Raw genomic sequence first — 56,777 nt, forward strand, 5'->3', positions numbered from 1 at the left:
TCGTCGTGCGGACCGTGCAGCCCCAGGCGTTCAGGGTTCCTTCGAAGACGCCGTCGCCGAAGAAGTCGCCGTCCCGGCGCCCCCACGCGCCGCGGCGCCGGCGTAGGCCGTACCGGCGGCGCAGGTGGCGAAGGCGGGGAGCCGCCGATGTCCGGGGACCGCCGGTGGAGGTCCGGGGGCAACGGCCGCCGATCCGGGGCATCACGTTCGGGAGGCGCGCCGTCGCGGTCCGTCGAAGCGGCACCATCGTGCGCGGGAAAGGCGCTACGTTCCGTAGACGTGGCAGCACGTTCGGTTGGTGCAGCGGCAGTGGAGGCGGCGCGAGCGGAGGCTCCGCGGTCCCGCCCGGAGCGCGCGGGGTGGGCCAACGAGCACCTCCGGTCACGAATCGACGTCACAGACTTGACGCCGGGGATGAGAACGCTAACACTCTCGACATACAACCGCGACGGCCAATGTAACCGAGGCCGGTGCGAGGTACCTCCATCGCCACACACCCCGGCGGTGGAGCGGTCCGCCCTTGAATGTGAACGTTCACTCGAACTGCACCAGACACCCCGTGAGGAGAAGGCGTAGTGCTGAAGAAGTGGTCCGCAGCCGTGCTCGGCGGCCTGTTGATGGTCGGCACGCTCAGCGCGTGCGGCGGCGAGAGCGACGATGCCGGTAGCGGCACGAAGGACGACGGCAAGATCACGATGGGCTTCGCGCAGGTCGGCGCGGAGAGCGGTTGGCGCACGGCCAACACCAAGTCGATCCAGGAGGCCGCCACCGCCGCCGGGATCGAGCTGAAGTTCTCCGACGCGCAGCAGAAGCAGGAAAACCAGATCAAGGCGATCCGCAGCTACATCGCGCAGAAGGTGGACATCATCGCCTTCTCGCCGGTCGTCGAGTCGGGCTGGGACACCGTGCTCAAGGAGGCCAAGGACGCCAAGATCCCGGTGATCCTGACCGACCGCGCGGTCGACTCGAAGGACACCACGCTCTACAAGACCTTCATCGGCTCCGACTTCGTCCTCGAGGGCAAGAAGGCCGGCGAGTGGCTGGTCAAGGAGTACACCGGCAAGACCGACACGGTGAACATCGTCGAGCTGCAGGGCACCACCGGTTCGGCGCCCGCCAACGACCGCAAGTCCGGCTTCGCCGACGTCATCAAGGCCGACCCGAAGTTCAAGGTCATCGCCTCGCAGACCGGTGACTTCACCCGCGCCAAGGGCAAGGAGGTCATGGAGGCCTTCCTGAAGGCCAACCCGAAGATCGACGTGCTCTACGCGCACAACGACGACATGGGTCTCGGCGCGATCGAGGCGATCGAGGCGGCCGGCAAGAAGCCTGGCGTCGACATCAAGATCATCACGGTCGACGCGGTCAAGGACGGCATGACCGCCCTCGCCGCCGGCAAGATCAGCTACATCGTCGAGTGCAGCCCGTTGCTTGGCCCTCAGCTGATGGACCTGGCCAAGAAGGTTCTCAAGGGTGAAACGATCCCGCAGCGCGTGCTGACCGAGGAGTCCGCGTTCACCCCGGAGCAGGCCAAGGCCGCGCTCCCGGACCGCAAATACTGAGAGGCGCAAACATGGGGACCGCACTGCTGAGCATGAGCGGCATCAGCAAGCAGTTCCCCGGCGTCAAGGCTCTTGAGGGTGTGGATTTCCGCCTGTACCAAGGGGAAATCCACGCCCTCATGGGCGAGAACGGCGCCGGGAAGTCGACGCTGATCAAGGTGCTGACCGGCGTCTACGACATCGACGAAGGTGAGATCGCGCTGGACGGCGCGCCGGTGCGGTTCGCCGGACCGCAGCAGGCCACCGAGGCCGGGATCAGCACCGTGTATCAGGAGGTCAATCTCTGCGCGAACCTGTCCGTCGCGGAGAACATCTTCATCGGCCGGGAGCCGACCCGCTTCGGCCGGATCCAGTGGGGCGTCATGCGGCGCCGGGCCACGGATCTGCTCCAGCGCCTGGAGCTCGACCTCGACGTCACCGCACAGCTGTCGACCTACTCCCTCGCCGTCCAGCAACTCGTCGCGATCGCCCGCGCCATCGACGTCGACGCGAAGGTCCTCGTCCTGGACGAGCCGACCTCCAGCCTCGACGCCACTGAGGTCGCTCAGCTGTTCCGGATCATGCGGCAGCTCAAGGCGCAGGGCATCGCGATCGTGTTCGTCTCGCACTTCCTCGACCAGATCTACGAGATCTGCGACCGGATGACGATCCTGCGCAACGGCAGGCTCGTCGGCGAGCACCTCGTCGCCGACATCAGCCAGCTGCAGCTGGTCAGCCTCATGATCGGCAAGGAGCTGGCACTGCTGGAGCGGCTCGAGGACGCCGGCAAGCGGTCCTTCACCACCGCGAGCGCCGTGGCCCAGGCACACGACCTCGGGCGCTCCGGCGCCGTCGAGCCGTTCAACCTCACCATCCACCAGGGCGAGGTCGTCGGCCTCGCCGGCCTGCTCGGCTCCGGCCGCACCGAGCTCGCCCGGCTGTTCTTCGGCGCCGACCGCGCCGACAGCGGCCGGCTGGAGATCGACGGCAAGCCCGTCACGCTGCACGGGCCGCGCACCGCCATGGCCCACGACATCGCCTACTGCTCCGAGAACCGCAAGACCGAAGGCCTCGTCGAGGAGCTGTCGGTCCGGGAGAACATCATCCTGGCCCTGCAGGCCGCCCGCGGCTGGACCCGCCCGCTGCCCCGGCGGCGCCAGGACGAGCTCGTCCAGAAGTACATCGACGCGCTCAACATCAACCCGAAGGACCCCGAGCTGCCGGTGCGCAACCTCAGCGGCGGCAACCAGCAGAAGGTCCTGCTCGCCAGGTGGCTCATCACCGAGCCGCGGCTGCTCATCCTCGACGAACCGACCCGCGGCATCGACATCGGCGCCAAGGCCGAGATCCAGCGCCTGGTCGTCGAGCTCTCCGACGGGGGCATGGCGGTGCTGTTCATCTCCGCCGAGCTGGAAGAGGTGCTGCGCCTGAGCCACCGCATCGGCGTCCTGCGCGACCGGCGCCTCGTCACCCAGTTGGAGAACACCGACGCGGTCGACCTGGACCGCCTCACCGAGACGATTGCGAGCGGCACCTGATGGCGGCGATCACCAAGCACAGGCTGTTCTGGCCGGCGGCGATCCTCGTGGTGCTGCTCGTCACCAACGTGTTCTTCTCCGGCGGCTTCTTCAAGGTCGAGTTCCGCGACGGTCACCTGTACGGCAGCGTCATCGACATCCTGCGCGCCAGCGCGCCGCTCGGCCTCGTCGCGCTCGGCATGACCCTGGTCATCGCCACGGGGGGCATCGACCTGTCCGTGGGCGCCGTCGTCGCGATCGCCGGGGCCCTGGCGTGCCTGCGCATCAGCGGCCTGGACGACCAGAACAGCGTCGCCGGCGTCCTGCTCGCCGTCGGGCTCGCGCTGCTGCTGTCCCTCGCGCTCGGCGTCTGGAACGGGTTCCTCGTCGCCACCGTCGGCATCCAGCCGATCATCGCCACGCTGATCCTCATGGTCGCCGGCCGGGGCCTCGCCCAGCTCATCACCGACGGGCAGATCATCACGATCAACAGCAGCCCGTACAAGATGATCGGCGCCGGCTACTGGCTCGGCCTGCCGCTGTGCGTCATCATCGCGGTCGGCGTCGCCGTGATCGCCGCCCTGATCGTGCGCCGCTCGGCCCTCGGCCTGCTGCTGGAGTCGGTCGGCGGCAACGCCGAGGCGTCCCGGCTCGCCGGGATCAAGTCGCGCTGGCTGATCCTCATCGTCTACGTGTTCGCCGGGCTCTGCGCCGGCATCGCCGGGCTGATGATCAGCTCCAACGTGTCCAGCGCCGACGGCAACAACGCCGGCCTGCTCATCGAGCTCGACGCGATCCTCGCCGTCGTCATCGGCGGCACGTCGCTGTCCGGCGGCCGGTTCTCGATCGCGGGCACCGTCCTCGGCGCGGTCATCATCAAGACCCTCGACATCACCATCTACACCGTCGGCATCCCGCCCGAGGTGACGCTGCTGTTCAAGGCGGTCGTCGTGGTTGTCCTGTGCCTGGCGCAGGCGCCGAAGTTCCGCGAGAAGTTCCAGCGCCGCCGGCCGTCCGCGCCCGCCCCGCAGGCGCCGCAGAAGGTGGAGGTGACGGCATGACGACCGACTTCGCGGTGCTCAGCAAGCGGGTGTTCCGCAGGCCGCAGCAGCGGCACATCCCGGTGCTGGCGACCCTGGCACTGCTGTGCGCCATGTACGTCGCCGGCATCGTGCGGTACACCGGGTTCAACGATACCCAGATCATCCTCAACGTCTTCATCGACAACGGCTTCCTGCTCGTCGTCGGCGTCGGCATGACGTTCGTGATCCTGACCGGTGGCATCGACCTGTCGGTCGGTGCGGTCGTCGCGCTCACCACGATGATCTTCGCGTCGCTGGTGCGGGCCGGCTGGTCACCGGTCGCGGTGCTGCCGGTGGTGCTGCTCGTCGGCGCCCTGATCGGCCTGGCGATGGGCTGCATCATCCACTTCTTCGACATCCAGCCGTTCATCGCCACGCTCGCCGGCATGTTCCTGGCCCGCGGGCTGTGCTACGTCATCAGTACCGAGGCGATCCGGATCGACAACGCGCTCTGGACGTCCCTGGCGGACTACAAGATCCGCTTCGGCGGGTTCCACATCTCGTGGAGCGTCGTCATCGCACTCGTCGTGGTGCTCATCGGGGCGTACGTCCTGGCGTACACCAGGCTCGGCCGCAACATCTACGCCCTCGGCGGCAACCAGCAGTCGGCGATGCTCATGGGCCTGCCCGTCGGGCGCACGAAGATCGCCGTCTACACCATCAGCGGGCTGTGCTCCGCGCTCGGCGGGGTCCTCCTGACGTTCTACACCTCCTCCGGCTACGGGCTGCACGCCCTCGGCATGGAACTCGACGCGATCGCGGCCGTCGTCATCGGCGGGACCGTCCTCACCGGCGGCTCGGGCTTCCTGTTCGGCACCGTGCTCGGAGTCCTCGTGCTCGGCCTCATCCAGACCATCATCACGTTCGAGGGCACCCTCAGCTCGTGGTGGACCAAGATCGTCATCGGTGCGTTGCTGTTCGCGTTCATCGTGCTGCAGCGGGCCGTGGCGCGGAGAACAACATGACGAGATACGTAGTCGGAGTCGACTTCGGCACCCTGTCCGGCCGGGCCGTCGTGGTCCGGGTGGCCGACGGGGCCGAGGTGGGCACCGCCGTCCACGAGTACCGGCACGGCGCGGTCGAGCGGACCCTGCCGGCCACCGGCGAGGCCCTGCCACCGCACTGGGCGCTGCAGATGCCCACCGATTGGGTGGACGTGCTGCGGCACGCGGTGCCCAAGGCGTTGGAAGGCATCGACGCGACCCAGGTGGTCGGCATCGCCACGGACTTCACGGCGTGCACGTTCCTGCCGGTGCTCGCCGACGGTACGCCCCTCGGCGACCTCCTGCCGGACCGACCGCACGCCTACCCGAAGCTGTGGAAGCACCACGCCGCGCAGCGCCAGGCGGACCGGATCAACCGGCTCGCGCAGGAGCGGGGCGAGCCGTGGCTGGCCCGCTACGGCGGGAAGCTGTCGGCGGAGTGGCAGCTCGCGAAGGCGCTGCAGGTCCTCGAGGAGGACCCGGAGGTGTACGCGCGGGCCGACCGCTTCATCGAGGCCGCCGACTGGATCGTGTGGCAGCTGACCGGGGTGGAGACCCGCAACGCGTGCACCGCCGGGTACAAGGGCGCCTACCAGGACGGCGGCTACCCGTCCCGGGACTACTTCGAGGCGCTGCACCCGGGCTTCGGCACGTTCGTGGACAAGGTCGACGGCCCGCTGTCGCCGCTCGGCGGGCTCGCCGGCCGGCTTACCGCCGAGGCCGCCGCCTGGACCGGGCTGCCCGAGGGGATCGCGGTCGCGGTCGGCAACGTCGACGCCCACGTCACCGCCCCCGCCGCGCAGGCCGTCGAGGCGGGGCAGCTGGTCGCCATCATGGGCACCTCCACGTGCCACGTGATGAGCGGCGCCGCCCTCGCCGACGTGCCCGGCATGTGCGGCGTCGTCGCCGACGGGATCGTCCCGGGCCTGTACGGCTACGAGGCCGGCCAGTCCGGCGTCGGCGACATCTTCGGCTGGTTCGCCTCCTTCGCCTCCGCGGAGCACGACGAGCTCACCGCCGCGGCCGCCGCGCAGCGCCCCGGCCAGCACGGCCTGGTCGCGCTGGACTGGCACAACGGCAACCGCTCGGTGCTGGTCGACCACCACCTGTCCGGCGTCATCGTCGGGCAGACCCTGGCGACCCGGCCGGAGGACCAGTACCGGGCGCTGATCGAGGCGACCGCCTACGGCACCCGAACGATCGTGGAGACCCTCGAGGCCGCCGGCGTGCCGGTGACCGAGTTCATCGCCGCGGGCGGGCTGCTCAAGAACGCGTTCCTGATGCAGGTCTACAGCGACGTGCTGCGCCGCCCGATCAGCGTCATCGACTCCGAGCAGGGCCCGGCGCTGGGCTCGGCGATCCACGCCGCGGTCGCCGCCGGCGAATACCCGGACGTGCGCGCCGCCGCGGCCGCGATGGGCAAGGTCAAGCGGGCCGTCTACACGCCCGACGAGGCCGCCGCGGATGTCTACGACCGGCTCTACGCCGAGTACCGGCAGCTGCACGACTACTTCGGCCGGCCCGAAGGCAACCAGGTCCTGCACCGCCTCCGGGAGCTGCGCGAGGAGGTGGCCCGGTGATCTCCGCAATCAGGGCCGAGGTGTGCGAACTGCACCGGGAGCTGATCCGCTGGGGCCTGGTCACCTGGACCTCCGGCAACGTGTCGGCTCGCGTACCCGGCGAGGACCTCCTCGTCATCAAGCCGTCCGGGGTCAGCTACGACGACCTCACCCCCGACGCGATGGTGATCTGCGACCTGGACGGCAAGCTCGTCGAGGGGGAGCACGCACCGTCGAGCGACACCGAGGCGCACGCGTACGTGTACCGGCACATGCCGCACGTCGGCGGGGTCGTGCACACGCACAGCCCGTACGCGACGGCGTGGGCCGCGCGCGGCGAGCCGATCCCGTGCTCGCTCACCGCGATGGCCGACGAGTTCGGCGGTGACATCCCGATCGGGCCGTTCGCCCTCATCGGCTCCGACGCGATCGGCCGCGGCATCGTCGAGACGCTGACCGGGCACCCGTCGCCGGCGGTGCTGATGCTGCAGCACGGCCCGTTCACCATCGGCGCCACCGCGAAGGCGGCGGTGAAAGCGGCGGTGATGTGCGAGGACGTCGCCAGGACCATGCACTACGCCCGGCAGCTCGGGACCGTCGACCGGCTGCCGGAGCAGGCCGTCGCGTCGCTGCACGACCGCTACCAGAACGTCTACGGCCAGCCCCAGGGCGGGCAGAGGAGCACATCATGACGCACGAGGTCTGGTTCCTGACCGGCAGCCAGGGGTTGTACGGCCCCGAGACGCTCGACCAGGTCGCGGCCCAGTCGAGGCAGATCGCGGCGACCCTCGACGAGTCGCCGGACATCGCGGTGCGGGTGGTGTGGAAGCCGGTGCTGACCAGCGCCGGTGACATTCTGAAGACCTGCCTCGCGGCCAACGCCGACGCGCAGGTCGTGGGCGTGGTCGCGTGGATGCACACGTTCTCCCCGGCCAAGATGTGGATCTCCGGGCTGGACGCGCTGCGCACGCCGCTGCTGCACCTGCACACGCAGGCGAACGTGGCGCTGCCGTGGGCGGACATCGACATGGACTTCATGAACCTGAACCAGGCCGCGCACGGCGACCGCGAGTTCGGCTACATCCAGTCCCGGCTCGGGGTGGCCCGCAAGACCATCGCCGGGCACGTCACCGACCCCCGGGTCACGGCGCGCATCGGTGCGTGGGCGCGGGCGGCGGCCGGGTACACGGAGATGCGGTCGCTGCGCCTGGCCCGTTTCGGCGACAACATGCGCGACGTCGCCGTCACCGAGGGCGACAAGGTCGAGGCGCAGCTGCGCTTCGGCGTCTCCGTCAACACCTACGGCGTCAACGATCTGGTCGAGGCCGTCGACGCGACGCTGGACGCCGACGTGGACAACCTGGTCAAGGAGTACCACGACACCTACCGGGTCGCCGATGCCCTGAAAGCCGACCGGGCGGGCTCGCTGCGCTACGCGGCCCGCATCGAGCTGGGCCTGCGCGCGTTCCTGACCGCCGGCGGGTTCAAGGCGTTCACCACGAACTTCGAGGACCTCGGCGGGCTGCGGCAGCTGCCGGGCCTGGCGGTGCAGCGGCTCATGGCCGACGGCTACGGCTTCGGCGGCGAGGGCGACTGGAAGACCTCCGTCCTCGTGCGCACGCTGAAGGCGATGGCGCCCGGCGGTGGCACCTCGTTCATGGAGGACTACACCTACGACCTGACCCCGGGCAGCGAGGTCATCCTCGGCGCACACATGCTGGAGGTGTGCCCGAGCATCGCGCTGGACACCCCGTCGTGCGAGATCCACCCTCTCGGCATCGGCGGCCGCGAGGACCCGGTCCGGCTCGTCTTCGACGCCACCCCCGGCCCCGCGGTGGTGCTCGGCCTGGCCGACCTGGGGGAGCGGTTCCGGCTCGTGGCCAACGAGATCGACGTGGTCGCCCCGACCGCGCCGCTGCCCAAGCTCCCGGTCGCGCGCGCGGTGTGGAAGCCCCGGCCCGACCTGTCCACGTCGGCCGAGTCGTGGCTCACCGCAGGCGGACCGCACCACACGGTGTTGTCGTTCGCCGTCGGTACCGAGGAGCTTCAGGACCTCGCGGAGATGACGGGCACCGAACTGCTGGTGATCGACGGCGACACCACGGTGCGGCAGTTCACCAAGGAGGTTCGCTGGAACCAGGCGTACCATCGCCTGGCCCGTGGCTTCTAAAATCGGCGTGCGTTCCGTTTGCGGAACTGGTGAGGTGGGTGCATGACTGTACGAATCAGGCACATCACCGTCGACTGCGCGAAGTGCTACGACCTGTCGCTGTTCTGGGCCGCCGTCACCGGGTTCCGCGAGAACCCTGACGACCCGAACCTGCCCGAGCACACCGAGGCCGCTCTGGAGGCCCCGGACGGCTCGGCCGGGATGCTGTTCATCCAGGTGCCGGAAGGCAAGGCCGGCAAGAACCGCATCCACCTCGACCTGCAGCCCACCGACGCCGGCCGGGACGCGGAGGTCCAGCGGATCCTCGGCCTGGGCGCCACCATCGTCGGCGACTTCCGCAAGGAGGACGGCACCGGCTGGGTCACCATGGCCGACCCCGAGGGCAACGAGTTCTGCGTGGAGCGCAGCGCCACTGAACGCGCAGCTGGGCGCGCCGCGTCCTGACCTGTCCCTGCGCCGTTTCTTGCGGGCGGCGCAGGGACAGCTTGCATTTGCTGTGCCCAGCGCCGCTGGTGCGTGCTTGCTTCACGCTCGTTCAGGGCGGACGATGCAGCCATGCAGCGCGAGGAGCACAGCCTCACCGGTGGCGGCGGCGTCCGCATCGTCTACGACGCCTGGACGCCGTCGAGTGTCGAGGGTGTCGTCGTGCTCTCCCACGGCATGGGGGAGCACGCCCGGCGCTATGACCACGTCGTGGCCCGCCTCGGCGAGCTCGGCCTGGCCGTCTACGCACCCGACCACCGCGGCCACGGCCGCTCCGGCGGCAAGCGGATGTATGTGCGCAGCATCGATGAGTACACCGCCGATCTGCACCTGCTCTTCGGCGAGGTCGCGACCCGTCACCCCGGCCAGGTCCCATTCCTGCTCGGCCACAGCATGGGCGCCATGATCGCGCTTGCCTACGCCCTGGAGCACCAGGCGTCGCTGCGGGCCCTCGCGCTGTCCGGCACCCCGGTCGTGCCCGGCTCCGGCATCGGCAAGCCGGCGATCGCCGTCGCCAAGGTCCTCGGCCGCATCGTGCCCGCCACTCCCGTGCAGGCCCTCGACTCGAACTTCATCTCCAAGGACCCGGCCGTCGTCGCCGCCTACGACGCCGACCCCCTCGTCTACCACGGCAAGGTCCCCGCCGGCGTCGGCGGTGCCATGCTCACCACGATGGCGATGTTCCAGCGCCGCCTGCCGTCACTGACGCTGCCGACGCTGGTGCTGCACGGTGCGGAGGACCGGCTCGTCGACCCGGCGAGCAGCCGCCTCATCGCCGACACCGCCGGGTCCCAGGACCTCACCCTGCACATCTACGACGGGCTGCACCACGAGGTCTTCAACGAACCCGAGCGCGACCGCGTCCTCGACGACCTGATCGCCTGGTTCAAGATTCACTGAGCTCACACCACGGTGCCGGCGTCCGGGTTCGCGCTCTTGTCCGGTGCGGGCGCCGGTGCCGGTGCAGGTGCGGGTGTGTTTCCGGGGCGGCGCAGGAAGATCGCGGCGGCCCCGCCGAGCGGGATCAGCAGCCAGCACGACAGCAGCCGGTAGAGCAGCACCGCCGCGGCTGCGGTGATCGCCGTCGCGCCCGAGGCGGTCAGGCCGGCGACCAGGGCGGTCTCGATCACGCCGATGCCGCCGGGCGACAGCGGCACCTGCCGCACGATCTGGACACCCAGGTAGATGCCGGCGAGGGCGGGCAGGTCCACCGGCAGCCCCAGCGCGTGCGTGCACGCCGCCAGGCAGCCCAGGTCCGTCATCCAGTTCAGGGCCGCGTAGCCGACGACCGCCCACCAGTCCCGCCCGCGCAGCCCCGCGCCGGCCCGCCACGCGTCCCGGGCCGAGACGAGCAGGCGCTGCACGTACCGGCGCAGACGCCCCTGCCGGACGGGTGGGCGTGGACCGGCCTGATCGGTGGGCGCCCCGTCGAACAACCGGCGGCCGACGAAGACCGCGGCGGCGGTCAACCCGATGACGGCCGCCACGACCACCAGGGGACGCCAGGTCAGCTCGGTCGTGGTGCTGCCGTACGCGAGCAGCGCCGCGCCGCCGCCGGCGTAGATGAGAGCCAGGCCGCCGATCGACGCCAGGCCGGACACGATCGCGGTGACCGCGCCGAGCTCCTTGGGTGCGCCGGCCCGCTCGTACTCCCGGATCGCATACCCCGTCGAGACCGCGGCGCCGGCCGGCACCGAGATCGAGATGGCGGTCCGGGCCAGGGTGATCGCCAGCACGCGGCGGCGGCGCATCCGGGCGCCGAGGACCGCGAACAGGTAGTGCTGCTGACCGGCGAACGCGGCGATCGACCCGACCTGCAGCAAGATGGCGAGACCGACCCAGCCGGCCTCGGCGCCGGCCAGGGCGGAGAGCAGCTCGTGCGGGTCCGGCAGCCGCCCGCGCAGCCCGATCGCCGCCAGGACCAGCACCGCGACGACCACGAGCAGCAGCCGCAGCCACCGGCTCCGCCAGGTGCCGGGTGCCGCGGTGTCCGGCGACGGCGACTCGGACGGCGGCCACGACATCGTCTGATCTTCCCAAACGGCGTGACCTCGGCTGTCCGCGCCCCCTGACGCCTTCCGGCGGCGGTCGCCGGCGCCTTCTGGCGGCGGTCGCCGGCGCCTCCTGGCGGCCTCTTGTCGCCGTTCGGCACCGAACGGCGGGGCGGTGTGTGGCCGATCAGCGGCGAGCGGTCGGCTCGGCGGCGGTTCGGCGCGCCGATACCGCCCGGCCCGGCCACGACCCGCGACGACGCGGTGACCGAGCGGCGCTGATCGGAATCGTTTTAGCTGCTGCCGGGCCGCATTGCAGGAGGTTAGGCTCCGTTCATGCAAGTGATACAACTCGATGCCGGTGCCTCGTCGGCGGTGCGGCCATGACGACGGCGGACGCGGCGGTCGTGGTGCTCGACGAACGCGACTACCGGTACGGTGCGGGACCGCTGCGGCTGCGGGTCGAGGCGGTGGACCGCTCCGGTGCGATCGCGTTCGACGGCGAGCCGTGGCTGCCGGTGCGCGGGGTGCGGCTGCGCCGCGACGGGACCGAGGTCGGCCCCGTGCAGGTGCTCGTCCGGGCGGCGCAACTGCCGCCGGGCTGACCCGGACGGCGTGACGCAGGCGACCACGCGGGCGGCTTCCGGAAACCCGGATCGACCCTCATGATCATGGCTGTGTTCTCCCGTACGCGTGCTCCGTTGGTCAGGGTCGCCGTCGCCTTGCTCGTCCTGCCGCTGCTGCTCGGCTGTGGCTGCTGCAACCTGCCGAACCTGATCTTCGACGAGATCTTCGGCGGGCAGCGGCACACGTTCACCGAACAGGACCTGATCGGTGACTGGTCCAGCGACTGCGGCGGCACGGTGAGCATCCGCGCGGACGGCACGGCGACCGTCACCGACCTGCCGGTCGACAGCGTGCGCAACGACGCCGGTGACCTGGTGGAGAACAAGGTCAACGGCGAGTTCCGGTGGCAGATCCAGCCGGAGTCCGACGACACCGACCAGGAAGTGCGCTTCACGACCCCGCAGCACGGCGAGGAGGTCTTCGCCGCCCACGCGGAACGCGACTGGACCGGCTTCGACGACCTCGAGTACTACCTGTCCACGCCGGACGAACCCATCTACTGCGTGCTGAGCAAGTGACGTCGCATACGAGCCGGACGCTTGGGGCATACCGCAGGCATGACCCTCGCACCGGCTACACCCGCCGGCACCGGCCGCCCGCCGACGCTGCTCATCCTCGGGGCCGGCGGTGACCTGACCACCCGGCTGCTGCTCCCCGGCCTGGCCGGGCTGCTGGCCCACGGCGGAGGCGCCGGCCTCACACTGGTCGGCTGCGGCACCGACGACTGGACCGACAGCCAGTGGCGCGAGCACGTCACCGCCGCGTTCGCCGACGGCGCCGCCACGGACGTGGTCCACTCGTCGCGATACCGCAAGGCCGACGTCACCGACCCCGCCGACCTCACCCGCCTGCTGCGCGACTGCGACGGCACCCCGGTGCTGTACTTCGCCCTGCCGCCGGCGGTGACCGTGCGGGCCTGCCAGGCACTGACCGGCATCGACGTGCCGGAGGGCACCCGCCTGGTGCTGGAGAAGCCGTTCGGCACCGACGCGGCCGCCGCCGCCGACCTCAACGGGCTGCTGACCAGGATCGTCCCCGAGCGGCAGATCTTCCGGGTGGACCATTTCCTCGGCATGTCGACGGTACTGAACATCCTCGGCCTGCGGTTCGCCAACCGTATCGTCGAACCCCTGCTCAGCAACGCCCACGTCCAGCAGGTCGAGATCGTCTTCGACGAGGACCTGGGGCTGGAGGGCCGGTCCGGCTACTACGACCACGCGGGCGCCTTGGTCGACATGGTGCAGAGCCACCTGCTGCAGGTACTCGCCCTGCTCACGATGGAGCCACCGGCCGCGCTGACCGCCGATGACCTGCGCGACCAGAAGGCACTGGTGCTGCGCGCGACCAGGGTCTGGCAGGACGACCCGGTGCGGTTCACCCGCCGGGCCCAGTACACCGCCGGCACCGTGGGCTCGCGGCAGCTCCCCGGGTACCGCGACGAACCCGGCATCGCGGCCGGCAGCAGCACCGAGACCCTCGCCGAGGTCGCCTTCACGGTCGACACGTGGCGGTGGGCCGGCGTGCCGTTTGTGCTGCGCTCCGGCAAGGCACTGGGCCGGCCACGCAAGGAGGTCGTGGTCACGTTCGCACCGCCACCGAAGGTGCCGGCCGGCTTCACCGGCCACGACCGGCCCGACCGGCTCCGCATCGGCCTGCACCCCGACCGCCTGCAACTGGACCTCAACCTCAACGGCCCCGGCGACCCGGCCCGGCTCGACCCCGTCACCTTGCAGGCCGACTTCGGCGCAGGCGCCCTCCTGCCCTACGGCGAGGTCCTCGACGGCGTCCTCACCGGCGACCCGACCCTGTCGGTGCGCGGCGACACCGCCGTGCAGTGCTGGCACATCATCCAGCCGGTCCTGGACACGTGGCGCGCGGACCGCGTACCCCTGCACACCTACACCGCAGGCAGCAACGGCCCCGCCGGCTGGCCCTCCTCGCTTGTTCCCTGACATGCCGTGTGGTTCCGCTCACGTGGCGTGATGGCGCTGGACGTGGGGGTGTGCGGGTTCGAGAATGGTGGGGTAGCGCCTACCGGGGGGAGGCGGCGCATGCCACGGCCGTATTTTTCTTTGGATGCACCGGATTCCGGGTCTTCGGGGTTGTCGGGTTCGATTGATTGGGATGCGCGTTTTGCTGCGCAGCGGGCTGCGTGTGTGCGGCGGCGTGAGGAGAGGTTGCGGGTTCGGGCGGAGTTCGCGGAGGCTCGGGCGTACGGGTTGGCGGCGCGTCATGCGACGAAGCTGACGCGGTTGCGGAACGCTCGGTTGTTGGCGGAGCTGGACGCTGCCGCGCCAACCCCGGCCCACCCCGCGCACGGCACTCCTGCGCGCCGGCCAGCGGTCGCCGCTCGCCCGCCAGTGCCTGAGGACCCGGCACCCGCGCCAGTTCGTCCCGCACCCCTGCCGGCACCCGCACCCGAGCCGCAGGCTACGGCACCCGCGTCAGTTCGTCCTTCGCCCGCTCCTGCGCCCGCCCCTGCCCCTGCGCCCGCGCCCGCCACTGTGCCTGCGCGTGACCCTGTGCCTGCGCTTGCTGCGGCGCGGGAGAGCCGGCGGCATGGACATGGGACCGCACCTGCTGGGCGTAACTCGCGGGGCAGTCGGCAGGCGTCCCCCGGAACGCATCCGGAGCGTCGGGCGCGGAGCTTTTCCTGTGTCGGTCGGGCGGGCCGACCGGGCGTGTCGTCGGGCCTTGAAGACCGGCTTCGCGGATCAGGCGTGGCGATCGGTCGTGGGCCGCCGGACGGTGAGTGGTCAGTGTTTCGCGGGGGTGGGGCAGGGCGGGTGGAATGCGGGGGCGGTGTGCGCCGTTACATCCGTTCATGAACGACGTCATGGCTGAGTACCGCAGGGGAGTCCTCTACTTCGACGCCGGCGACCCGATCGAGGCCGCGAAGATCCTCTGCGCTGTCCTGGACGAGGAGCCGGCGAACGCGGAGGTGCGGCTGTGGCTGGCCCGTGCGTACTTCGCCTCGGCGCAGCTGCACCGTGCCGAGACGCATCTGCGTGCGCTCGTGGACCGTGACCCGACCGACCATTACGCCCACCACTTGCTGGGGCGCACTTTGGAGCGGCAGAACAAGCCTCGCGAGGCGCTGCCGTTCCTGCGGCTGGCTTCGGCGATGGCCACTGTCCCCGACTATGCCGACGCCGTCCGTCGGGTGGAAGGCGCCTGCTGACCCATCCCGCCGACGCCGTTCGACGCGGCGGTCTGGGCTGGGCGGTCCGGGCTGGGCGGTCCGGGCTGGGCGGTCCGGGCGGGCAGGGCGGTTCAGCGGAGCAGCGCTGGTCAACGGAGCAGGGCTGGGCGGGGTGGTGGTGGGAGCAGGGCGATGGTGAGGGCGAGGAACGTGACGAGGGCGAGTCCGGTCAGGGCGCCGTCGCCGACCTCGTCCCAGTCGAACGGGTCGCTCCACCAGCTGTCGTCGACCCACCCTGCGGGCACATCTGCGTCCGCCGCGATCTGGAGCGGCGGCGGCGGGTGTACCAGCGGCGGCGGCAACCACGGTGGCTCGCGGTCCGGGCGATAGTCGGTCAGGTGGAGCGTTGAGACGTGGAGCACCTGGGTGGTTGGTGGTTCGGGGCTGAAGCGGAACTCGCCGCCGCGGGCCCAGACGACCGGCACGGCGAGTGCGACGAGCGCGGCGGCCGCGAGTGCCGTGCCCCGGCGTGAGCTGCGCAGGTTCTGGCAGGCAGTGACGGTGCCGGCCACCACCGCCAGCAGGACCGGGGCCGTGGCGAGGAGCAGGCCGGCGAGGTCGCGGGACTCCGTGACTGGGAGCTGGCCGTAGCGGTCCGCCTGCCACATCGGCCTGGTTGCTACCGCCGCGACCAGCGCGGTGACCGCGACGGTGCCGGCCGCCGCCAGGCGCGGGCGCCACCAGTCCGAGCCGCGACGCGGCCTGCGCCCGTCCAGCCTGCGTCCGTCCAGCCTGCGCCCGTCCGGCCGCGGCCCGTACGGCCTCGCGGAGGGCGGGTGCTGGGCGGGCGGGTGTGGGGTCAGGAGGCCGAGGTCGAGCGTGACAGGGCCGGTGGCAGGGTCGGGGGCGGGCGGGGGTTCCAGCAGGTCGAGCACCCGGGTACGGCGGTCCGCGTACCAGGTACGCAGGCGCGTCTCGAGCCGCACGCGCAGCGCGTGGAGCCGCTCCTCGGTGCCGTGCTCGGGCAGCAGTGCGGCCGCCGACAGGCCGAGGACCGCGGCCGTGAGCAGTGCCGCCTCGAGACGTGCCTGGCCAAGGGCAACGGGGGCCTCGGTGAGGAAGAACGGCCAGCCCAGGCCGCCGCCGCGGTACTCGACCTCGGCGACCAGTCCGGCCACGGCCGTCAGCCCGGACAGCAGGGCGAGGCTGCGCAGGGTGCCAGTTGCTGCACGTACCGTGTCGGCGATGGCGACCACGAGCAGTGATGCTGCGGTGAGGGTCGCCGACCATGGCACGGGGTGGTGGGTGAGCAGGCCCAGGATGTGCGCCGAAGCGAACGCCAGGACCAACCACCGTGACGCGTTGTCGACCAGCACGCCGGCGATCATGTCACCGGGTCGGCTGCCCCCGTGTCGGCTATCTGGGCGGGACCAGCGCAGATCGCTTGCTCGCGCCGGTCACAGGCCCTTCAGTAGCTCCGCCTTCAGGGCCGCGAACTCGGCGTCGGAGATGGCGCCGCTGGCGTGCAGGGCGGCCAGGCGTTGCAGCGCCTCGACCCGGTCCTGCGGCTGACCCGCAGCGAAAGGCTGGGCCGCGGCGAAAGGCTGGGCCGTGGCGGGAGGCTGAGCTGCGGCGAAGGACTGGGCCGCGGCTGCGTTGGTCTCGCGCAGGCGATTGGTCTCCCAGTTGAGCTGGTTGGTGCGGCGGTTCATCGCCTCGAGGTCGAAGCGCGGGTCGCCTTCCAGGTCGAAGATGACCTTCAGGGTGGACGCCTCGTACTTCACCTGGACGACGTCCGCCTCGACGGGCTTGCGCTCGGCGATGTAGAACGCCTGCCGGACGTGCGCCTGGAACGGGGCTCGATCCTGCGGCCGGACCTCCAGCACGAAGTCGTACCGGGGTTTCTCGTTGGAGCTGAACGTGGAGTGTTCCTTCGCGGACAACACCAGCGCCTGTGCGGTGAGGCCGTGCTTGCGGATCCGGCGGTTGTCGAACATGGCTGCACTGTAATGATCATTTCGGGCCGGCGGTCCTTCCGGCGGTGTCGGTGTTGCGACCGGCGCCACTCGCTGTGAGCGATCACAGCGATCGCGGCGCGATCGGCATCGATGGACTTCTTGACATCACAGTCATGGACGTCAACACTTCGTCATACCCCAGAAACATTCAGACCGCCGCCCGCAGGAGAGACTTGTGAGCGCTAACATCGAGCAGGACAGATGCGGATAGCCGCGATGACGGTACTGTCCGTCACAGCCGCGGGCGTCCTCGTGGCGCTCACCGGCGCGCCGGCCGCCGCCGCGACCGTGCCGACCGGGGCGGTGTCGCTGGAGTCCGTCAACTATCCCGGCCGGTATGTCCGGCACCTCGACCTCCTCGGCCGCATCGACCCGGTCACCGCCGCGAGCACCGCCCAGACGAAGGCGGACGCCACCCTCACCGTCGTCAACGGCCTCGCGTCGCCGGGCTGCTACTCGTTCCAGACGAAGAGCGGCCTGTTCCTGCGGCACCGGGACTTCCGGCTGCGGGTCGACGCCAACACCGGTGACCCGAGCTTCCGCGCGGACGCCACCTTCTGCGCCGCCGACGGCGACCGGGCCGGCTCGGTGTCGCTCGTCTCCTACAACTATCCGGCGCGACGGATCCGGCACCGGGACTTCGCGCTGTGGCTGGACCCGATCGCGGCGAACGCGGACAGCTCGTTCCGGGTCGTCGCCCCGTGGGCGCCGAAGACCGCCCGCAACCCGGTGATCCCGGGGCTGTTCGCGGACCCGCAGCTCGCCAGCTTCGGCGGCCGCTACTACCTGTACCCGACCACCGACGGGTACGCGGGCTGGAGCGGCACCTACTACAAGGCGTTCTCCTCCACCGACCTGGTCACCTGGACCGACCACGGCGTGATCCTCGACCTCGCGCCGGACGTGTCGTGGGCGGACAACTCCGCCTGGGCGCCTGCCGTCGCGACCGCGGGCGGCCGGTACTACCTGTACTTCAGCGGCGGACTCGCCACCGGCAACACCACCAAGCAGCTCGGTGTCGCGGTCTCCGCCTCGCCGACCGGACCGTTCCGCGACGCACTGGGCCGCCCCCTGGTGTCCGGCGGGCAGTTCCCGGGCGGGCAGGTCATCGACCCGGCGGTGTTCACCGACGACGACGGCCGGTCCTACCTGTACTGGGGGCAGGGCGTCGCCCGCACGGTCCCGCTGAACGCCGACATGATCTCGTTCGACCCGGCGCAGGTCCGCACGATCACGCCGGCCGGCTACAACGAGGCGCCGTTCGTGTTCAAGCGCAACGGCACCTACTACTTCATGTGGTCCGAGAACGACACCCGCAGCGAGGACTACCGCGTCGCGTACGCCACCGGGCCGTCGCCGCAGGGGCCGTGGACCAACCGCGGGGTCGTGCTGAGCAAACGTCTGGATCAGGGGATCCGGGGGACCGGGCACCACTCGGTCGTGCGGGCGCCCAGCACCGACGTCTGGTACATCGCCTACCACCGCTTCGCCGTGCCCGCCGGCAACGGCACCAACCGGGAGACCGCCATCGACCGGATGCAGTTCAACGCCGACGGCACCATCCAACCCGTCGTGCCCACGCTCTGAAATCCCCGCCTGAAAGCGAGACCCACACATGCTGAAACGGATGGGCACGTTCCTCGCGCTCGCCTGCCTGATCTTCGCGTCCTGGTCGGCCACCGCACCGGGGAAGGCCAACGCGCTCGACCCGTTCACCGGGTACCTGATGGTGCACTTCACCGGCGAGACCGCCAATGGTGAGCAGATCTACCTCGCGCACAGCAAGGACGGCCTGCACTGGAACGACCTGAACAGCAGCGGTCCGGTGCTGCTGTCCACGGTGGGCACCCGCGGCGTGCGCGACCCGGCGATCGTCCGTTCGCCCGCCGGCGACCGGTACTGGATCATCGCGACCGACCTGCGCATCGCCTCCGGTACGTCGTGGGGTGACGCGTCCAGCCGGGGCAGCACCTCGCTCGTCGTGTGGGAGTCCCGTGACCTGGTGGCCTGGTCCGCGCCGTGGCTGATCAACGTCGCGGGCGGCATCTCCGGCGCCGGTGACGCGTGGGCGCCCGAGGCGATCTGGAACCCGGCCACCAACGACTACGTCGTGTACTGGGCGACGAACTCGGCCCGCAACGGCGTGACCAAGCACCGGATCTTCGCCGTGCGCACCAGCGACTTCCGCACGTTCACCGCGCCGCAGCTGTATCTGGAGCGCGGCAGCGGGCAGGGCGTCATCGACACGCAGATCGTCGAGGTGCCCGGCAGCGTCGGCGGTTACCGGTATTACCGGGCCTCCGCCGACGGCCAGATCACCATCGAGGGCGGCAACGCGATCCTCGGCGCCTGGACCACCATCGGCAACCTGTCGCACCTGGGCATCTCCAACGGCGCCACCGGGGGCAACGTGGTCGAGGGCCCGATGTGGGCGCAGTTCAACGGTCGCAACGAGTGGAACCTGTGGCTCGACCAGTACGCCACCGGCCGCGGCTACATGCCGGTCAGCTCGACGAACCTGGGCAGCACGCAGAACTTCCGCACCCGCACCGACTACAGCCTCGGCACCGACCGCAAGCGGCACGGCTCGATCCTCAACCTGACCGCCGCCGAGGAGACCCGGGTCCTGGCGAAGTGGGGCACCACCGCGGCCGCCAGCCGCATCCAGCCCTACAACTACCAGGACCGGTACGTGCGGCACGCGAACTTCGACGTGCGCATCGACGCTTCGGTGAGCCCAGCGCAGGACGCGCAGTTCCGGATCGTGCCGGGGCTGGCCAACGCGTCGGGGTACGTGTCGTTCGAGTCGGTGAACTTCCCCGGGTACTTCCTGCGGCACTATGCGTTCGACTTCGTCCTGGCCGCCAACGACGGCACGTCGACGTTCGCCGGTGATGCCACCTTCCGGCAGGTCGCCGGGCTGGCGGACGCGTCGTGGTCGTCGTTCCAGTCGTACAACTACCCAGACCGCTACCTCAGGCACTCCAACTACCTGCTGAAACTGGAGACGATCGGCACCGCCCAGGCGCGCGGCGACGCCACGTTCCGCGTGACCGGAGCGTCGTGATGCGGGCCCTGAGAACGTTGCGGGACATGAGAGCGGCCGCGGTGCTCGTCCTGCTGGTGAACGCGCTCGCGGTCGCCGCGTCGGCACCGGAACCGGCGCAGGCGTGGAACAACGGCGTCGCGACCACCCCGCCGATGGGCTGGAACAGCTACGACTCTTACAACTGGAACGTCACCGAGGCGCAGGTGAAGGCGAACGCGGACTACATGCGCGACAACCTGCGCCAGTACGGGTGGCAGTACATCGTCGTCGACTGGGCCTGGTACTACCCGGGCAGCGGCACCGGCAGCCCGAACCAGGACGCCAACCTGCAGCCGCGGCTGCGGCTGGACGGCAACGGGCGGCCGCTGCCGGACACCGTGCGGTTCCCGTCCGCCGCCGGCGGCAACGGGTTCAAGCCGCTCGCGGACTACCTGCACGCCGCCGGGCTGAAGTTCGGCGTGCACCTGATGCGGGGCATCCCGCGCCAGGCCGTCGCCGACAACCTGCCGATTCTCGGCACCGGCTACACCGCGAACCAGATCGACAACACCACCACCGCGTCCTGGCTGAACCTCAACTGGGGCCTGGACATGAGCCACCCGGGCGCCCAGGCGTACCTCGACTCGCTGTTCCGGCTCTACGCGAGCTGGGGCGTCGACTACGTCAAGGTCGACGACATCGCCGCCCCGACCTACCGGCAGGCCGAGGTGGAAGGGTACCGGCTGGCGATCGAGCACAGCGGCCGGCCGATGGTGCTGAGCCTGTCCCCAGGGCCGACGCCCCTGGCCAGCGGCGCGCACGTGGCGGCCAACGCGCACCTGTGGCGGATCGTCAACGACCTGTGGGACAACTGGGGCTCCCTCGACGCCCTGTTCGACAAGCTGCGGGACTGGACCCCGTTCCGGTCCATCGGGGCGTGGCCCGACCCCGACATGATCCCGATCGGCCGGCTCGCCAAGCAGGGACCGGTCGGGTCACCGCGCTACTCCGGCCTCACCGCGGATGAGCAACGCACCCTGATGACGCTGTGGTCGATCAACCGGGCCCCGCTCATGTGGGGCGGCAACCTCACCGAGAACCGCGCGGCCGAGCTGGCGCTCATGACCAACGCCGCGGTGCTCGCCGTCGACCAGAACAGCACGAACAACCGGCAGCTGACCGGCGGGACCCGGCAGGTCTGGGCCGCGGACGTGCCCGGGAGCGACCACCGGTACGTCGCGCTGTTCAACCGGGAGTCCGCCGCCGCAACCGTCTCGGTCAACCTGGCCGACCTCGGCATCGGCTCGGCCACCGTCACCGACCTGTGGTCGGGTGCGAGCCTCGGCACCGTCACCGGGACCCTGGCACGGTCGATCCCGGCGCATGGCGCGGCGCTGCTCCGGGTGGCGCCGCAGACCACGGTGCCGACGACACCGGCGTACACCCTGACCGCCCGGCACAGCGGCAAGCTGGCCGACGTGTTCGACGGCGCGACCACCGACGGCGCCAACGTCGTGCAGTGGGCGGCGAACGGCCAGGCGAACCAGCGCTGGCAGTTCCGCGACGTCGGCGGTGGCTACTACCAGGTGGTGGGCGCCGCCAGCGGCAAGTGCCTCGACGTCAACGGCGGGGTGAGCGCCACCGGCGACGGCGTGAAGGTCGTGCAGTGGACCTGCCACACCGGCACGAACCAGCAGTGGCGGCTGCAGGACGCCGGCTCCGGCTACGTCCAGCTCGTTGCCCGGCACAGCGGCAAGTGCCTGGACGTGTTCAACGCGGCCACGAGCGACGGTGCCCAGCTCGTGCAGTGGACCTGCGGCGCGGGCGCCAACCAGCAGTGGCGGCGCGCCGCGGCCTGACCGGGACCCGGGGTGGCCGCGCGGTCACCCCGGGGCGGCGCCGCGGCCCAGCACCGGGACCCAGGGTGGTCGTGCGGTCACCCCGGGGCGGCGCCGCGGCCCAGCGTGAACCGGAACGTGGCCCCCTCGCCCAGGACGCTGTCCACGGCCAGGTCGCCGCCGTGGTCGCGGACGATCTGCCGGGCGATGGTGAGACCGAGCCCGCTGCCGCCGGTGGCGCGGTCGCGGGCCGGGTCGGCGCGCCAGAAGCGCTGGAAGACGAACGGCAGGTCGGCGGGGGCGATGCCGCAGCCGGTGTCGCGGACCTCGACCGTGAACCGGTCCGCGTCGGGGAACGCGCGCAGGGTCACGTGACCGCCGGGGTCGGTGTACCGGATGGCGTTGCCGATGAGGTTGCCGAGCACCTGACGGAGCCGGTCGTGGTCGGCGTGCACGGGCAGCGGGCCGGCGGTCTCCGCGGTCAGCCGGACGCCGGCGGCCTCGGCGACGGCCAGGTGCGCGACCCTTGCCGTGTCGACGAGGTCGGCGAGGTCGAAGTCGCTGCGGCGGTACGTGAGATGCCCCGCCTCGGCGAGGGTCAGGTCCTGCAGGTCGTCGAGGATGCGCCGCTGCAGGACGGCCTCGTCGTGCAGCGAGCCGAACAGCTCCCGGCTCGGCGCGACCAGCCCGTCCTGCAGCGCCTCCAGGTAGCCGAGCAGGTTCGACAGCGGCGTGCGCAGCTCATGGGCGACGCTGGCGACCAGCCGGCGCTGCGCCTGCTCCGCGGCCTGCACCGCCGACGCCATCCGGTTGAACGACTCCGACAGCTGCCCGAGCTCGTCCCGCCCGACGGACTTCACCCGCGCGTCGAGGTCGCCGCCGGCGAGGCTCCGCGACGCGGCGGTGAGGTCGCGCACCGGCCGGCTCACGTGCCGGGCGATGATCGCCGTGCCCAGGATGACCAGGACCAGCACGCCGCCGCCGGCGATCAGGCCCGGCCGGCGGATGAGGGTCGCCGCGTCGTCCGCGACGGCACCGAGGTACAGCTGCAGCGGCTCGGGCGCGAAGGTGGCGACCCGTTCGCCGAACGCCTTCGTCAGGCACGCCGCGGTGTCCTTCTCACCCCGGCAGCCGACGACATACGACGCGTCGCCCTCCGCGTCCACGGCGGCGGCCTCCCGGACCTGCTGGCCGCAGCCGAGATCCTCGGACTTGCCGTTGCCGACCGGGATGCCGTACTGGTTGGTGACGAGCGCCGGTGGCGTGGTGAACTGGTCGGTGAGGCAACGGGCGAACAGCACCGTCTGCCGGAACTCGACGATGTTCTGCATCGTCGCCGCCTCCAGCTTGTAGCCGAGTTTCGCCTCGAGGTCCGCAGATGCCCGGGCGGCGGCCAGGTCGGCCGGCGGGAAGACGAGCGTCGGGCGCGGGTCGATCAGCGCCGGCGAGCTGATCACCGCGCGGGCGGCCCGGTTGGCCAGGTGGTCGCTGTCGACGGTCACCTGGCCGTAGAGGTTCGTCAAGCGGATCCGCTGCTGGTTGGCGTTCGACAGCCGTTGCACCACCTTGTCGATGCCGGCCCAGGTGCCGTGCCGCAACGCGTAGGCGCGGAAGGTCTCCACGGTGCTGAGCTCGTTGCGGGTCGCGGTCTGCTGGGCCTCGGCGAACTGCGCGGCGGCGAGCCGCACGCTCAGCCACGCGGTCAGCCCGACCGCGGTGACGGCGATCAGCAGCACCAACCCGAAGACCCGAAATCTGAAGCTCATGCGGCCTCGTTCAGCCGGTAGCCGCGGCCGTACACCGTCTGCACGTAGCGCGGTTCGGCCGGGTCGGACTCGATCTTCTTGCGCAGGTTGACCACGTGCGCGTCGACGGTGCGCTCCGAGACGTCGCGCTCGAACCCGAAGACCCGGTTGATGATCTCGCCGCGGGTGAACACCCGGCCCGGCTCGCCCGCCAGCAGCTCCAGGATGCCGAACTCCTTCGCGGTGAGCACGACCACCGCGCCGTCGACGCGGACCTCGAAGCGGCCGGCGTCCACCGCCAGGTCCCCGACGCGCAGCACCTGCTGGTGGCCGGGGCTGCCGATGCCGGAGCGGCGCAGCAGCGCCCGCACCCGCGCCGCCAGCTCCCGCGGGCTCACCGGCTTCGTCATGTAGTCGTCGGCGCCCAGGTCCAGGCCGAGCAGCAGGTCGTCCTCGGTGGAGCGGGCCGTGACCAGCAGGATGGCCACGGTCGACTCGGCGCGGATGATCCGGCACACGTCCAGGCCGTCGACCAGCGGCATCATCACGTCCAGGACGAGCAGGTCGGGCCGGCGGGACCGGCACTGCTCCAGCGCCAGCCGGCCGTTGGGCACGGTCAGCACGCTGTGGCCGTCCCGCTCCAGGTACAGCCGGATCAGCTCGGCCTGCTTCGGGTCGTCGTCGGCGACCAGGATCCGTGCGCTCATCGCCGATCATTGTCGCGCGCAGAGTGTGAAGAACCTGCGAAACCCCGGCCGGGTTTCGATCCGGCCGATGGTTCTTCATCAGTTCCCAACGACCGGCTCCCTACCTTCACCGACATGTGTGGATTCCTGGTGTTCGTGAGCACGGACGGCACGGTTGCGGTGGACGACCTCGCCGCAGCGCTGGAGCTCCTGCGCCACCGCGGGCCCGACGAGACCTCGCTGCACCTGGACAGCGGCGCCGCGTTCGGGTTCCAGCGTCTCGCCATCGTCGATGTCGCGCACAGTCACCAGCCGGTGTCGTGGGGCACCTGGACCGTGGTGTTCAACGGCGAGTTGTACAACTACCGGCAGCTGCGGGCCGAGCTGGTCCGCGACCACGGCGCCGTCTTCGCCACCGAGGGGGAGGCGGAGACGCTCGCCGCGGCGTTCCACCACTGGGGGCCGTCGGCCGTGCGCCGGCTGCGCGGCATGTTCGCCGCCGTCCTGCGGGACCGGGCCACCGGCACCGTGCACGCGATCCGCGACCCGTTCGGCATCAAACCGCTCTACCACCTGCAGACCCCGGACGGGCTGTACCTGGCCAGCGAGAAGAAGGCGCTGCTGCCGTTCGCGGGCGCCGCGACCCGGGTCGACACGGCGGCGCTGTCGCACTACCTGACGCTGCAGTACGTGCCGGAGCCGGCGACCCTGCACCCGGCGGTGCGCCGGCTCGCCGCCGGGCACGCCCTGACCTGGACACCGGTGACGCCAGGGACGCCGGTCCGGATCGAGGCATACTTCCGGCACTCGCTGCGGCCGTCGGCGCGGCCCGCGCAGGACGCGATCGCCGCCGTGCGCGACGCGCTGCGCGACAGCGTCCACGCCCACCTGCAGTCCGAGGTGCCGCTCGGCGCGTTCCTGTCCAGCGGCATCGACTCGACCGCCGTCGTGGCCCTCGCCCGGGAGAAGCACCCGGGGATCCGCACGTTCACGGTGGGCTTCGACGACGAGCGCTACAGCGAGATCGAGGCCGCGTCGCAGACCGCGGCGGCCCTCGGCGTGGAGCTGACCGCGACCCTGGTGCGCGACGCCGACGTGATCGCGGCGCTGCCGCGCATCGTGTGGCACCTCGACGACCCCGTCGCCGACCCGGCGGTCGTGCCGCTGTACTTCCTGGCCCGCACCGCCGCCCGCGACGTCACCGTGGTGCTGTCCGGGGAGGGCGCGGACGAGCTGTTCGCCGGGTATGAGATCTACCGCGAGCCGGCCGCGCTTGCCGGGGTCGCCGCGCTGCCCGCGCCGCTGCGCCGGGGGCTGCGGGCCGTGTCGGCGGTGCTGCCGGAGGGGGTGCGCGGCAAGAGCTTCCTCGAACGGGCCACCACGCCGATCGACGAGCGCTACTACGGCAACGCCCGCATCTTCGGCCCCGCGGAGAAGGCCCGCCTCATGCGTGGCCCGGCCGACCCGCACACGACGGTCACGGCCCCGCTGTACGAGGCGGCGGCCGACCTCGACGACGTCGCCACCATGCAGTACGTCGACCTGCACACCTGGCTGCCCGGCGACATCCTCACCAAGGCCGACCGGATGTCGATGGCGCACTCCCTGGAGCTGCGGGTGCCGTTCCTGGACCGGGCCGTCTACGCCGCCGCGGCGGCGCTGCCGACGTCGCTGAAGCTGGCCAGGACCACGAAGTTCGCCCTCCGCGAGGCGATGCGCGGCATCGTGCCGGACGCGGTCGTCGACCGGCGCAAGCTCGGCTTCCCCACCCCGACCAGGGTCTGGCTGCGCGGCGACGTCGGTGTCTGGGCCGGTGACGTGTTCGCCGACGCCGGCGTGGACCACCTGCTGGACCTCGGCCACGCCCAGCGCCTGCTCGCCGCGCACCGGCGCGGCGACGCCGACCATTCGCGCAAGATCTGGACCGTGCTGATGTTCTGCCTTTGGTACGCCCAGCAGAACACCCCACGCCCACGACGTGCTCGCTCCCAGGTGATTTCCCGTTCCCAGGGGGAACACTCAGAGTAAGACCGATACTACAAAGAGTAGGTGTGGAGGTGTAGACGGATGAGCGGTAGGACGGACCCGGGACAGCTCGCGGCGCGGCGCCGCCTCGCTGCCGTCGGGCGGGCCCGCGCCAACCTGGCGGGCTGGCAGCCGTCCGTGCAACGCCTCGCCGACCTGATCGTCGAGGCGGCCGGGGTGCCGGTGTCCGTCGTGTCGCTGGTCACCGCCGACAGCCAGGTCATGCTCGGCTGCGCCGGTGGTGAGGGCTCCGCCGGCGCCGCGTTCGAGATCCCGCTGTCGGCGTCGCTGTGCCGCGAGGTCGTCGTCACCGGCCTGCCGTTCATCGCGCGGGACACCGCCGCCGATGCCCGGTTCGCCGGCACCGACCCGGTGCTCGTGCACGGGATCCGGGCGTACGCCGGCTTCCCCGTCGCCGACGAGGACGGCCTGATCCTCGGGGTCGTCTCCGTCGCCAAGTATGAGCCGCACGAGTGGACGGTGGCGCAGCTGTCCACCGTCGACAACGCCGCGCAGCTGTTCGCGGAGCTGCTCGGCGGCGCCAACGCCGCCGCCGGCGGCAACCGGGCCGTGCAGGAGCAGCGGGCGTTCCTCGACGCGGTCGCCGCGGTCCGGGACGGGACCGGACCGCGGCGGGTGGAGCAGCTGCGGCGCTGCCAGCTCAGCGTCGCCCGGGCCATGGCCGAGGCGTCCGACACCCGCACCGCCGGGCAGGCCGTCCTGACCGCGGTCAACGAGGCGCTCGGCTGGCCGTATTCGGAGCTGTGGTGCTACGACCCGGCAGCCGGCACGATGCGCCCGCTCGCCCAGTGCCACCGGGCCGGCTTCGGCCCCCCGCCGCAGGTGCCGCCGCGGCTGGCCACCGGCGTGGGCCTGGCCGGCCGGGCCTGGTCGGCGGACGGGCCGGTGTGGGTCGAGGACGTCGACCGGGCCGGCCTGCTGGTGCAGGACCCCGCCGCGGACCTGGTGCTGCGCTCCGCGGTCGTGGTGCCCGTGTGCAGCGGCGAGGACTGCTTCGCCGCCCTCGTTTGGTGCTCCGCCGCCGCCGAGGCGCCCGACGACCTGCTGTCGGTGCTGCTCACCGGGATCGCCGCCGAGGTCGGCCAGCACCTGCAGCGGCGCCGCGCCGAGGGCCTCGCGCTGCAGCTGGCGCGCAGCCGCCACGAGTACGTCCGGCTGGTCGGGCACGAGCTGCGCACGCCGCTGACGTCGATCGCCGCGTGCACCGAGCTGCTCAGCGCGTTCGGCGACGAGCTGCCCGGCGACGCGCGGGAGCTCCTCGAGGCCGTCACCCGTAACAGCGACCGGCTCCGGCACATCATCAACGCGCTGCTCGACCTCGCCGCCCTGGACAGCGGCCACGTCGTGCTGCGGCACACCGGCTTCGACCTCGCCGCCACGGTCCGCGCCGCCGCCGCGTGCCCCGGTCCCGCCGAGGGGCCGGTGCGCGTGCACGTCAAGGCGCCCGACGTCCTCATGGTCGAGGCCGACGAGCCCCGCATCCGCGACGTCGTGCGTGCCCTGCTCGGCAACGCCGTCATGTACAGCCACCCGGGCGGCGACGTCTCCGTCACCCTCACCACCGCCGGCGACCACGCGTGCCTGACCGTCGCCGACACCGGCATCGGCATCCCACCCAACGAGCTCGACCAGGTCTTCGAACGGTTCCAGCGCAGCTCCCGGGTCCGTGACCTGGGAATTCCCGGCCTGGGCCTCGGCTTGGCGACGAGCCGGACGGTCCTGGAGCGCCACCGCGGCACCATCACGGTGCGCGAGACCCCGGGCGGCGGCACCACCGCCGAGGTCCGCCTCCCGCTGCGCCAGCACTGACGCGGCGCGCGGCCGGGGAAGGGCTACTCGGGGTCGGGGAGCGCGGCCAGGATGGCGGCCCGGGTGGGGCGGCGGTCGATCTCCATGAAGCGACCGGCGCCGGCGAGCGGGCCGAAGCCGGAGCGGCGGTACACCTCGTGGGCGTCGCGGGTGGCGAGCAGGAAGCGTTGCAGCCCGGCGGCGGACAGGTCCGCGACGATGCTGTCGACGAGCCACTGGCCGAGGCCGCGGCCGCGGTGGTCGGCGGCGACGAACACGTCGCAGATCCAGGCGAACGTGGCGCCGTCGGTGACCGCCCGGGCGAAGGCGACCTGGGTGTCGTCGTGCCACACGGCGTAGGGCAGCGAACCCGTGATCGACCGGGCGACGACGTCGTGCGCGCGGCCGGCGGCCCAGTAGGACTCCTCGGACAGCCAGCGGTGCACGAGGTCGACGTCGACGCGGGCCGGGTCGGTGGTGAGGACGTAGCCGTCCCGGGACCGGGGACGCCCGCTCATCGGGAACGCAGCCAGTGCAGGGCCTCGACGGCGTGGCGCATGACGGTGATGTGCCCCTCCGACGGGATGATCCGCGCCGACGCGGTGGGCAGCTGGGCGGCGAGCCGGGTGGCGTGGACGCTGGGCACCATGCGGTCGGCGGCGCCGTGCATGAGCAGGACCGGCGCGGTGACGGCGGCGAGCGGGAAGCCCCAGGGGTGCACGAACGCCAGGTCGTCGTCGACCAGCGGGGCCGGCCCGGCGACGAGGGCGGCGGCCACGATCTCGCCGAACCAGGCCCAGTCGGTCTCCAGGGCCTGCCAGTCGGCGGGCAGGAAGCCGATGTCGACCGCATCGTCCGGGGTCGCCGCGTGCTGCTCCTTCGCGGCGCGGCCGGCGAGTGCGGCGCGCAGTGAGGCGACCCCGCCGTCGGCCATGCCGGCGAAGTAGTCGTCGTTTTCGCCGGTGTACGGGCTGAGCGCCGACACGCTCACGGCTGCCGTGACCCGGTCGGGCAGCAGTGCGGCGCAGGCGAGGGCGTGCGGGCCGCCGCCGGAGTGGCCCATGACCGCGAACCGGTCGACGCCGAGCGCGTCGGCGACCGCAGCGGCGTCGGCGGCGGCCGAGGCGACGGTGCGGTCCGGCCGCGGGGTCGAGCCGCCGTAGCCGGGCCGGTCGTAGGAGATCCAGCGGATGCCGAGCGGCTCCGACGCGGCGAACAGCGGCGAGGGCGGCGCCCCGATGTTGGGCGTGCCGTGGTGCCAGAACACCACGAGGTCACCACCGCCGGTGTCATAGCCGTGCAGTGTCCGTCCGTCGTCCAGCCGGACGTCGATCTCAGCCCCCATGCGCCCAGAGCCTATCGGCGCCCTCGGGATGGTGACCGGCGGGGCAAGACGCTTGCGCACCCCATACCGGGTATGCATACTCCGTATCTATGTCCATCAAGTACGGCCTGCTGGCGCTGCTGCAGCGCGGCACGATGTACGGCTACCAGCTGCGGACCTCGTTCGAGGAGTCCACCGGCGGGACGTGGCCGCTGAACATCGGGCAGGTCTACACGACCTTGTCGCGGCTCGAACGCGACGACCTGGTGCGGTCGCTGCCGGAGCACGACGGGGGGCAGCGACCGTATGAGATCACCGACGCGGGGCGCGCCGAGCTCGCCACCTGGTTCGCCACCCCGATCGGCCGGGCCGACCGGCCCCGCGACGAGCTGGCGATCAAGCTGGCCCTCGCGCTGACCACGCCGGGCGTCGACGTGCCGCGCATCATCCAGGCGCAGCGGACAGCGACGATGCGGATGCTCCAGGAGTACACCCGCATGAAACAGCGCACGGCCGGCCCGGCCGACCTGTCGTGGCGGCTCGTGCTCGAATCCATGATCTTCCAGGCGGAGGCCGAGGTGCGGTGGCTGGATCACTGCGAGGCGAGCCTGGCCCGGCACGCCCCGCTGCCGGCGCCCCTGCCCACCTCGGCGCCCGTCCCGGACCAGGAGAGAACGGCATGAGTGTCCTTGAGCTGCGTGGGGTGCACCGCATGCACGGGCGCGGCGAGGCGACCGTCCTGGCGCTGCGCGGCGTGTCGCTGACCGTCCGGCCGGGGGAGCTGGTCGCGGTCATGGGGCCGTCCGGGTCCGGCAAGTCGACGCTGCTCAACCTCGCCGGCGGGCTCGACGCGCCGACCGAGGGCGAGGTCGCCGTCGAGGGCACCGTCCTGGGCGGCCTGGACCGCAAGGCCCTTGCCGCGCTGCGCCGCCGCCGGATCGGCTACGTGTTCCAGGACCTCAACCTGCTGCCCAGCCTCACCGTGGCCGAGAACATCGCGCTGCCGCTCGAGCTCGACGGCGTCGGGGTTCGCCGGGCCAGGCGGGCCGCGCTGGCGTCCCTCGCCGAGGTGGAGTTGGAGGGGTACGCCCAGCGCTTCCCCGACGAGATGTCCGGCGGCCAGCAGCAGCGGGTCGCCATCGCGCGGGCGCTGGTCGGGCAGCGGCGGCTGATCCTCGCCGACGAGCCGACCGGCGCGCTGGACTCGCAGACGGGTGAGGCGGTGCTGCGGCTGCTGCGCGCCAAGGTCGACGCCGGCGCGGCCGGGGTCCTGGTCACCCACGAGGCCCGGCACGCGGCGTGGGCCGACCGGGTGGTGTTCCTGCGCGACGGCGTCGTCCTGGACACCTCCGGCCCGCTCGCCGAGCCGGAGCACCTGCTCGACGGGGCAGCGTCGTGAGAGGTTGGCTGGTCTCGCTGCGCATCGCAAGGCGAGAGGCGCGCCGGGCCAAGGGTCGCACCACGCTCGTGCTGTCGCTGATCCTGCTGCCCGTGCTGGGACTGTCGTTCGCGGCCGTCATGTACGACATGTTCACGCTCACCAAGACCGAGCTGCTGGACCGCGAGCTGGGCAGCTTCGAGGCGTCGGCGCACTGGCCGTTCGCCGGCGCGATCACCCAGGACGCCGACGGCTACGGCACGATGAGCACCGAGGCCCACGAGCCCGCGACCCCGCGCGCCGAAGGGCTGCTCGCGCTGCTACCGGCCGGCTCCCGGGTGGCGCTGATCGACGAGCGGGAGATCCGGCTGCGGGGCGCGACCGGCGAGCAGAAGCTCCGCGCGCACCAGCTCGACCTCGCCGATCCCGGGTACCGCGGCAAGGTCTCGGTCCTGCACGGCAGGGCGCCCGCGTCCACCGGCGAGATCGCCCTGAACGCGGCCGCGATGGAGCTGCTCGGCGTCAAGGCCGGCGGCACCGTCAAGCTGCCCGGCCAGGACGCGCAGCGCGGGCCGGCCGAGCTGCGGGTGGTCGCGGAGATGGAGTTCCCCGGCAACCTCAAGCCACTCGCCGTGGTGCGCCCCGGCACGCTGAGTGCGGACCCGGCCGGACAGAGCACCAGCTGGCTGATCGACGCGCCCGGCCCGATCACCTGGGCGCAGGTGCGGGACCTGAACCAGTACGGCGTGGTCGTGCGGTCCCGGGTCGTCGTGCTCGACCCGCCCCCGGACGCGCTGACCTGGCCGACCAGCGACGGCAGCGTCTTCCAGCTCGGCATCCTCGTGTTCGGCCTCGGCGTCCTGGAGGTCGTGCTCCTCGCCGGCCCGGCGTTCGCGGTCGGCGCCCGCCGGCGGCGCCGCGAGCTCGCCCTCGTCGCCGCGAACGGCGGCACCCCGGCGCAGCTGCGCCGCATCGTCCTCGCCGACGGGGTCCTGCTCGGCGCCGTCGCCGCGGTCGTGGGCACGGTCGCCGCGGTCGCGCTGGCGTTCGCGCTGCGGGGCGTGTTCGAGGACCACGTCGCCCACGCCCGGGCCGGCGGCTACCGGGTCTTCCCCCTGGCCCTGCTCGGCATCGCCGGGCTGGCGCTCACCGCCGGGGTCGGCGCGGCGCTGGTCCCGGCGTTCGCCGCGGCCCGCACCGACGTGGTCGCGGCCCTCGCCGGGCGGCGCAACCGGACCGGGCCCGGCCGCCGCTGGCTCGTCGTGGGCCTGTGCACCCTCGGCGCCGGCGCGGCCGCCGCGTCCTACGGCATCGTCGCGGTCGACTCGACCGTCGTCATGGCCGGGCTCGTCCTGGCCGAGCTGGGCCTGGTCGTGTGCACGCCGACGCTGGTCGGGCTGATCGCCCGGCTCGGCCGCCAGTTGCCGCTCGCCCCCCGCATCGCGGTGCGGGACCTGGCCCGCAACCGGTCCTCGACCGCGCCGGCGATCTCCGCGGTGATGGCCGCGGTCCTCGGCGCCGTCACGGTCGGCGTGTACCTCGCCAGCGACGTCCAGCGGCAGCGCGACATGCACATCTCGGCGCTGCCGGACGGGTACGCGGAGATCACCCGCGGGTGGGGCCGCAACGGCGAACGCGGCGACCCGCTGCCGACCGCGAAGCTGGTCGAGGCGGCGACGTCGACCCTGCCGGTGACGAAGACCGTCGAGCTGCGGGGCGCGACGTGCCCACCGTCGGCGACCGGCACAGCACCGCAGACGCTGCCGATGGCGTGCTGGCTCGCGCCGCAGCGGCCGGCCCACCGGCGGTGCCCGTACCAGCCGGGTCAGGCCACGAAGGAGGAGCAGCGCAAGGCGGCCCGCGACCCCCGGTGCAACGAGGGCGGCTACACGATGAGCGGCGGCGGGAACGCGACCACGATCGTCGACGACGGCTCGACCATCGGGCTCGTCTCCGGCGCCCGCGGCGACGACCTCGCCCGCGCCGAGGCCACCCTGCGGGCCGGCGGCATCGTCGTGGCCGACCCGAGCCTGGTCGAGGACGGCAAGGTCATCCTCGGCGCGGCGACGATGGAGGACCCCGACGGCGCCAACCACACCGTCACCGTCCCCGGCTACGTCAGCACGACCGCCGTGTCGCGGATCTTCCTCGCGTTCTCGCCGCAGGCCGTCGCCAAGGCCGGGCTGGCGGTCGAGCTCAGGGGCATCGTCGTGGCCACCAGCCGGGTCCCGACCCAGGCCGAGGTGGGCGCCTTCAACGCCGCCGCCGAAGCCCTCGGGAACAACTATCAGGGCGGGGTCGCGACGCCGTCCCAGCTGGACGCCACCGTCAACCTCGTCGTCCTGGCGATCGTCTCGGCGCTCATCGCCCTCGGCGCGGCCGGCATCGCGACGGGGCTGGCCGCCGTGGACAGCCGGCCGGACCTGGCGACCCTCGGCGCGGTCGGCGCCTCACCCGGCGTCCGCCGCCGGCTGACGCTCAGTCAGGCGGGGGTGATCGCGGGGATGGGCTCGCTGCTAGGCGCCGCCGCGGGGATCGGCGCCGGGTGGGCGGTGCTCGCCGCGCTCAACCGCAAGACGCTGAGCGTGTGGCCGAGCGACATGACGTACCCGCTGTCGATCCCGTGGTCGAACGTGGTCGTGGCGGTGCTGGTCGTGCCGGCGGTGGCGATGCTGGGCACGGCGCTGTTCACCAGGGCCCGGCTGCCCATCGAACGCCGGGCCTGATCTCCTGGGGGTCGCGGCGTCGCGATAGGATGTCCCGCAAGTCCGAATAGGGAGATCCTGTGACTTCCGACGAAGAGCCCGAGACGTCCGAACTGCAGGACGAGGGCGGCGCCAGCACCAGCGGCTCCGGTGCGTTGATCCTCTTCGGGGTGATCGGCGTGCTGGTGATCGTCGGCTTCCTGTACTCGACGATGACGCGCTGAACCCGCAACTCAGACGATCAGTGGGCGCCCGCCGAACCTGGCGGGCGCCCACTGACGTTCAGACCGTGCCGTCCGGGGCCTGCTGGTAGCCGGCCGGCCGGGTCGTGAACGTGCCACGGCCCTGGGTGCGGCTGCGCAGCCGGGTCGCGTAGCCGAACAGCTCGGCCAGGGGCACCGTTGCCGTCACCACGACCGTGCCGGCGCGGGTCGTGGAATCGGTGACCCGGCCGCGGCGGGCCGCGAGGTCGCCGAGGACCGCGCCGACGGTGTCGTCCGGGGCGGTCACGGTGACCTCGGCGACCGGTTCGAGCACCGCCATGGTGCTCTGCCGCAGCGCCTGCTGCAGGGCCAGCCGCCCGGCGGCGCGGAAGGCCAGCTCGGAGGAGTCCTTCGAGTGGGTCTGGCCGTCCACCAGCGTCACGTGTACGCCGGTGACCGGGTGACCGCCGAGCGGCCCTTCCAGCAGTGCGTCGCGGCAGCCGGCCTCGACCGCCTTGACGTACTCCTTCGGGACCCGCCCGCCGACGACCGCCGAGTCGAACGCGAACGCCTCATCCGACGGGGTGACGTCGATCATGACGTGCGCGTACTGGCCCGAGCCGCCGTCCTGCTTGACGTACCGGTACAGCAGGCCGCTGACGCCTGCCAGCACGGTTTCACGGTAGGAGACCTGGGGACGGCCGACGTTGACGGTCAGGCCGTTGGCCTGCCGCAGCTTCTCCACCGCCACCTCCAGGTGCAGCTCACCCAGGCCGGACAGGACCGTCTGGCCGGTCTCCGGGTCGCTGCGCACCCGCAGCGACGGGTCCTCGTCGACGAGCCGGGCCAGGGCGACCGACAGCCGGTCGGTGTCGGTGGCGACGCGTGCCTCTACCGCCACCGAAACCACGGGTTCCGCGGTGACGGCGGCCTCCAGTACCAGCGGCGCATCGGGCGCGCAGAGGGTCGTGCCGACCTTCGCGCGCTTGACGCCCACCACCGCGACGATGTCGCCCGCGGTCGCGTCGTCCAGCTCGGTGTGCCGGTCCGCCTGCACGTGCAGGATCCGGCTGACGCGTTCGGTGCGTCCGGTGCCGGTGTCGAGCACGGTGGCTCCCTTCGTGATCGTGCCGGAGTAGACCCGGACGTAGGTGAGGCGCCCGGTGGTGGCGGCGTGCACCTTGAAGACCAGGCCGGCGAACGGCGCGTCCGGGGTCGCCGGGCGCTGCGGGTGGACGGGCGGGACGTCGAGCGGGGACGGCAGGTATGCCACCACCGCGTCGAGCAACGGTTCGATGCCCCGGTTCTTGTACGCGGAGCCGCACAGCACGACCACGCCGGCGCCGGAGCCGGTGATGTCGCGCAGCGCGTCACGCAGCGTGGCGTCCTTGAGCCCGTCGTTGGCGACGAACTCCTCCAGCGCCCCGGCGTGCAGCTCGGCGACGGCCTCCTCGAGCAGGCGCCGGCGCCGCTCCATCTCCGCCGGATCGGGGACGTCGACGACCGTCATGGCGTCCTCGGTCCACGTGACGGCCCGCCGGGCGACCAGGTCGACGACGCCCACGAACTGCTCCTCGGCACCGATCGGCAGCTGGACGACCAGCGGCGTGACGTGCAGCCGCGCCCGGATCGAGGCGACCGCGGCGTCGAGGTCGGCGCCCGAGCGGTCGAGCTTGTTCACGAACGCGATGCGCGGCACCCCGTGCAGGTCGGCCTGCCGCCACACCGACTCGCTCTGCGGCTCGACCCCGGCGACCCCGTCGAACACGGCGACGGCACCGTCGAGGACGCGCAGCGAGCGCTCCACCTCGGCGGAGAAGTCGACGTGCCCGGGTGTGTCGATGAGGTTGATCCGGTGGCCGTCCCAGGTACAGCTGACGGCCGCGGCGAAGATCGTGATGCCCCGCTTGCGCTCCTGCGCGTCGAAGTCGGTGACGGTGGTGCCGTCGTGGACCTCGCCCTGCTTGTAGGTGGCGCCGGTGAGGAACAGGATCCGTTCGGTGGTGGTGGTCTTGCCGGCGTCGACGTGGGCGAGGATGCCGATGTTGCGGGTCTGGGACAGGTGATGGGTGCGCACGGCCTGCGGCCTTTCAGCGTGGTGTCTGAACAGGGCAGCGCGATTGCCCCGCGCTTCGCCGCCGGCGTTGTGTCGCCGTTCGGGCTTCGTAGCGCAGGGTCCAGCCGGTGCGGCCGCGCGGGCTCACACCAGCGGGCAGGAAGACACCAGGATCACCTCGTGCCGGGACCGGGGGATGATGACGGCGACGCGGTAACGCATGGCGGTCTCCCCTTCCCTCAGCACGACATGGCGATCATACCGGCGCCGCGCCAGTGACGGGAACCGCTTTTCGGCCCCGCAGCGCGTACACGCCGGCCAGGACGGTGCCCACGCACAGCGACGCGGCACTCAGCCCGAGCGACCAGTGCACGCCGATCGCGGCGCCCAGCAGCCCGACGGTGAAGCCGCTGCCGGCCCGCAGCCCGTTCGCGGACATCCCGTACACGCCGATGACCCGGCCCCGGTCCGCGGGCGGCGCCAGCAGCTGCACCACGGTCTGCCCGATCGACATCGACGCCAGGCTCGCCACGCCGCCGAGGACGAGCAGGACCACCGCGAGCGGGTAGCTGCTCGTGATGGCGAAGAACAGGCTGGTGACGCCGTAGACGGCGGTGCTGATCACGGCGGCGAGGACGGTCGGCCGGATACGCCCGGTCGCCTCGAGGAGGATGCCGCCGATGACCCCGCCGGCGCCGTTGGCGAACAGCAGCACCCCGTAGGCGAGGCTGGCACCGTCGACGCCTTCCCCGGTGGCCGCGCTGCCCGCCCCCAGGTCCTGCGCGAAGATCGGCATCGCGGACTGCATCGACGCGCCGACGAAGAACGACCCGAGCCCACCCAGGATGATCATGCTGACCAGGGTGTGGTTGCTGCCGACGGCCTTGAGCACCCGCACCGACTCCATCAGCCCGACCCTGGCCCGCGGCGCCCCGTGGTCGCGGGTGTGGCCGGTGAACTTGGTGCGGAACAGGAACAGCGTCAACGGCAGGAAGAACAGCACGTTGACGAAGATGCCCGCGGTCGAGCCCAGCCCGAGCAGCAGCGCCGAGCCGACGACCGGCCCGAACAGCACGCCGAGGCTGCGGAACGTGGCGTTGAGCCGGACCGCGCTGGGCAGCTCCTCGTCACCGACGAAGTCGTGCAGCATCAGCTGCTCGCCAGGCCCCCACAGCGAGCCCGCGAGCCCGTGCAGCACCAGCAGTACACACGCGTGCCAGACCTGCAGGGTGCCGGTCAGGAACAGCACACCCCACGCGACCGACACCGACGCGAACAGCACCTGCGCGGCCTGAATGACCCGCCGGCAGTCGAACCGGTCCGCGAGGGACCCGAAGTAGACCGAGAACAGCAGGAACGGCACCCAGTGGCTGATCACCTGAAACCCGGACAGCGCCGGCGAGTGGAACTTCTCCCACAGCACCCAGTACGTGATCACGTGCTCGATGTTGTCGGCCATCATCGACAGGCCCGCCCCGAACAGGTATGGCCGGCAGTCCTTGTTCCGCAGCGCCGCGAACCTCCGCGGAGCCACCTTGACGGCACCCTCCGTCCCGGCCGTCGTGGCCGTCGCCCCGGTCTCGGCCGTCGTGGCCGTCGCCGCCGTCACGGCGGTCACGGCGTCGGCGGGGGTCTCGGCTCGGCCGGCTGCGCACATGGCCTCCAGCCTCCACCCACCCGGCCGCTTCCATCCCCGCCACGCACTACGAAGTGATCACCGCCACGCCTCAGGCCCGGCCAGCGCTTTCGCCACCCGCCTCAGGCGATGACCACCGGCACCGCCTGCCCAGCGGCCGCGGCCGTGCCATGGATGACGTCAGTCGTCGCCGAGGAGGGTGGTGATGTAGCTGCCGATCGTGGTGACGGTCTGTGGGGAGGGCTTGACGAACTCGATGCCGACCTCGCCGGCGGTGTCGGTGTCGAGGTGGCGGACCGCGCGGCCCTTCAGCGGGATGCGTTCGGCGCCGAGCAGCAGGGTGAGGTCCAGGACCGTCTCCAGCGCGGGGCGCCAGCCGGTCTTCGCCGCGCAGCGCAGGCCGGAGATGCTCAGGTCGAGCAGGTCCGCCTCGGCCTGCATGGGGCCCTGGCTGAGCAGGACGGTGCCTTCGACGGCGGCGCGGTTGTGGCGGCGGCGTTCGAGGCGGTCGGTGACCTGGGCCAGGCTCTCGATCCGGCTGATGGCCGTGTGCACCGCGTTGACGAGCTGCTCCACCGACGCGCGCTGGCGGGCGGCGACCGCGGTGAGCTGGGCGGTGACGTCGCCGACGGCGTTGACACCCTGGCTCATGTCGGTGATGACGCCGGCCATCGCGGAGGCGTCGGCGCCGAGCGCCTCGACGGTGCTGGTGATCTCGCCGGTGGAGTCCTTCGTCTTGGTCGCCAGGTTCTTCACCTCGCCGGCGACGACGCTGAAGCCGCGGCCGGCCTCCCCGGCGCGGGCGGCCTCGATGGTGGCGTTGAGGGCGAGCAGGTTCGTCTGGCCGGCGACACCGGCGATGAGGTTCGCGATGCCGTCGACGCGGCCGAGGCTGGTCGTGACGGCGCTGATGGCGGAGTCGGCTTCGGCGGCGCGCTCCACGACGGTGCGGGTGACCCGGTCGGCGGCGGCCGCCTGCTGCTCGATCGCGTCGGCGGCGGCGAGGACGTCGTCGGCCTCCCGCATGACGGTGTGCAGCTCGGCGAGGGCGGACGCGCTGGTCTCGTCGATGACCTCGCCGGCGCGGCGGCGCACGGTCTGCTCGGCCAGTTGCTGGCGCACGTTCGTCGTCATGAGCTGCGCCTCCTTGGCGAGGCGCTCGTCGGAAAGACGGCGTTCCTGTTCCTGGAGGGCGTCGAGCATGGTGTCGATGGCCCGCCCGAGGACGGCGATGTCGTCGATGCCTTCCGGGTTGATCCGCAGCTGGTGGTCACCGGAGGCGACGATCTGCTCGGTGGTGCGCCGCAGCGGGCCGACCCGTCGGCGCAGCGCCACCCGTACCGACCACAACACCCCGATGACGAGCAGCACGGTCGCGACCGCGACGAAGACGAACAGCTTGACGGCGGTCGCGCTGGCGGCCGCGTGGATCGGGCGGGCCGCGACGACCTCGAGGACGATGCTGCCGCCGTTGACGGTGTCGATGACGGCGTCGACCGCGATGTGGTCGGCGCCGAGCACCTTCGTGCCGATGCGCAGGTCGCCGAGCTCGCTGTGCAGCGTCGGCTGCGGGTCGGCGCCGGTGCGGGCCTGCGGGGCGAGCCGCAACGGCAGGTCCAGGGCGGTGCCCAGGCGCGCGACCCGGGCGTCGTCCAGGCGTTTGAGCAGGATCATCCCGCCGGACGGGGCGCCCTCGCCGCTGCTCTGGAACGCCCCGACGCCGCAGAACAGGTACGGCGCGTCCGCCGACACGACGCCGCAGCGCGACACGCCGGGCTTCGCGGCCGGGTCGAACAGCTGCCGCAGCACCGCCGGGTCCCGCAGCTGCGGCGGCGGGGTGCCGTGCGTCGGGGCGTCGGTCGTCATGCCGCCGACCCGTAGCGTGCCGTCGGCGCCGATGCCGAACATGCCGTCGATGTCGTTGGCGGAGCTCTGCGCCTCGGGCGGGAAGTCGGCGGCGAAGCCGTCCTTGTCGCTGTTGCCGACGTCGTTGTACGCGTTGTCCCACACCGCGTTCGTCGCGCCGAAGGCGGTGAGCAGCTGGGCCTGCGAGTCCAGCCCGATCCGGATGCGATCAGCGTCCTGGGCGACCTGTCGCGCCTCAAGCTGCTCGAACGCACCAGTGGTGATCAGCTGCATCATGAGAAACGCGGCGGCGAGACCAGCGAGCCCGCCTGCGACTGGCAACAGCAGGCGGGACAAGCGGCGTACGTTCGGACCCACGATGACCAGTTCGGCACCGGAGGTCCGGACCTTATGCGATCACGTAACCGGAGATGATGTGCGCGTTGAGGAAGGCCGCGTAGGAGTCGTCGCCCGGCTTCGCCTCCAGCGCCGCGGCCTCGTCCACGTACATCAGCTGGTAGATGTGCCCCCGCACCGGACCTGACCAGCCGCCGGGGGTGAACGAGAACGGCGGCTGCAGCACGCGCGTGCCGCTACCGGGCGGCAGCACCGGCACGACCGGCCAGATGACCGCGTCGCCGGGGTTGATCAGGCCGTTGCCGCTCGCGGCGTCCAGCACCCACACGCGGTCCACCGGCAGGGGCCCGCACGCGGACCCGGTCCTGGCGGTCACGGTGAACTCGCCGCCGACCAGCGCCATCATCCACGAGTCCGCGCAGGTGGACGGCAGGACCGCCGGGTCGTCGCCGGCGTACCGGGACGCGCCCGGCTTCCCGGCGTAGGTCGACGTGCTCGGGTTCGTGGGGGTCGCCCGCCCGCTCGGATAGAGCGACCCGCTCGGATAGAGCGTCGGGCCCGGCGTGCCGGTGAGGGCGGCGTGCACCGACGGCGGCGTCCCGACCTGCTGCTGCGGCCGGGTGCCGGCGGACGCGGCGTAGACGGCGAGGATGACCACGACGGCCGCGGCGAACGTGCCGACGATCGCGAACCGCCGCCGGGCCCGCCGCGGCGCAAGGGCGGTCACGGTGCCGCCCTCCTGGTCCCCGGGAAGGCCCGCGCGCCGGACCACGTCCGCGAGCCCGCCGTCGGCGTCAAAGGCGGCGGCATCAGAGGAGGCGGCGTACGCGCGCCGGATCAGCTCGCGGGTCGGATCGGTCTGTTCAGGCATCACCGTTGGCCTCCACGATCTGCTGGAACCGCTGCACGTAGGGTTGAAGGAGCTTGCGCAACGCCGACACGTGGCTGCGGACCGTCGACTCGCTCATGTCCAGCAGCCGCGCGATGTCCGTGGTGCTGTCGTCGTGCAGGAAGAACAGCATCGCCACCTGCCGGCGCCGGGTCGGCTGCGCGTCGATGACCCGCCGCACCGCCTGCACCAGGCCCGTGCTGTCCGCGACCAGGTCCAGGTCCGTGTCGGCCAGCCCGACGTCGTGCCGCTCGTCCAGCGCGGTGAACCTGGCGTCCACCACCGCGACGCGGCGCACGTAGTTCTTCGCGGTGGTCAGCACGTATGCCCGCCGCTGTGCCTCCTGCAGCCGCCGCAGCTGCGGCCAGCGCTCCAGCATCCTGGCGAAACTCTCCGCGGTCGCCTCCACGCCCAGCTCCGGCCCGGCGAACGCGCACATGAACCGCTGCACCCCCGGCGCGTCCCGCCGGTAGAACTCGGCGAAGTCGGGCGGTGCCACCCCAAGCTCATGCGTCGTATCGATCATCCGATCATCCCCGGTGCGGCACTCGCTTACGAGTGAGAGCACCGGGGGGTCGGATCCGTCCAACCGGCGTCAGCGGGAGCCGAGGTGCGCCATCATCGGCGCCGGGTAGCGCGAGCCGCGGGCGGAGTCGGCCGGCACCGCGGCCTCGATCGCGGCGAGATCCTCCGCGGTCAGCTCGACCGGGGTGAGGGCCTCCGCGAGCCGTTCGCGGGTCCGCGCGCCGACCAGCGGCACGATGTCGGCGCCCTGCGCGGCGACCCACCCGATCGCCAGCTGCGCGACCGTGACACCTTTCGCCGACGCGACCCGGCGCAGCGCCTCGACCAGCTCCAGGTTGTGCCCCACGTTCTCGGGGGCGAAGCGCGGCCCGTGCGCCCGGAAGTCGCCGGGCGTCATCGCCCGGTCCGCCCGCCAGTGCCCGGACAGCAGGCCGCGGGACAGCACCCCGTAGGCCGTCATCCCGATGCCCAGCTCCCGCAGCGTCGGCAGCACCTCGTCCTCCACGCCGCGCGACAGCAGCGAGTACTCGATCTGCAGGTCGGCGATCGGGTGCACGGCGTGCGCCCGGCGGATGACGTCCGCGCCGACCTCCGACAGCCCGATCTTGCGGATGTATCCCTCCTTGACCAGGTCGGACAGCGCGCCGATGGTCTCCTCGACCGGCACCGCGGGGTCCAGCCGGGCCGGGCGGTACACGTCGACGTGGTCCACGCCCAGGCGCACCAGGGTGTACCCGAGGAAGTTGCGGATCGCGGCCGGCCGCGTGTCCATGCCGCCCCACGCGTTGTCCGGGCCGCGCAGCGCGCCGAACTTCACGCTCAGCTCGACCTTGTCCCGGTCGCCCGGCCGCAGCGCGTCGCGGATGAGCAGCTCGTTGTGGCCCATCCCGTAGAAGTCGCCGGTGTCGATGAGCGTCACGCCCGCGTCGACGGCGGCGCGCACGGTGGCGATGCTTTCGGCGCGGTCCGACGGGCCGTACATGCCCGACATTCCCATCGCGCCCAGCCCGATGTTGCTCTTCATAGCGTTTTCTCCCGGTGTACGACGAGTGCCTTCCACCTGTCGAGCCTGCCGCCGCTCGCGGTGCGGCGGCAACGGAGCGCTCTTCGTAGGAGCGGCGGTCCCTGGCTGTGCCGGGGCCCGGGGCGCGACGATGGGGGCATGCAACGTGACGACCTCGCCGACTTCCTGCGCCGCCGCCGCCTCGCGATCCGCCCGGCGGACGTCGGACTCGCCGAGGGTCCCCGCCGGCGCACCGCCGGGCTGCGCCGCGAGGAGGTCGCGCTGCTCGCGGGGATGTCCACCGACTACGTGGTGCGCCTGGAGCAGGGCCGCAGCGCGCAGCCGTCGGTGCAGATGCTGTCGGCGCTGGCCCGGGCGCTGCGGCTGACCGAGGACGAACGCGACCACCTGTTCCACCTGGCGGGCCACCAGCCGCCGCGGGCCGCCGGCGGGGTGACGCACGCGCGGCCCGGCCTGCTGCGGATGCTGGACCTGCTGGGTGACACGCCGGCCATGGTGGGCTCGGACCTGGGGGAGACCCTGGCGCAGAACCGGATGGGGATGCTGCTCATGGGCGACCAGACCCGGCTGCGGGGCGACCTGCGCTTCCACGTGTGGCGGTGGTTCATGGACGAGGACTGGCGGGCGCAGTACCCGGCGGAGGACACCGAGCACCACAGCCGCGTGGTGGTGGCGGACCTGCGGGCGACCGCGGCCCGCCGGCACGGCGACGCCGACGTCGACGGTCTGGTGCGCCGGCTGCTGGCGGCGAGCCCGGAGTTCGCGGCGCGGTGGGGCGAGCACGAGGTCAAGGTCCGCCGCTCGGACCGCAAGAGCTTCCTCAACCGGCAGGTCGGCGTCGTGCACGTCGACTGCGAGACCCTGGTGACCCCGGACCTGCGGCAGATGCTGCTGGTGCTGACGCCGCAGCCGGGCACCGACGCGGCGGAGAAGCTCGCGCTGCTGTCCGTGGTGGGCCTGCAACAGTTCACTTCGTGAATACCCGCTGGTATCGACTTTCTTCGAGACTTTGATTGACATCCAATAGTTAACTTTCCTATCGTTTCAGCCACCTGTCATCGCGCCGGTGGCACCGCTTCTCGCTTGGTCCCGGGCATCCCACCCTGCCCGTTCGCCGCCGGCCGACCATCCGAAGGAGCACCCCTTGTCCTCCTCCACACCGCTGGAATCCGGGGCCGCCCGTCCCGGACGCCACCGATCCCGGCGCTCGGCCTTCGCGGCCGGGGCCGTCGCCCTCGCCACCGCTGCCGTCGGCGGGGTCTTCGCCCTCGCCAGCCAGCCCGCCGCGGACGCCGCGGTCCTGCCCAACGGCTTCCGCAGCGTCGGCTACATGCCGTCGTGGGCCGGCAGCGCCAACAGCATCCAGTACAGCAAGCTGACCCACATCAACTACGCCTTCGTGCTGCCGAACTCCAACGGCAGCCTCCAGGGCCTGGACAACGCGGCGAAGCTGCAGTCGATCGTGTCGCTCGGCCACGCCGCCGGCGTCAAGGTCTCCATCGCCGTCGGCGGCTGGAACGACGGCAACGACTCCGGCTTCGAAGGCCTCGCCGGCAACGCGACCGCCCGGACCGCGTTCGTCAACAACATCGTGAACCTGGTCAACCAGTACAACCTCGACGGTGTCGACATCGACTGGGAGTACCCGGACCCGGGCACCTCCGGCAACAACTACACCGCGCTCATGTCGCAGCTCAGCACCGCCATGCACAGCCGCGGCAAGATCCTCACCGCCGCCGTGGTCTCCGAGGGCGGCACCGCCAACGGCGTCCAGCCGGCCGTGTTCGGCTACGTCGACTGGCTCAACATCATGGCCTACGACGGCGGCAGCCCGCACGCCAACTACGACTGGTCCATCGCGGCCGTCAACTTCTGGAAGGGCCGCGGCCTGCCCGCCTCCAAGGCGGTCCTCGGCGTGCCGTTCTACTCGCGCCCCGGCTACTACACGTACTCGGACCTGGTCGCCCGCGACCCGGCCAACGCCAACCGCGACTGCACCACGATCAACGGCGTCCAGGAGTGCTACAACGGCCTGCCGACGATCCGTCGCAAGACCACCTGGGCCATGGCCAACGCCGGCGGCATCATGAACTGGGAGCTGTCCCAGGACGCCACCGGCGCCAACTCGCTGGTCAGCGCCATCTACACCACCGCGACCGGCGGCACCACTCCGCCGACCACGGGCCCGGCCGGCCGCACCGGCCGCATCACCGGCATCGCCGGCAAGTGCATCGACGTGGCCGCCGCCTCATCGGCCAACGGGACCGCGGTCCAGCTGTACACCTGCAACGGCACGACCGCCCAGACCTGGACGGTCGCGTCGGACAGCACCCTGCGCGCCCTCGGCAAGTGCATGGACGTCACCAGCGCCGGCACCGCCAACGGCTCGAAGATCCAGCTGTGGGACTGCAACGGCTCAGGCGCCCAGGTCTGGCAGTCACAGTCCAACGGCACCCTGCGCAACCCCGCCTCGAACAAGTGCCTCGACGTGACCGGCAACGTCTCCACCGACGGCACCCGGCTGCAGATCTGGGACTGCTTCGCCGGCGCCAACCAGCGCTGGGTCCTGCCCTAACGGTGTGTACGGGTGGCCGGTCCCGTCCGGCCACCCGTTCCCCGACACTGTCCGCGACGCGGTTGACGCGCACCGTGCCCGCCGGTAAACGTTTCGGGGATGGTGTGGAGCACGAGTCACTCGCCGTCGTGGCCATGGAAGCGCTGCACACCGCCGCGGCGGAGGCGACGTCGGCGTTGGTCGTCTACTTCGCCGGCCACGGCCTGCTGGACGTCAAGGGCGACCTGTATCTCGTCCCCGGGGGTGCCGACCGCGAGCGGATCTACCGGGGCATCCACTACGAGGATGTCCGCCGCGAGCTGCTGTACACAGCCAACTGCCCGGCGAAGGTCGCCCGCAATCGCCGTGGTCCGTCCACCCGGCCCGAACCCGAGCCGGACCCGGTGCGGCCCGAGCGCCCCCGGCCGCCGGCTCCCCGGATACCGGTCCCTCGACCGGCGGCACCGATGACGAAGGAGCTGCCTCGGCCGGTCAGGATCGCCGCCGAGGCCGCGGACCTGCGCGCCGCCGGCCGGCACACGGATGCTGACGCCCTGCTCGTGCGAGCCTCAACCTAGGTGGACCGGCAGGGTGGTGGTGCCGTGGATGAGGACGCCGGGGCGCCAGATCAGTTCGGAGGGTGGGACGGCGAGGCGCATCTGCGGGAACGCGGCGAGCAGGTCGCGGAACGCGATCTGTGCCTCCAGGCGGGCCAGGGGAGCGCCGAGGCAGTAGTGGATGCCGTGGCCGAAGGCCAGGTGCTGGTTGTCGGGGCGGCCCAGGTCGACCGCCGCCGGGTCCGGGAAGCGGGCCGGGTCGCGGTCGGCGCTGAGCAGGGAGATCGCGACGACGCCGCCGGCGGGGATGGTGACGCCGCCATACGTGACGGGCTCCATCGCCACCCGGAACGTCGCGGTCTCGACGGGGGACTCCAGGCGCAGGAACTCCTCGACGGCGCTGGGGATCAGCGACGGGTCGTCCAGGAGCCGCCGGTGCTCGTCGGGGCGGGTCAGCAGGGTCCACATGCCGTTGCCGATGAGGTTGACCGTGGTCTCGTGCCCGGCGAGGAGCAGCAGGAAGACCATCGAGGTGAGCTCGTCCTCGTCGAGGCGGTCGTTCTCGTCGGTGGTCGCGATCAACACGCTGAGCAGGTCGTCGGCGGGGTCGGCGCGTTTCGCGGCGATGAGGGCGCGCAGGTATGCGAGGAACTGCGCGGCGGCGGCCGGGACGCCGGAACGGTCGACGGAGCCGGCGACCAGGATGCCGGTCCAGTGCCGGAACTCGGCCTGGTCCTCCTGCGGGATGCCGAGCAGCTCGCAGATGACCTGGATCGGCAGTTGCACCGCGTAGTCGTCAATGACGTCGGCGCGCTCGTCGGTCTGCATGGCGGCGATGAGTGCCGCGCTGAGCTCCTCGACCCGGCTCCGCAGCTGCTCCACCCGCCGGGCCGTGAACGCCTTCGCCACCAGCCGGCGCAGCCGGGTGTGATCCGGCGGGTCGTTGGCCAGCAGGTGCCTGGTCAGCGGGCGGCTGATCTCCGGGGCGAGTGCCGCGGCGTTCGCGGTGGCGCCGACCCGCTTGGACAGCCGCGGGTCGCCGAGCGCCGTCCTGGCGTCGGCATACCTGGTGATCAGCCACATCTCCATGCCGGTCGGCAGCTGCAGCCGGTGCACCGGTGCCTGCTCGCGCATCGCGGCATAGACCGGGTGCGGGTCGTCCCAGAATTCCTGCGTGAACATCTGCGTGCTGGGCGCGGTAGTCACCCATTCACGGTAGCCAATTCTCACGCGTTTCGGTGTCCCGGTCACCGTACGTGACACTCCCGTGTGCCGACCGCCGCATGATCGTGGAACCGGGGCTCCACGATCATGGCCGGGTCGGGTCAGTGCTTGCCGAGCCAGTCGACGAAGTGGATCGTGCCGAGGCGGGCGCCGGGGCCGGGGGTCAGCGACGAGTCGTCGAGCTCGGTGCCGAAGTAGCGGGCGTGCGGGTCGGTCGTGACGTCCTGGATCGGCTCCGTGCCGTCGTGCGCGGCGAGGAACCGGCGGATGTGCTCGTCCATGCGGACGGGCTCGGGGCCGGCGAGCTCGACGATGCCGTTGACCGCGGGCGCCTGGGCGACGTCGGCGAGGGTTGCCGCGACGTCGTCGGCGGCGACCGGCTGGAACAGGGCGGGCGACAGTCGCAGCGTGTCGCCGTCGACGGCGGACTGCGCGATGGCGTGGGAGAACTCGAAGAACTGGGTCGCCCGCACGATCGTGAACGGCACCCCGCCGGCGGTGACAGCGGCCTCCTGCGCGACCTTGGCCCGCAGGTAGCCGCTGTCGGGCAGCCGGTCGGCGCCGACCACGGACAGGGCGACGACGTGGGCCACGCCGGCCGTGCGGGCGGCCGCGAGCAGGTTGCCGGCCGAGGTCTGGAAGAACTCCAGCACGGCGGCGTCCTGGAAGGACGGCGAGTTCGCCACGTCGACGACCACCTGGGCGCCGTCGAGAGCGGCGGCGAGACCCTCGCCGGTGACGGTGTTCACGCCGGTCGCCGGGGACGCCGGGACGACGTCGTGGCCGGCGGCGCGCAGCAGGTGGACGAGCTTGCCGCCGATGAGGCCGCTTCCGCCGATGACAACGAACTTCATGATCGCTCCTCTTAACTCGGACAAATTTTATCCGGGACGCTTGGAGGACCATACCCGGACACCTCATGTCCGAGTCAAGTAGGATGGGTGGGTGAAGATGTCGGGCGGGGTGGAATGGGCGTTGCACTGCTGCGTGGTGCTCACCGCCGCGCCGGCGCCGGTGCCCGCGGCGCGCCTCGCCGAGCTGCACGACGTCTCCGCCAGCTATCTGGCGAAGCAGCTGCAGAGCCTGTCCCGTGCGGGCCTGGTGCACTCCGTGCAGGGCCACGCCGGGGGGTATGCGCTGACCCGCCGCCCGCAGGACATCACGGTCCTGGACGTGGTGGTGGCGGTCGACGGGGTGCAGCCCGCGTTCGTGTGCACGGAGATCCGCCAGCGGGGCCCCCTGGCCACGCCGGCGGAGGCGTGCACGGCGCCGTGTGCGATCAGCCGGGCGATGGCCGCCGCCGACGAGGCGTGGCGGGCGGCCCTGCGCGGGGTCACGATCGCCGACCTTGCCCGGGGCGTCACCGGCGACTACGGCCCCTCCGCGTTCGACGGCATCCGCGCCTGGCTCGCCTCCGCCTGACTCCGTCAGGCCCTGCCGGGGCACCACGAACGGCGCGGATGACAACGTTGACACACGGGCATCGATGCTCTTAGCTGGACGCAGTTCGCCGGTCCGGTCCGCCAACCAGCCCGAGCAAGGAGCCTTCGTGCGCCCGTACACCCGCATCGTGACGATCATGACGGCCGTTGTGGCCACGTCCGGCCTGCCGGCAACCGCCGAGGCCGCGACGCCGGTGCGGATCCTGCCGCTGGGCGCGTCGATCACCTGGGGCACCAGCTCCACCGACGGCAACGGCTACCGCGAGGCGCTGCGCAGGCACCTCGCCGACGACGCCGGGGTCGCGGTCGACCTGGTCGGCTCGCAGCGCTCCGGCACTGCCACGGACAACGACAACGAGGGCCACCCCGGCTACCGCATCGACGGGATCGCGGCCGGCGCCGACGCCTGGGTGGCCGCCGCCCGCCCCGACGTGGTGCTGCTCAACGTCGGCACCAACGACATGCTGCAGAACTACGACCTGCCGAACGCGCCGGCCCGGCTCAGCGCGCTCGTCGACCAGATCCTGCGCGCCGCCCCGGCCGCGACGGTGGTCATGTCGACCCTCGTGCCCAGCCCGGACGCGACCGTCGAGAGCCGGGTCCGGGCGTTCAACGCGCAGCTGCCCGGCATCGCGCAGGCCAAGGCGGCGGCGGGCAAGAAGGTCCGGCTCGCCGACTTCCACGCGAACCTGACCCTCGCCGACATCGGCCCCGACGGCATCCACCCGACGGACGGCGGTTACGCCAAGCTCGCCGACGTCTGGTATTCCGCGCTGCAGCCGGTGCTCGGCGCCGGCCGGGCGTGGCCGCTGTTCCGGACGGACTTCGGCGCCGCCGCCCCGCCGCTCACGTGGACCGACACCGTCCAGTCCGCGCGCAACGTCACCGGCTACTGCTGCGGCCTGACCTCCATGGAGACCGGCCGGCGGGCCGAGGTCGCGCACGGCGGCACCTACGCCCTTATGTACTCCGGCAGCGACACCAGCGCGAGCGGATCATATTCCTACAACCGGGTGTTCGACGTGCATCTGCGGCTGACCACCGGCACGACGCTCACCTACTGGATCTATCCACAGTCCGCCAACGGTACGTCGGTGGCGATCGACCTCGCCCTCACCGACGGCCGCTCGCTGCGGGACTCGGGGGCCGTGGACCAGTTCGGGGTCAGGGCGCACCCACAGTTCCAGGGCGAGGGCCACCGCCTCGTCGTCAACCAGTGGAACCTGGTCCAGGTCAACCTCGGCGCCCTCGCCGGCGGGACCGTCGACCAGATCCGCGTGGGCTATGACCAGCCCGGGGGCACGGGCACGTTCCGCGGATACTTCGACGACATCCAGATCGTGAACGCGGCGCTCTAGCGCAGGTCAGCGGTGACCTTCGGCAGCGCCGCCCGGGTCACGTCGACGAGCCGGTTGCGCAGGTCCTGCTTCTGCGTGGCGGTCCAGCCGGCCTTGTCCTGCCGGTCGACGGTGAGCCGCATGTGCCAGGTCAGGTTGCCGTCCCGGACCCCGATGCGCAGCGTCATCTCGGTCTTGGCCTGGGCCGTGGAGCCCTTCGTCTCGAAGATGACCGCCTCGTCGCCGAGGTCGGTCAGCTGGACCGGCCCGTCGTTGAGCGCCGCGTCGCCGACGATGAGCTGCTTGTAGTCGGCGGCGGCCGCGCCCTGCGTCGGCGTGACCCTGATGGAGGCGAAGAACGTGGCGCGCACCGTGCCGTGCAGGCGCACGGCCTGGCATGTCGCCTCGCCGCCCGACGCGGTCAGGTTGCGGGTCGGTCTCGGGGTTTCGGGCACCTCCTCGAAGAGGGCAGCGAACTTCGTCAGGTCGAGGTTGGCGCAGAGGTTGTCCGGCATCTTCGCGAGGTCGTAGGCGACCGCCTCGGGTGACGGCTCGCCGCCGTCCTGGGACTGCTCGCCGTTGTCGTCGGGGAGCTGGGACAGCAGTACCGCCCCGCCGGCGAGGACGACGGCGATCGCGGCGACCGCGGCGAGCAACCGGGTCCGCGTCCGGCGCCGCGGCCTGACTGGGGCTGGGGCTGGGGACGGGGCTGGGGACGGGGACGGGTCTGCGGTCGAGGGTAAGCCGGCCGTCACGAACGGGTCGGCGGTCAGGAACGGATGCGGGTCCGCGGCCAAGGGGCGGTGTCCCAGGTCGACCTGGGACACCGCCGTGCGCGGGTCGGCCCCGGAGACCGGCGACTGCGCCGCATCGAGGCCGTGCAGCGCACCCTCGGCGACCACCAGCTCCGGCTGCTCGGCGACGACCGGCGCGAGCCCCAGCGCCTCGTGCAGCATCGTCGCGACCAGCGGGATCCGGCTGGAGCCGCCGACGAGGAACAGCCCGGCGATCTCGGCCCGCTGGACGCCGGCGTCGGCCAGCAGCGCCCGGGTCATCGCGACGCTCGGCCGCAGCACCGGCCGCATCAGGCCCTCCAGCTGCTCCCGGCCGAGCGGCACCTCCTTGCCCAGCGCCGGGACCATGACGACGGTGCCGCTGGCCCGCGACAGCATCTCCTTGGCGGTGCGCACGTCGTCCCACAGCTGCCGACGGGTGGTCGCGTCGGTCCACAGCGCCCCGTACGTCGCCTGCAAAAATCCGACGATCGCCGCGTCGACGTCCAGCCCGCCGAGGTCGTTGAGCCCGCCGGAGGCGACCGGTTCGAAGCCGTCCGGCCGGCGGCGCAGCAGCGTCACGTCGCAGGTGCCGGCGCCCAGGTCGTACACCACGACGCAGGCGCCGACCGGCACCTCCTGGGTCGCGGCGAGATACGTGGCGGCGGCGACGGGCTCCGGGACGAGGTCGACCTCGGCGAACCCGGCCAGCCGCGCCGCCTCCACGAGCAGGACGCGGCGGCTGCTGCCCCAGTCCGCGGGGTGGGTCAGTGTCACGGTGTCGACCGGCCCGGCGACCCGGGCGGCCTCGCCGGCGACGCGCCGCAGGACGGCCGCGATCAGGTCCCGGACGTCGACCTCGGTGTCGCCGAGCAGGACGCTGGTCTCGCCGGCGCGGCGCTTCGGGTTGGGTTCGAGGCGTTCGGGGGCGCTGCGCGCCAGGTGCGCGGCGTCGCGGCCGGTGTGCAGGCGGCCGTCGGGGCCGAGCAGGACCGCGGAGGACAGCAGCGGCGAGCCGTCGAACAGCAGCTGCTGCACCCGGCCCTCGGGGCGCCGCAGCACCGCGATCGTCGTGGACGTGCCGAAGTCGATGCCCAGCCGGAACCGCGCACGCGTCATGGCGCGCGACAGTAACGCATCCGGGTGCGGGGGACGATGGAGGGACGGCGCGCCGCCTACGATCTTGAGATGCTCGGATCTCCCCTCCACAGCAGGCCGCCGGTCCCGGACAAGGACCGGGCTCTCGACGACCACGAGCTGCGCGCCGCGCGGGCCCTGGCCACCTCGGGCTACTGGCTGCCCGCCCAGGCAGTCATCGCGGCCGCCGGCACCGGCTGGGAGCGCCGCGGGCACCGCATGCCGGCACCCATGTCTGGTCGTACTTCTTCGGCTCGCAGGCCGGCGGGTTCCTCGCCAACTGGCGCTGGGTGAACAGCATCGGGTGACCCGGCATACTGCTGGGATGGATCATGTGGCGCAGCGGCAGGCGATGCTCGACGCGGTCGGTGAGCAGGTCGGTCCGGTGCGGGCCGTCCGGCTCGTGCGGGACCTCGACGCGGACGGTGTCCCGGCCCGCCTCTATCAGGACGGCGCCGCCGCGGTGACGCCGGTGCTGCTCTACGCCCACGGCGGCGGCTGGGTCCTCGGCGACCTCACCACCCACGACGGGCTGTGCCGCCTGCTCGCCGCGGAGACCGGCTGGGCCGTCCTGGCCGTCGACTACCGCCGGGCGCCGGAGTCACCGTTCCCGGCCGCGTTCGAGGACCTCGAGACTGTCGTCGGTTGGCTGCAGGTGTACGGCCGGCAGCACGGCCTCGACCCCACCGCCGTGGCGGTCGCCGGCGACTCGGCCGGCGGGCTGCTCGCCGCCGTGACGGCCCGCCGCGCCCGCGACGCCGGGCGGGGTTTCGTCGCGCAGGTGCTCATCTGCCCCGTGACCAGCCCCGCGATGGAATACCCCGACCTCGGCAACGACGGCCTGCAGCCGCAGGAGATGGCCGACTTCTGGGACGCCTTTGCCCCGCCCGGGGTCGACCGGCACCACCCCGACCTCGACCCGTTCCTGGCCGACCCGGCCGGCCTGCCGCCCGCGGTCGTCGTCACCGCCGAGCTCGACATCCTGCGCGACGAGGCGGAGCGCTACGCGGCGCGGCTCGCCTCGGCCGGCGTGCCCGTCATCGCCACCCGCTACCAGGGGACCTTCCACAACTTCCCGCGGAAGCTCGCCCTGACCCGGGACGCGGCGGTCGCCGTCGCGCAGATCGGCGCCGCGCTGCGTGCCCTCACCGGTCAGTACGTGCCGTAGCGGCACCAGGAGCGGGCGGCCCGGGTGTTGAGCAGGATCAGGAACAGCACCGGCACGGCCGCACTCACGATCGTGGCGACGGTGAACAGCGACGTGCTGTACACCTGCCACGCCACGGACACCAGGCTCAGGACGTTGAGCAGGGTCAGCAGCACCCTGGCCCAGTTACGGCCGCGCTGGACCTTACGGCCCAGGACGATCGCGATGAGGCCGACGGTGGCGAAGACGCCGACGACGACCGCGATCAGCGGCGTGGCGGCCGACGTGCGGGTCCCGAACTGGGTGTCCCACTGCGCCATCATGTCTGACGCGGCGAGACCGAAGAGCGCGGCGATCGCCAGCATGACCAGGCCGCCGAGGTACTGGAAGATCGCGACGACGTGAAGCGAGACGGGGGCGGTGGTGCGCATCGCGTACACCGGCTGCTGAGGGTATGCGTAAGCCATGCCGACATCGTGCCGCCGGTGGTGGCGTCCGCGACTCGCACGTTCATGCCAACCGGGCGCCCGGTGGTCATGGCCCGATCTTCATGACGGGCAGGACGTAGCCGTCGGCGGCGCGGACCGCGGTCCTGGCGCCGAGCGGCGCGGACATGGTGAGGTTGACCCAGGCCATCCGCCCGTCGGAGCCGAGCCCGGCACAGTCGCCGCCGCGTCGCGGGGTGCGGCTGACCACGTCGAAGACCCGGACCTCGGTCGCCGTCTCCGCGGCGGTGACGGTGAACTGCCCGGAGCACCAGCCGTCGGCATGCCACTCGATGCCGACCATGATGACGAGCGGGTCGCCGCCCTCACCGAGGAACCGGATTGCGACCGGCCGGTGCCGGGTCTCCGCCGGCCCGACGCGGCGGCCGAAGTAGACCGCCGCCGCGGCGAGCACCGCGAACGCGAGCACGACGACGATCCAGCGGCGCACGCCGTCGATGCTACGTCCGCGGCGCCGCCCCGTGGGACCCGTCAGCAGGCCGGAGTCGCGCGGTACAGGTGCACCGACACCGTGCCGAGCCACGCCCAGATCACCAGGACCGCCGCGACGAACCCGAGCGTGAACCCGGGTGCGCTGTTGCCGGACGCGATGCCCACGAACCCGGCGAGGAACAGCCCACCCGAGACCCACGAGTACACGGCGAGCCCCCGCCGCCCGTCTCGCGCGAACCGGCGCCCCATGACCACACAGGCGACGATGACGCACAGGAACCCGACCCCGCCGGCCGCGAAGTGCCCGACGCCGTGCCAGCTCACGGTGCCGGGCCCGTCCGGCGTGCCGGCCGGGAACCCGAGCCCCGGGTCGGCGCGCAACGCCCCGGCCGCGACGAGACTGGCACCGTAGACCCCGACCAGCCGGCCGACCCACGGCGTGCCCGGCAACGCCCGGTGCAGCCCGACAGCGGCGGCGACGACCATGAGCCCGCTGAGGACGAAGTTGCTGATCTGGATCCAGCCGAGGTCCCCGTTGGACAGCAGGCTCCACGCATGCCGGGTCAGGTCGAAACCCTCCCGCGTCAACGCCTGCGCAACGCTGACGGTGACGTAGAACGGACCCGCGATGACGCCGTAGCCGAGCAGGGAACGAGTGACCTGATTGGGCAGCATGGTGATCGGTTCCTTCCGAGACGTGGTTACCTTCACCACCACCTCGAACAGCCCGCCACCGATCCGACATCACCGACCAAGTTTTCTTCGACGCGGCACCGCCGGCGGTCAGGCCAGGGAGAACAGGTGCGCGGTCGGGCCGTAGTCGATCTTCCAGTCGGTGTACACGCCGCAGGTGCCGTCGGTCAGGCAGCGCATGCCGACGGAGACCCAGCGCACGTCGCCGTCGGCGCGCAGGGCGTAGCCGACGGCGATCTCGAACGTCTCGCCGCCGCAGGGGCAGCCGGCCTCGTCGCCGTCCTGCTCGTCTTCCTGGTCGGCGCTGTCGAGCATGACGAACTCGTCCTCGCACGCCTCGCACCGCCGCGCCGCGTACCCGACCTCGTCGTCGACCCACAGCCGGAACGCGGTGCCCCCGCAGGCGCCGCAGACCGACCGTTCGACCCGTTCGACCTCGTAGCCGCCGGCGCGATACGACCGCAGGTATGCGTCAAGCTCCACGGTCGACAGCCTAGGTGCGCAGCGCGCGGAAGCAGGCCCGGACCTCGGCGACGAACAGGTCCGGCTGCTCGAACGCGGCGAAGTGGCCGCCCCGCTCCGGTTCGCTCCAGTACCGCAGGTCGGTGAACCGGCGCTCGGCCCATCGCCGCGACGGCCGGGGGATCTCCTTCGGGAAGACCGAACCGCCGGTGGGGACGGTCACGACGTCGGTGGTCCCGCCGGTGAAGCGCCGCTGCACGTCCTTGAAGCTCTCCCAGTACAGCCGGGCCGAGGACGCGCCGGTGCCGGGCAGCCAGTACAGCATCAGGTTGTCCAGCAGGTCGTCGCGCGTGAACGTGCGGTGCTCCCAGTCGGTCCACGCCCGGAACTTCTCCACGATCCACGCGCACAGGGCGGCGGGGGAGTCCACCAGGCCGTAGCCGACGGTCTGCGGCCGGGTCGACTGTTCGAGGGAGTACCCGTCCTCGACCGCCCCGGCCCGTTCCAGGTCCGCGAGGCTGCGGCGTTCCGCGTCCGTCAGGTCGTCGAACGTGGCCGGGTCGGGCGCGGCGAGTGGCGGTACCAGATGCAGGCCGACGACCCGCTCAGGATGCTGTTGTGCGATGGCGGTGCTGACGCTGGTGCCCCAGTCGTGGCCCTGCGCGGCGAACCGGTCGTAGCCGAGGCCCGCCATCAGCTCGGCCCAGGCCCGCGCGATCCGTTCGACCCCCCAGCCGGGCTCCGCCGGCTTGTCGCTGAAGCCGTACCCGGGCAGCGACGGGCACACCACATGGAACGCGGGCCCGGTCGCCGGATCGGTCAGCGGCCCGACCACCTTCAGGAACTCCACCACCGACCCGGGCCAGCCGTGCGTCATGACCAGTGGCAGCGCGTCAGGGTCGGCGGAGCGCACGTGCAGATAATGGATCCACAGCCCGTCGATCTCCGTCCGGTACTGCGGCAGCCCGTTCAGCCTCGCCTCGGTGGCGTGCCAGTCGTACCCGTCGGCCCAGTAGCGGCACAGGTCCCGCAGCCAGTCCACGGGCACACCCTGCGCCCAGCCCGGCACGGTCGCCGCCTCCGGCCAGCGGGTCGCCCGTAACCGCCGCCGCAGGTCATCGAGAACCTCGTCACCGACGTCGACCCGGAACGGCACAGTCTCACCCATACCCAACATGGTTCTGGGTCACGGCCGGTGCCGCGACCCGGCGCGGGGTCCGGCTAGCCGACGGTCGCCGGGTGGGCCGCGTTCATGTGGGCGGGCAGTTGCTCGGCGGGCATCGGGCGGCCGAAGTGGTACCCCTGGGCGTAGCGGTACCCGAGCCGGCGCAGGACCTCGGCCTGGGCTTCGGTCTCGACGCCCTCGGCGACGGCGCGCAGGCGCAGGCCGTTGCTGATGCCGATGAGGGCCTCGGCGATCACGGAGCGCTCGCCCTGGTCGGTGATGTTGTCGATGAAGGACTTGTCGACCTTCAGCAGGTCGACGGGGCAGGTGCGCAGCAGGCCGAGCGACGAGTGGCCGGTGCCGAAGTCGTCCAGGGCGACGTTCACGCCGAGGCGCTTGAGCTGGTGCAGTTCCTCCAGGCCCGAGCCGCCGTCGAACACGGCCGTCTCGGTGACCTCGACGGTGAGGTGCCGCGGCTCCAGGCCGACGCTGAGCAGGGTCGCCTGGACCTGCGCGGCGAACCCGGCCTCCCGCAGCTGCCGCGGCGACACGTTCACCGACACGTATTCGAGGGTGCCGAGCTCGTCGCGCCAGCGGGCGGCCTGGCGGCAGGCCTCGGTCAGCACCCACTGGCCGACGGGGACGATGAGGCCGGTACGTTCCGCGGCCGGGATGAACAGGTCGGGGCGGATCATGCCGCGCTGCGGGTGCTGCCACCGCACGAGCGCCTCCACGGCGACGGTCCGCGCGTCGGACAGCCGCACGATCGGCTGGTAGTGCAGCCGCAGCTGGCCGGTGTCCAGGGCGACGCGCAGGTCGGCCGCGGTGCGGGCCTGCTCGGCGCTGTGCTGGTCCATCGACGGCTCGTAGGTGACGCGGCGGCCCTTGCCCTGGGCCTTCGCCTCGTACATGGCGACGTCGGCGCGGCGCAGCAGCTCGTCCGCGGTGGCGGAGGCGGTGCCGGGGTCGGTGGACATCGCCAGGCCGATGCTGGCCTCCACGACCAGGGCGTGCCCGGCCGCGTCGAGCGGGCGCCGCAGCTCCGCGGTGACCCCCGCGAGGACCTGGAGTGCCCGCGGCTCGCCGTCGGTGCGGAAGACCAGCGCGTACTCGTCGCCGCCGAGCCGGGCGACCAGCCCGTCCGCGGGCCGCAGCTGCGACA

At 72.2% G+C, this 56,777-nt stretch carries 52 protein-coding genes (1 of these 52 running past the window's edge); 29 read left to right on the forward strand and 23 right to left on the reverse strand.

The annotated features are described in order from the left end of the window. Positions 1-247 (reverse strand): hypothetical protein (locus AB0K00_RS44335; protein ID WP_363534573.1); only part of this gene is annotated, 247 nt, incomplete at its 3' end. 370 nt (positions 248-617) lie between these two features. Here AB0K00_RS44335 and AB0K00_RS44340 point away from each other — a divergent pair. The 9 genes from AB0K00_RS44340 (at position 618) to AB0K00_RS44380 (ending at position 10,235) form a co-directional block, all read left to right on the forward strand. Further along, positions 618-1,562 carry an ABC transporter substrate-binding protein gene (locus AB0K00_RS44340; protein WP_363534776.1) on the forward strand — a complete coding sequence of 315 codons (945 nt, stop codon included), beginning with the start codon at positions 618-620 and terminating at the stop codon, positions 1,560-1,562. 11 nt (positions 1,563-1,573) lie between these two features. Further along, complete coding sequence (locus tag AB0K00_RS44345; RefSeq protein WP_363534576.1) at positions 1,574-3,079, forward strand: sugar ABC transporter ATP-binding protein; 1,506 nt, start codon at positions 1,574-1,576, stop codon at positions 3,077-3,079. Continuing rightward, complete coding sequence (locus AB0K00_RS44350) at positions 3,079-4,119, forward strand: ABC transporter permease (protein ID WP_363534579.1); 1,041 nt, start codon at positions 3,079-3,081, stop codon at positions 4,117-4,119. Before AB0K00_RS44345 ends, AB0K00_RS44350 begins: the two co-directional genes overlap by 1 nt. Beyond that, the gene (yjfF, locus tag AB0K00_RS44355) at positions 4,116-5,105 is read left to right on the forward strand and encodes a galactofuranose ABC transporter, permease protein YjfF (protein ID WP_363534582.1); all 990 of its coding nucleotides are present in this window, start codon (positions 4,116-4,118) and stop codon (positions 5,103-5,105) included. Before AB0K00_RS44350 ends, yjfF begins: the two co-directional genes overlap by 4 nt. Further along, positions 5,102-6,703, forward strand: coding sequence for a ribulokinase (locus AB0K00_RS44360; protein WP_363534585.1), 1,602 nt, complete (start codon positions 5,102-5,104; stop codon positions 6,701-6,703). The genes yjfF and AB0K00_RS44360 overlap by 4 nt, the downstream gene beginning before the upstream one ends. Continuing rightward, positions 6,700-7,374, forward strand: a complete 675-nt coding sequence (locus AB0K00_RS44365) for an L-ribulose-5-phosphate 4-epimerase (RefSeq protein ID WP_363534587.1) — start codon at positions 6,700-6,702, stop codon at positions 7,372-7,374. The genes AB0K00_RS44360 and AB0K00_RS44365 overlap by 4 nt, the downstream gene beginning before the upstream one ends. Continuing rightward, a complete protein-coding gene (gene araA, locus AB0K00_RS44370; RefSeq protein ID WP_363534590.1) occupies positions 7,371-8,852 on the forward strand; it encodes an L-arabinose isomerase in 1,482 nt (493 codons plus the stop codon). The genes AB0K00_RS44365 and araA overlap by 4 nt, the downstream gene beginning before the upstream one ends. A gap of 42 nt (positions 8,853-8,894) precedes the next feature. Beyond that, positions 8,895-9,296: a VOC family protein gene (locus AB0K00_RS44375; protein WP_363534593.1), complete on the forward strand. Its 402-nt coding sequence runs from the start codon at positions 8,895-8,897 to the stop codon at positions 9,294-9,296. Between the two features lie 111 nt (positions 9,297-9,407). Next, complete coding sequence (locus AB0K00_RS44380; RefSeq protein ID WP_363534595.1) at positions 9,408-10,235, forward strand: lysophospholipase; 828 nt, start codon at positions 9,408-9,410, stop codon at positions 10,233-10,235. Positions 10,236-10,237: 2 nt separating this feature from the next. Here AB0K00_RS44380 and AB0K00_RS44385 read toward each other — a convergent pair whose 3' ends face one another. Further along, positions 10,238-11,359: a lysylphosphatidylglycerol synthase transmembrane domain-containing protein gene (locus tag AB0K00_RS44385; protein ID WP_363534598.1), complete on the reverse strand. Its 1,122-nt coding sequence runs from the start codon at positions 11,357-11,359 to the stop codon at positions 10,238-10,240. 350 nt (positions 11,360-11,709) lie between these two features. Here AB0K00_RS44385 and AB0K00_RS44390 point away from each other — a divergent pair, with 350 nt between their 5' ends. The 4 genes from AB0K00_RS44390 to AB0K00_RS44405 all read left to right on the forward strand — a co-directional run bounded on the left by AB0K00_RS44390 (position 11,710) and on the right by AB0K00_RS44405 (position 15,134). Then, positions 11,710-11,931, forward strand: a complete 222-nt coding sequence (locus AB0K00_RS44390) for a hypothetical protein (protein WP_363534601.1) — start codon at positions 11,710-11,712, stop codon at positions 11,929-11,931. Positions 11,932-11,997: 66 nt separating this feature from the next. Then, the gene (locus AB0K00_RS44395) at positions 11,998-12,471 is read left to right on the forward strand and encodes a hypothetical protein (RefSeq protein WP_363534604.1); all 474 of its coding nucleotides are present in this window, start codon (positions 11,998-12,000) and stop codon (positions 12,469-12,471) included. Positions 12,472-12,510: 39 nt separating this feature from the next. Beyond that, the gene (locus AB0K00_RS44400; RefSeq protein ID WP_363534607.1) at positions 12,511-13,905 is read left to right on the forward strand and encodes a glucose-6-phosphate dehydrogenase; all 1,395 of its coding nucleotides are present in this window, start codon (positions 12,511-12,513) and stop codon (positions 13,903-13,905) included. An 872-nt stretch (positions 13,906-14,777) separates the two neighbouring features. After that, complete coding sequence (locus AB0K00_RS44405; RefSeq protein ID WP_363534610.1) at positions 14,778-15,134, forward strand: tetratricopeptide repeat protein; 357 nt, start codon at positions 14,778-14,780, stop codon at positions 15,132-15,134. Positions 15,135-15,244: 110 nt separating this feature from the next. On the opposite strand, the gene AB0K00_RS44410 is transcribed toward AB0K00_RS44405, so the two are convergent. Beyond that, positions 15,245-16,471 (reverse strand): hypothetical protein, encoded by a 1,227-nt coding sequence (locus AB0K00_RS44410; RefSeq protein ID WP_363534613.1) that lies wholly within the window; start codon positions 16,469-16,471, stop codon positions 15,245-15,247. 81 nt (positions 16,472-16,552) lie between these two features. Continuing rightward, complete coding sequence (locus tag AB0K00_RS44415) at positions 16,553-17,092, reverse strand: SHOCT domain-containing protein (protein WP_363534616.1); 540 nt, start codon at positions 17,090-17,092, stop codon at positions 16,553-16,555. A 237-nt stretch (positions 17,093-17,329) separates the two neighbouring features. On the opposite strand from AB0K00_RS44415, the gene AB0K00_RS44420 reads away from it, so the two are divergent. Genes AB0K00_RS44420 through AB0K00_RS44430 form a run of 3 tightly spaced genes read left to right on the forward strand, consistent with a single transcriptional unit; the run spans position 17,330 to position 22,000 of the window. After that, on the forward strand, positions 17,330-18,700 hold the full coding sequence (locus tag AB0K00_RS44420; RefSeq protein ID WP_363534619.1) for a family 43 glycosylhydrolase: 1,371 nt from the start codon (positions 17,330-17,332) through the stop codon (positions 18,698-18,700). Positions 18,701-18,740: 40 nt separating this feature from the next. Then, a complete protein-coding gene (locus AB0K00_RS44425) occupies positions 18,741-20,180 on the forward strand; it encodes a glycoside hydrolase family 43 protein (RefSeq protein WP_363534622.1) in 1,440 nt (479 codons plus the stop codon). Positions 20,181-20,206: 26 nt separating this feature from the next. Beyond that, a complete protein-coding gene (locus AB0K00_RS44430) occupies positions 20,207-22,000 on the forward strand; it encodes an alpha-galactosidase (RefSeq protein WP_363534625.1) in 1,794 nt (597 codons plus the stop codon). Between the two features lie 77 nt (positions 22,001-22,077). Here the strand turns inward: AB0K00_RS44430 and AB0K00_RS44435 are convergent, their stop codons facing one another. Both AB0K00_RS44435 and AB0K00_RS44440 read right to left on the reverse strand, forming a co-directional pair. Next, positions 22,078-23,745: an ATP-binding protein gene (locus AB0K00_RS44435; protein ID WP_363534627.1), complete on the reverse strand. Its 1,668-nt coding sequence runs from the start codon at positions 23,743-23,745 to the stop codon at positions 22,078-22,080. Beyond that, a complete protein-coding gene (locus AB0K00_RS44440; RefSeq protein WP_363534630.1) occupies positions 23,742-24,431 on the reverse strand; it encodes a response regulator transcription factor in 690 nt (229 codons plus the stop codon). The genes AB0K00_RS44435 and AB0K00_RS44440 overlap by 4 nt, the downstream gene beginning before the upstream one ends. 114 nt (positions 24,432-24,545) lie before the next feature. Here AB0K00_RS44440 and asnB point away from each other — a divergent pair, with 114 nt between their 5' ends. Together asnB and AB0K00_RS44450 are read left to right on the forward strand one after the other, a co-directional pair. After that, positions 24,546-26,438, forward strand: coding sequence for an asparagine synthase (glutamine-hydrolyzing) (gene asnB / locus AB0K00_RS44445; protein ID WP_363534633.1), 1,893 nt, complete (start codon positions 24,546-24,548; stop codon positions 26,436-26,438). 39 nt (positions 26,439-26,477) lie between these two features. After that, positions 26,478-28,265: an ATP-binding protein gene (locus tag AB0K00_RS44450; RefSeq protein ID WP_363534636.1), complete on the forward strand. Its 1,788-nt coding sequence runs from the start codon at positions 26,478-26,480 to the stop codon at positions 28,263-28,265. A 23-nt stretch (positions 28,266-28,288) separates the two neighbouring features. On the opposite strand, the gene AB0K00_RS44455 is transcribed toward AB0K00_RS44450, so the two are convergent. Both AB0K00_RS44455 and AB0K00_RS44460 read right to left on the reverse strand, forming a co-directional pair. Continuing rightward, positions 28,289-28,762: a GNAT family N-acetyltransferase gene (locus tag AB0K00_RS44455; protein ID WP_363534639.1), complete on the reverse strand. Its 474-nt coding sequence runs from the start codon at positions 28,760-28,762 to the stop codon at positions 28,289-28,291. Continuing rightward, positions 28,759-29,589 (reverse strand): alpha/beta hydrolase, encoded by an 831-nt coding sequence (locus AB0K00_RS44460; protein ID WP_363534642.1) that lies wholly within the window; start codon positions 29,587-29,589, stop codon positions 28,759-28,761. Before AB0K00_RS44460 ends, AB0K00_RS44455 begins: the two co-directional genes overlap by 4 nt. Positions 29,590-29,678: 89 nt before the next feature. Between AB0K00_RS44460 and AB0K00_RS44465 the strand changes: the two genes are divergently transcribed. From AB0K00_RS44465 to AB0K00_RS44480, 4 genes are read left to right on the forward strand one after another with little or no spacing between them, the layout of a single operon-like run. Further along, positions 29,679-30,251 (forward strand): PadR family transcriptional regulator, encoded by a 573-nt coding sequence (locus AB0K00_RS44465; protein ID WP_363534645.1) that lies wholly within the window; start codon positions 29,679-29,681, stop codon positions 30,249-30,251. Then, entirely contained in the window at positions 30,248-30,967 is a 720-nt protein-coding gene (locus AB0K00_RS44470; RefSeq protein ID WP_363534648.1) for an ABC transporter ATP-binding protein, read from the forward strand. The genes AB0K00_RS44465 and AB0K00_RS44470 overlap by 4 nt, the downstream gene beginning before the upstream one ends. Further along, on the forward strand, positions 30,964-33,672 hold the full coding sequence (locus AB0K00_RS44475) for an FtsX-like permease family protein (protein ID WP_363534651.1): 2,709 nt from the start codon (positions 30,964-30,966) through the stop codon (positions 33,670-33,672). The genes AB0K00_RS44470 and AB0K00_RS44475 overlap by 4 nt, the downstream gene beginning before the upstream one ends. 59 nt (positions 33,673-33,731) lie before the next feature. Continuing rightward, positions 33,732-33,875, forward strand: a complete 144-nt coding sequence (locus AB0K00_RS44480; RefSeq protein WP_326999684.1) for a hypothetical protein — start codon at positions 33,732-33,734, stop codon at positions 33,873-33,875. A gap of 58 nt (positions 33,876-33,933) precedes the next feature. On the opposite strand, the gene fusA is transcribed toward AB0K00_RS44480, so the two are convergent. The 6 genes from fusA to AB0K00_RS44510 all read right to left on the reverse strand — a co-directional run bounded on the left by fusA (position 33,934) and on the right by AB0K00_RS44510 (position 42,186). Next, the gene (gene fusA, locus AB0K00_RS44485; protein WP_363534654.1) at positions 33,934-35,931 is read right to left on the reverse strand and encodes an elongation factor G; all 1,998 of its coding nucleotides are present in this window, start codon (positions 35,929-35,931) and stop codon (positions 33,934-33,936) included. A 235-nt stretch (positions 35,932-36,166) separates the two neighbouring features. Beyond that, positions 36,167-37,567 (reverse strand): MFS transporter, encoded by a 1,401-nt coding sequence (locus tag AB0K00_RS44490; RefSeq protein WP_363534657.1) that lies wholly within the window; start codon positions 37,565-37,567, stop codon positions 36,167-36,169. 159 nt (positions 37,568-37,726) lie between these two features. Further along, complete coding sequence (locus AB0K00_RS44495; protein WP_363534660.1) at positions 37,727-39,748, reverse strand: methyl-accepting chemotaxis protein; 2,022 nt, start codon at positions 39,746-39,748, stop codon at positions 37,727-37,729. A 52-nt stretch (positions 39,749-39,800) separates the two neighbouring features. Beyond that, entirely contained in the window at positions 39,801-40,619 is an 819-nt protein-coding gene (locus AB0K00_RS44500) for a hypothetical protein (RefSeq protein ID WP_363534663.1), read from the reverse strand. After that, positions 40,612-41,163, reverse strand: coding sequence for a sigma-70 family RNA polymerase sigma factor (locus AB0K00_RS44505; RefSeq protein ID WP_363534666.1), 552 nt, complete (start codon positions 41,161-41,163; stop codon positions 40,612-40,614). Before AB0K00_RS44505 ends, AB0K00_RS44500 begins: the two co-directional genes overlap by 8 nt. A 69-nt stretch (positions 41,164-41,232) precedes the next feature. After that, complete coding sequence (locus AB0K00_RS44510) at positions 41,233-42,186, reverse strand: aldo/keto reductase (protein ID WP_363534669.1); 954 nt, start codon at positions 42,184-42,186, stop codon at positions 41,233-41,235. Positions 42,187-42,324: 138 nt separating this feature from the next. Between AB0K00_RS44510 and AB0K00_RS44515 the strand changes: the two genes are divergently transcribed. The 3 genes from AB0K00_RS44515 (at position 42,325) to AB0K00_RS44525 (ending at position 45,318) form a co-directional block, all read left to right on the forward strand. Next, on the forward strand, positions 42,325-43,164 hold the full coding sequence (locus tag AB0K00_RS44515) for a helix-turn-helix transcriptional regulator (protein WP_363534672.1): 840 nt from the start codon (positions 42,325-42,327) through the stop codon (positions 43,162-43,164). A 166-nt stretch (positions 43,165-43,330) separates the two neighbouring features. Then, complete coding sequence (locus AB0K00_RS44520; protein ID WP_363534675.1) at positions 43,331-44,761, forward strand: glycosyl hydrolase family 18 protein; 1,431 nt, start codon at positions 43,331-43,333, stop codon at positions 44,759-44,761. A 104-nt stretch (positions 44,762-44,865) separates the two neighbouring features. Then, positions 44,866-45,318 carry a hypothetical protein gene (locus tag AB0K00_RS44525; protein WP_363534678.1) on the forward strand — a complete coding sequence of 151 codons (453 nt, stop codon included), beginning with the start codon at positions 44,866-44,868 and terminating at the stop codon, positions 45,316-45,318. Here AB0K00_RS44525 and AB0K00_RS44530 read toward each other — a convergent pair. Both AB0K00_RS44530 and AB0K00_RS44535 read right to left on the reverse strand, forming a co-directional pair. Next, the gene (locus tag AB0K00_RS44530) at positions 45,310-46,503 is read right to left on the reverse strand and encodes a cytochrome P450 (protein WP_363534681.1); all 1,194 of its coding nucleotides are present in this window, start codon (positions 46,501-46,503) and stop codon (positions 45,310-45,312) included. The two genes, AB0K00_RS44525 and AB0K00_RS44530, sit on opposite strands and share 9 nt — an antisense overlap. Before the next feature lie 119 nt (positions 46,504-46,622). Then, positions 46,623-47,375 (reverse strand): NAD(P)H-binding protein, encoded by a 753-nt coding sequence (locus AB0K00_RS44535; RefSeq protein ID WP_363534684.1) that lies wholly within the window; start codon positions 47,373-47,375, stop codon positions 46,623-46,625. A 97-nt stretch (positions 47,376-47,472) separates the two neighbouring features. Here AB0K00_RS44535 and AB0K00_RS44540 point away from each other — a divergent pair, with 97 nt between their 5' ends. Together AB0K00_RS44540 and AB0K00_RS44545 are read left to right on the forward strand one after the other, a co-directional pair. Further along, the gene (locus AB0K00_RS44540) at positions 47,473-47,943 is read left to right on the forward strand and encodes an Rrf2 family transcriptional regulator (RefSeq protein ID WP_363534779.1); all 471 of its coding nucleotides are present in this window, start codon (positions 47,473-47,475) and stop codon (positions 47,941-47,943) included. Positions 47,944-48,070: 127 nt separating this feature from the next. Next, positions 48,071-49,321: an SGNH/GDSL hydrolase family protein gene (locus tag AB0K00_RS44545; protein WP_363534687.1), complete on the forward strand. Its 1,251-nt coding sequence runs from the start codon at positions 48,071-48,073 to the stop codon at positions 49,319-49,321. On the opposite strand, the gene AB0K00_RS44550 is transcribed toward AB0K00_RS44545, so the two are convergent. Then, a complete protein-coding gene (locus tag AB0K00_RS44550; protein ID WP_363534689.1) occupies positions 49,318-51,192 on the reverse strand; it encodes an Hsp70 family protein in 1,875 nt (624 codons plus the stop codon). The two genes, AB0K00_RS44545 and AB0K00_RS44550, sit on opposite strands and share 4 nt — an antisense overlap. A 69-nt stretch (positions 51,193-51,261) precedes the next feature. Between AB0K00_RS44550 and AB0K00_RS44555 the strand changes: the two genes are divergently transcribed. Together AB0K00_RS44555 and AB0K00_RS44560 are read left to right on the forward strand one after the other, a co-directional pair. Further along, complete coding sequence (locus tag AB0K00_RS44555) at positions 51,262-51,504, forward strand: hypothetical protein (protein ID WP_363534692.1); 243 nt, start codon at positions 51,262-51,264, stop codon at positions 51,502-51,504. 31 nt (positions 51,505-51,535) lie between these two features. Continuing rightward, positions 51,536-52,378, forward strand: a complete 843-nt coding sequence (locus tag AB0K00_RS44560; protein WP_363534695.1) for an alpha/beta hydrolase — start codon at positions 51,536-51,538, stop codon at positions 52,376-52,378. On the opposite strand, the gene AB0K00_RS44565 is transcribed toward AB0K00_RS44560, so the two are convergent. The 6 genes from AB0K00_RS44565 to AB0K00_RS44590 form a co-directional block, all read right to left on the reverse strand. Beyond that, entirely contained in the window at positions 52,363-52,824 is a 462-nt protein-coding gene (locus tag AB0K00_RS44565; protein ID WP_363534698.1) for a hypothetical protein, read from the reverse strand. The two genes, AB0K00_RS44560 and AB0K00_RS44565, sit on opposite strands and share 16 nt — an antisense overlap. 67 nt (positions 52,825-52,891) lie before the next feature. Next, on the reverse strand, positions 52,892-53,293 hold the full coding sequence (locus AB0K00_RS44570; RefSeq protein WP_363534701.1) for a hypothetical protein: 402 nt from the start codon (positions 53,291-53,293) through the stop codon (positions 52,892-52,894). A gap of 41 nt (positions 53,294-53,334) precedes the next feature. Then, complete coding sequence (locus AB0K00_RS44575) at positions 53,335-53,970, reverse strand: DUF998 domain-containing protein (protein WP_363534704.1); 636 nt, start codon at positions 53,968-53,970, stop codon at positions 53,335-53,337. Positions 53,971-54,078: 108 nt separating this feature from the next. Continuing rightward, positions 54,079-54,471, reverse strand: coding sequence for a hypothetical protein (locus tag AB0K00_RS44580; protein ID WP_363534707.1), 393 nt, complete (start codon positions 54,469-54,471; stop codon positions 54,079-54,081). A 10-nt stretch (positions 54,472-54,481) separates the two neighbouring features. Next, on the reverse strand, positions 54,482-55,618 hold the full coding sequence (locus AB0K00_RS44585) for an epoxide hydrolase family protein (RefSeq protein WP_363534710.1): 1,137 nt from the start codon (positions 55,616-55,618) through the stop codon (positions 54,482-54,484). 53 nt (positions 55,619-55,671) lie between these two features. Then, positions 55,672-56,777: the 3' end of a bifunctional diguanylate cyclase/phosphodiesterase gene (locus tag AB0K00_RS44590; RefSeq protein ID WP_363534712.1), read on the reverse strand. It continues 1,219 nt past the right edge of the window; 1,106 of the gene's 2,325 nt are visible here — the last part of the coding sequence; its start codon lies off the right edge, out of view; the stop codon is at positions 55,672-55,674.

It is taken from the genome of Dactylosporangium sp. NPDC049525 (genome assembly GCF_040676755.1).
Lineage (GTDB): Bacteria > Actinomycetota > Actinomycetes > Mycobacteriales > Micromonosporaceae > Dactylosporangium.

Bases quoted from the DNA above. Each gene is read 5' to 3' on its own strand.
- AB0K00_RS44535 (WP_363534684.1), bottom strand. From the start codon at position 47,375: ATGAAGTTCGTTGTCATCGGCGGAAGCGGCCTCATCGGCGGCAAGCTC.
- AB0K00_RS44450 (WP_363534636.1), top strand. From the start codon at position 26,478: ATGAGCGGTAGGACGGACCCGGGACAGCTCGCGGCGCGGCGCCGCCTC.
- AB0K00_RS44565 (WP_363534698.1), bottom strand. From the start codon at position 52,824: ATGGCTTACGCATACCCTCAGCAGCCGGTGTACGCGATGCGCACCACC.
- AB0K00_RS44540 (WP_363534779.1), top strand. From the start codon at position 47,473: ATGTCGGGCGGGGTGGAATGGGCGTTGCACTGCTGCGTGGTGCTCACC.
- AB0K00_RS44515 (WP_363534672.1), top strand. From the start codon at position 42,325: ATGCAACGTGACGACCTCGCCGACTTCCTGCGCCGCCGCCGCCTCGCG.
- AB0K00_RS44455 (WP_363534639.1), bottom strand. From the start codon at position 28,762: ATGAGCGGGCGTCCCCGGTCCCGGGACGGCTACGTCCTCACCACCGAC.
- AB0K00_RS44340 (WP_363534776.1), top strand. From the start codon at position 618: ATGGTCGGCACGCTCAGCGCGTGCGGCGGCGAGAGCGACGATGCCGGT.
- AB0K00_RS44390 (WP_363534601.1), top strand. From the start codon at position 11,710: ATGACGACGGCGGACGCGGCGGTCGTGGTGCTCGACGAACGCGACTAC.
- AB0K00_RS44415 (WP_363534616.1), bottom strand. From the start codon at position 17,092: ATGTTCGACAACCGCCGGATCCGCAAGCACGGCCTCACCGCACAGGCG.
- AB0K00_RS44470 (WP_363534648.1), top strand. From the start codon at position 30,248: ATGAGTGTCCTTGAGCTGCGTGGGGTGCACCGCATGCACGGGCGCGGC.
- AB0K00_RS44555 (WP_363534692.1), top strand. From the start codon at position 51,262: ATGCTCGGATCTCCCCTCCACAGCAGGCCGCCGGTCCCGGACAAGGAC.
- AB0K00_RS44425 (WP_363534622.1), top strand. From the start codon at position 18,741: ATGGGCACGTTCCTCGCGCTCGCCTGCCTGATCTTCGCGTCCTGGTCG.
- AB0K00_RS44380 (WP_363534595.1), top strand. From the start codon at position 9,408: ATGCAGCGCGAGGAGCACAGCCTCACCGGTGGCGGCGGCGTCCGCATC.
- AB0K00_RS44550 (WP_363534689.1), bottom strand. From the start codon at position 51,192: ATGACGCGTGCGCGGTTCCGGCTGGGCATCGACTTCGGCACGTCCACG.
- AB0K00_RS44385 (WP_363534598.1), bottom strand. From the start codon at position 11,359: ATGTCGTGGCCGCCGTCCGAGTCGCCGTCGCCGGACACCGCGGCACCC.
- AB0K00_RS44575 (WP_363534704.1), bottom strand. From the start codon at position 53,970: ATGCTGCCCAATCAGGTCACTCGTTCCCTGCTCGGCTACGGCGTCATC.
- AB0K00_RS44360 (WP_363534585.1), top strand. From the start codon at position 5,102: ATGACGAGATACGTAGTCGGAGTCGACTTCGGCACCCTGTCCGGCCGG.
- AB0K00_RS44460 (WP_363534642.1), bottom strand. From the start codon at position 29,589: ATGGGGGCTGAGATCGACGTCCGGCTGGACGACGGACGGACACTGCAC.
- AB0K00_RS44350 (WP_363534579.1), top strand. From the start codon at position 3,079: ATGGCGGCGATCACCAAGCACAGGCTGTTCTGGCCGGCGGCGATCCTC.
- AB0K00_RS44500 (WP_363534663.1), bottom strand. From the start codon at position 40,619: ATGCCTGAACAGACCGATCCGACCCGCGAGCTGATCCGGCGCGCGTAC.
- AB0K00_RS44510 (WP_363534669.1), bottom strand. From the start codon at position 42,186: ATGAAGAGCAACATCGGGCTGGGCGCGATGGGAATGTCGGGCATGTAC.
- AB0K00_RS44420 (WP_363534619.1), top strand. From the start codon at position 17,330: ATGACGGTACTGTCCGTCACAGCCGCGGGCGTCCTCGTGGCGCTCACC.
- AB0K00_RS44375 (WP_363534593.1), top strand. From the start codon at position 8,895: ATGACTGTACGAATCAGGCACATCACCGTCGACTGCGCGAAGTGCTAC.
- AB0K00_RS44440 (WP_363534630.1), bottom strand. From the start codon at position 24,431: ATGAGCGCACGGATCCTGGTCGCCGACGACGACCCGAAGCAGGCCGAG.
- AB0K00_RS44430 (WP_363534625.1), top strand. From the start codon at position 20,207: ATGAGAGCGGCCGCGGTGCTCGTCCTGCTGGTGAACGCGCTCGCGGTC.
- AB0K00_RS44490 (WP_363534657.1), bottom strand. From the start codon at position 37,567: ATGTGCGCAGCCGGCCGAGCCGAGACCCCCGCCGACGCCGTGACCGCC.
- AB0K00_RS44585 (WP_363534710.1), bottom strand. From the start codon at position 55,618: ATGGGTGAGACTGTGCCGTTCCGGGTCGACGTCGGTGACGAGGTTCTC.
- AB0K00_RS44345 (WP_363534576.1), top strand. From the start codon at position 1,574: ATGGGGACCGCACTGCTGAGCATGAGCGGCATCAGCAAGCAGTTCCCC.
- AB0K00_RS44505 (WP_363534666.1), bottom strand. From the start codon at position 41,163: ATGATCGATACGACGCATGAGCTTGGGGTGGCACCGCCCGACTTCGCC.
- AB0K00_RS44465 (WP_363534645.1), top strand. From the start codon at position 29,679: ATGTCCATCAAGTACGGCCTGCTGGCGCTGCTGCAGCGCGGCACGATG.
- yjfF (WP_363534582.1), top strand. From the start codon at position 4,116: ATGACGACCGACTTCGCGGTGCTCAGCAAGCGGGTGTTCCGCAGGCCG.
- AB0K00_RS44435 (WP_363534627.1), bottom strand. From the start codon at position 23,745: ATGAGCTTCAGATTTCGGGTCTTCGGGTTGGTGCTGCTGATCGCCGTC.
- AB0K00_RS44560 (WP_363534695.1), top strand. From the start codon at position 51,536: ATGGATCATGTGGCGCAGCGGCAGGCGATGCTCGACGCGGTCGGTGAG.
- AB0K00_RS44400 (WP_363534607.1), top strand. From the start codon at position 12,511: ATGACCCTCGCACCGGCTACACCCGCCGGCACCGGCCGCCCGCCGACG.
- asnB (WP_363534633.1), top strand. From the start codon at position 24,546: ATGTGTGGATTCCTGGTGTTCGTGAGCACGGACGGCACGGTTGCGGTG.
- araA (WP_363534590.1), top strand. From the start codon at position 7,371: ATGACGCACGAGGTCTGGTTCCTGACCGGCAGCCAGGGGTTGTACGGC.
- AB0K00_RS44395 (WP_363534604.1), top strand. From the start codon at position 11,998: ATGGCTGTGTTCTCCCGTACGCGTGCTCCGTTGGTCAGGGTCGCCGTC.
- AB0K00_RS44405 (WP_363534610.1), top strand. From the start codon at position 14,778: ATGAACGACGTCATGGCTGAGTACCGCAGGGGAGTCCTCTACTTCGAC.